Genomic DNA, 57,671 nt, shown 5'->3' with positions numbered 1-57,671 from the left:
ACCAATGTACCAGCATAATACTCTTCAACGCTCCACCCGCTCCGGAAACTCCTTTAGCTGAACTAGCCTGCTCGGAGTTGCCAGAGTTAGCCCCACGGGACCCTCGCCGTACTCCTCCAGCATCTGACGTAGGGCCCCATTACGTACCAGTATGCTCAGGCGAGTTATCTTCCTCACGCCGCTGGGATGATCCTTCGATGACTCCCAGCTCAGTCGCTCCTCGTCCGGCACGTCCCACTGTATTACGAAAGGCCAGGGCTTTCTCCAGGGAGTACTGCAGGCACGAGTAATTGCCGGGAGAGCACTCTACCATCCGGACGCTCCCTGCTCATCACGAAAGGCCCATCGCAGTACTGACTAGCTGCTCTGAACCTGCCGGCGACGTCATCTATTCAGTCGGTTGCTACGGCCCAGTCAACTATGCCACCATCCCACCTGTCAAGGTACTCCACCAGCGATCGTCGCCCGATGCCCACCTCCTCCGCTTCGCGTCGGTCATACAGAGATATCAGCTCTATGTGCTCCAGACCCAGTCGGATGATCGCGTTCTCCGTCCCCCTGCCCGTGTGCCTGCCGCCAGGTTGCACATCAAAGCCCCTCTCGCGATACTTCTCCATTGCCCTCTGCAGGTCCCGCACGGCAACTACGACGTGATCCAGCCTCGTGATCAGCCTGCCGACCATATGATTCTCCTCTCAAAAGAACCTGTGCAGGCAGAAGTATAACACCATCCAGCCTTTCTGCTATACTCCTGTTATCATTTCGCCCTTGCCCATGATACTGCTCATCATATGTCGACAATACATATACTGTGGTTATGTCAATAACAGAACTCATCCAGGCCCTTCGATCCTTAAGCAGAAGATCCCACGCAGGTAGAGCCCCCTAACGGTGGTGCTCCTTCTCTCTGACCACGCGTATCACTCTCCCCCAAGGCACTTACGTCCTCAAGTATCTGCCGCCTGTAAGCCAGCCCCGCTCTTTCGAGTTTGCAGACTTCTAAGTGCATCAACTTGCATTCTCTTCGGGGTTTTTTATGATGACAAAAACGAAGACGATTACTCATTTCTGTGGAGTTGCGGTGTCATGGAAGCCAAGGGAAAGCAGAAACTCCTCCACCTGCAGGTAGGGACCTACTCAGATCTTGTTGGGCTACGCGTGACGCTCGCTAGCGGCATTCGATGGCTTGAAAATGAGTTACAGCAGGTCATAGTAATGAACGCAGAGACGGGCGATATCTACGGCCTAGACGAAAGCGCAGCTATCGCCTGGAAGGCACTTATGCAGTCCGGTTCGGTCAATGCCGCTGTAGATGCCCTCGTCGAGGCCTATCATATCGAGCCCGAAGTCGCAACCAACGATATAGCCATGTTCGTTTCCGAACTACTAGATAACAACCTTGTGGCTCCCTTTATAAAGTAGGAGTGATCTGTAGCGATGAAATCTGCTGTAGATCTCCTTAGAGCATTCTTACTGTTGATCCGAGCCAAACTCTTAGTCAAAAGTGGTAGCTGGATGACATTCCGGGATTATCTCCCCAAGCCAGCTTCTCCCAGCCAGCAGCATGGGTCAGCATATGTGGAGCACATCACTCGGATCTGTAACATCGCTGCTCGTCTACTGCCGGCGAGGACCGAATGCCTGGAACGCTCTTTTGTGGTGTGTTCTATGCTGCGTCGGAGGGGGATAAGTTCCGATCTCTGTATAGGTGCAACACGGGTACCACCGCTCCTGTTCCATGCTTGGGTAGAGGTTGACGATCGTGTAGTTAACGACACACCTTTATTGAAGCAAGGTTTCTTAGTGATCTATCGCTTGTGATTTATAGACATGGGATGCATGAGTCATAATGGGCAAATCTTAGGTTGTGGCAGGTGTTGAGGTTGGAACAATGAGCGGTATTGTAGGAGTTATTAGCTTCACCGATCCCGTGCCAAGTGACCTGGTAAAGCGCATCGTTGCCAGTGGGATGCACCGGTGCGGAAGCGCTGCAGCAAAGCATTTGGGGCAGGTGGCGGTTGGCTGCGCGGAGTTGAAGATAACATGCGAGGACTTCGAGGATGACCAACCACTGAGCTTCAATGGGGGACGCTCCTGGGTGGTCATGGACGGTCGACTAGATAACCGAGATGAGTTGTTCGACCTGTTGGCAGTTAGGTCTCAGCAAAGCAGCATCTCCGACTGCCGGCTGGCGGCAATGGTCTATCAGCGTTGGGGAGAGCATTGCGTTAGCAAATTAGTGGGTAACTTTGCACTCATCATTTGGGACGATCGAGCCAAGAGCATGTTCTGTGCTGTAGACCATCTCGCCACTCGTCCCCTGTTCTACACGCTAAACACCAAGCGTTTTGTCGTGGCATCAACCATCAAGCAGATCCTGCAGGTCCCAGGCATCTCTGATGAGATCGACGATACTTATATCCTTGCCAATTTATGTCTCCAGTCTACTCTGCCACACCATACCTCATTGACTCCCTATACCAGCATAAGAAGACTCTTACCGGGTCATGCGATCGTGACTGATATTAATGGTCGGCAGCGCATAACTCGTTACTGGAGGCCCGAAGAGCTCCCAGTGCTGTACTCAAGCCCTCGCTCAGAGGTAATTGAGCGGGTGCGTGCTACTTTCAAGGAGGCTGTAAGGAGCCAATTCCGTTCTTGTGCTGCGGTAATGCCCACGTTTAGCGGTGGGCTAGATTCATCAAGCATAGTGTGCATGGCCGTGCTGTTGCAACGTGAGTCTGGCCTTCCCTGTAAAGGTTTCAGGCCGGTATCTGAGACCTACAAGACGGGCACAGTTGCGGACGAGTCCTCCTTCCGAAGGGCTGCTATCAAAATGTATGGCCTCGACGTGATAGAGTTTCCCGGGGATGACCTGTGGTATATGCGCGACTTGGTGGAGGGAACCTTTCCAGAACCCGACGAACCCTTCGGGGCGTATTTAGTACGTGCTGAGATGCAGGTGTATGCTGATGTAGCTTGGCGCTCAGGTTGTAACGTGTTGGTCTTTGGGTATGGGGGTGACGAGCTAATGCAAGGTACCTCTTACTTTCTAGGTGATTACCTGAGGCAGCTAAAGATCAAGGAGCTCATACATGGAATCTGGTCTGAATCCCGTTGGCCCAACTTGAATGTAACCACCTTACTCCTGCGGTATGCAATATTACCAATGGTGCCGCCTCTGTTTTGGCGGTTTAGTATCAATATCAGGGGACACAACAGGCGATGGAATCCTGAAACCGAGTGGTATATTCCAGGCATTCCCCCTTGGCTATCTGTCCAGCAGTGTATCAAGTCGGGAATATTCGCTAGAGTATGGAAGGAGTTCCCTGAGCATTATACCCCTCTACCGTCTCGGGCCCAACACCTCGTATGGTTGCGCCAGAATAACTTTAGCCTCTGGTTAGATAATTATGTATTTATGCCAAAGGGCTGCGAAGCTCGCATGCCCTTCATGGACAGACGCTTCGTTGAACTGGCCCTTATGATTCCGACTGAATGGAAGAGAGGGTTCGATGCTGATGGCACTATTGTGACAAAGCTTATCTTGAGGGAGGCGATGCGTAGTATCCTACCTGAGGCTATTCGGGAACGAAGGGACAAGGTGAACTTTGGTCGCACTCTAGCGTTGGGCCTGCGGCACGAGTTACCCAAGCTATTGAATAATAGGTCTTGGGAGGTCGTCGAGCGTGGTTACGTGGAGCAGGATGGATTGGAACGGGCCCTTAAATCGTGGCGAATTGGGATGCGGGATTTCTTGCCGCAAATATGCTCTCTGCTGGCAACAGAGTTATGGTTACGTCAGATGCGTACGCGTTCACATGAGCCTGGGTGGGACGTGCGTCAAATGGACTTGGTGCGCGTCATCTGAAATTGAATCAGGTAGAAAGGAGGCAACTATGAAGGACAACGAAGTTTGTAAGGAGTACGCAAGGACCGAGCAAATACAAGATCGAGGTTCTTACGTACGGCCACAACTCGTTTACCTTGGCCGAGCCCTAGAGCTTGTCAAAAGCGGAGGCAATTGGATAGCAGATTCTGGTAGCCTGCAAGGAAGTACGCCGAGCTGCTAGTCTGCTAACAGAGTAGGATGCCGCTAGACAGCACGATCCCACTCAGCCCGGCGGCTGTCACTAGAGCCGCTGGGAACGCCCGGAGGTTTATAGTACAGCAGGTATGCGGGCGTGTAGTTCTTGTTAACTCTACTTGCTGATTATGACTAGGGAGAGGATCCGCTCGACGTTGAGGCTGTTATCTTTGGCCGCGGGGCTCACCTGGCAGGCCAGCCCCTCGCTGGTGGGCAGCATCCTGTTGCTGCTGCTGGTGCAGGCGGCCATGTCCCCCGTCCAGTTGGTGCTGTCCAAGGCGGTGGTGGACAGGATAGTCCTGGATGCGCATCTGGGCAGAGCGTCGAGCAGTATGCTCACAGACCTGCCGCTGTGGGCCTTGATCGGGCTTGCGGCGGCAGCCTTCTCCCTCGTACCGCTGCTGCAGTTCATGCTGGAGGTCCTGCGGGGCCTCGCCAGCGACAGGGTGACCATATACCTCACGGGGAGAGTAATCGAGGCCGTCAACCGCTGGCAGGGGTTGGAGCGCTTTGAGGACCCCAGGCTGGCGGACGACCTGCGCGCGATCCGAGAGCGGGCGCAATCGGCTGGTGTGGACCTGATGGTGGAGGGCGCACAGGCTTGCCTATCGGTGCTGACCGCCCTGGGTCTCTGCCTGGTGCTCATGGGACTCCATCCCCTGGTGCCGCTGCTGCTGATGCTGGCGGAGGTACCTTTCATGAGGAGGTACTGGGACTACCTCTTCCGAGTGGTCTCCCACCTGTACTTCGTGCTGCCAGAGTCCCGCAGGTTGTGGTACTATCGCGAGCTGACGCTGTCTCCCGAGCCCGCCAAGGACGTGCGTCTGTACGGGCTAGGAGGCTTTCTGCTGCGGCTGTATCAGGATATCTTCCAGCGCTCCGTTGGGCAGATCGACAGGGAGCGTCGGAGGCTTGCCCTGAGGGTGTCGCTGGCGGGGATGATCTCGATGGGCGTCATCGGCCTGTTCTATGTCTACCTGGTGTGGCAGGTAGCAGGTGGGCGCCTGTCGCTCGGCGATGTCGTTCTCTACGGAGGTGCTGCCACGGCCTTGTATGCGGAGCTACAGTCCATCGCCCTGAGCCTGGGCTTCCTGCCGATGCAGCTTGTATACCTGCCTAGCCTGGAGAGGGTGCTGGAGGCTCTCCCTGACCTGCCCCTACCCCCAAGACCCCATTCGGTCCCCCGCCCCATCAGGCAGGGGATAGAGTTTCGGGAGGTGTGGTTTGCCTACCCAGGGGGAGAGCCCGTCCTGCGGGGTGTGTCCCTCCAGATACGCCCTGGGAAGTGCCTGGCACTGGTGGGCCATAACGGTGCTGGCAAGACCACCATCATCAAGCTGCTGCTGAGATTCTACGATCCCACCAAGGGACAGATCCTACTCGATGGGGTGGACCTGCGGCAGTACGATCCAGGGCAGCTGCGAGAGGAGTTCAGCGTGATCTTCCAGGACTACATGCGCTACGAGCTGACGGCTCGGGAGAACATAGGATTGGGGGATGTGGACAGGCTGTGGGATGAAGAGAGGGTGCTTGGGGCAGCCAGACAGGGGGGAGGCTTGGAGGTGATAGGGAAGCTGCCCCAGGGGCTGGAGACGGTGCTGGGCAGAGAGTTTGGGGGTAGGGAGCTGTCTGGAGGGGAGTGGCAGAGGGTGGCGCTATCCAGGGTATGCATGCGGGAGGCGCAGGTGCTGGTGCTGGATGAGCCTACGGCCTCGCTGGACGTGCAGACGGAGCACGAGGTGTACCAGAGGTTTGCAGAATTGACCAGGGGGAGGATGACGATACTGATCAGCCACAGGCTGAGCACTGTCAGGATGGCCGACAGGATAGTGTACCTGGGTGGGGCAGGGTGGTGGAGGAGGGGACTCACGAGGAGCTGATGGAGCTGGGAGGGGAGTATGCCAGGCTGTACACCTTGCAGGCCTCGCGGTACGAGGACGAGCCCGAGGAGGAGTAGTTGAGTCTGAGGGGATCGATGCACCAGCATCTGAGAGGCACGGCCACTGTGCTGCGCGATCTCTGGCGTGCCATCGCCCTGCTGGTGGTACCGGCGCCTGCCACGGCAGCGGTCTATCTCCTGCTCGTGCTGGCCTCCGGCGTCCTGCCTGTGATGGGGACCTGGCTCCTCAAGCTGGTGCTCGACCGCTTGGGAGCGGCACAGTACGGGGCTGCGCTGCTGGCAGCCCTGCTGTACGCGGTCACGCTCGCCCTGCCCGCGGTGCTGGACCCCGTACAGCGTGCCGTCTCGGCCTGGCTGGAGGCCAGGGCCATAGCGGAGATCGATCTGCGGCTGATGGGGGCGGGGATGCGTCTGGTGGACCTCGTGGAGGCGGAGCGGCCCGCATTCCACGACAGGCTGCGGATGACGCAGGAGATGCCCGGGCTGCTGCCCAGGATGATCTATGATTTTCGGGCTGTCCTGGGCTCGCTGATCACCCTCGTGGGACTGCTGCTGCTCCTGGCCTCCCTGCACCCGCTGTTGCCCGTCGTCCTGGCAGCGCTCGCCGTGCCCCACATGGTGCTGGAGGAGCGCTCGACGAAGCTGCTGTACTGGGCCATGGCCATGCACTCGCGGGCGGCACGGGAGATGGACTACTGCCTGCGGGTGGTCACCGAGCCAGGGAGTGCCAAGGAGGTGAGGGTGTTCGGCCTGGGAGGCTTCTTCCTGGGGCGCTTTCGGGACCGCTCCAGGGCAGCTTTGAGGGAGATGACGCGCATCCGCCTGAGGCACATGGGGCTCTCGGTCGCGCTCAACGTCCTCTACGCGCTGGCATTGGGTGGAGGGTTGTGGTACGTGGCCGCGCAGGCGGGCAGTGGCAGGCTGACGATCGGCGACGTGGGGCTGTATGTCAACAGCATAGTGCAGGCCCAGAGGCTGCTGCATCTGCTGCCCGACTCCTTCAGGAGGGCTTACCAGACACTCCTCTACACGTGGGACTTCTTTGCGCTGCTGAACGATGCCGAGCCGAGGATCAAGCTGCCCGAGCCAGGCAAGGGGCTGCCGGTCCCAGGGCGCCTCAGGGAAGGGATAGAGCTCAGAGGGGTAAGCTTCCGCTACCCAGAGAGCACGACCTGTGTGCTCTGGGGAGTAAGCTTTGAGCTTCCAGCAGGCAAGGTGACAGCGCTGGTGGGGCACAACGGGGCGGGCAAGAGTACTCTGGTCAAACTCCTCACCCGCATGTATGACCCCATAGAGGGAGAGATCCTGCTGGATGGGGTGCCCATACAGGAGTACGACCTGGAGGACCTGCGGGGGAGGATAGCAGTAGTCTACCAGGACTTTGCCCGCTTGGCCCTCACCCTAGGAGAGAACATAGCTGTGGGAGGGGGAGATCCAGAGAGGGTGCCACCAGAGCAGATAGCGAGGGCAGCGGTGTGGGCAGGGGCAGAGGAGATAGCAGAAAGGCTGCCACAAGGGTACGAGACGGAGCTCACCAGGAGGTTTGAGGGAGGGGTGGAGCTGTCATGGGGGCAGTGGCAGAGGGTGGCACTGGCCAGAGGTTACGTGCGGGATGGGGCGGTGGTGATCCTGGATGAGCCCACCAGATAGTGGTGCTGGATGGAGGCAGGGTGGTGGAGGTGGGGACACACCAGGAGCTGCTTGCAAGGGGAGGCCTCTATGCCTACCTCTTCCAGCTCCAGGCTGACAGGTACAGGTAGGGAGAAGTGAGGGTTAGGAAGCCTGTTTATATACTTAGGTGGTTCATGATATGGTATTACACTTGGGGGATAAGATGAATGGTCACAAGCAGATCATCCTACCGCCAGAGGCTCGTGTCTTAGCCGTCCAGATCTACGCCAGGGGCACCCTCCTGCTTACTACCCCAGCTCTAGTGGCTTTACGCCAGTCGTACCCAAGAGCCCGTATAGATCTGCTGGCATCTTCGCGTGCTGCTCCTTTGCTTGCCAGCTGGGAAGTGCTGGACGACATCATAGAGCTAGAGAGGTATCTCGTCAATGCCGAGGATGGCAAGGTGGAAAGTGGGAAAGACTCCACCCCTCCTCTGAGAACCGTCCTGAGAGGCCGCGGATACGATGCCGTGATTGTGTTTGCTCACCTCTTCGAACCTATCACGACATTCAAGCTTCGCCACATCGTACGGTCCACGGACGCCAAGACTTTCTCAATGTGAGGGTAGAGGATCATGGGTACGGCGCCAAGCACGAGGCAGATTACTTCATCGCCTTAGTGGAGGCGTTGGGCGCGAAGGTGGAAAGCAGGCGGCTAGTAGTGCCCGTCACCGATGTCGAGGTCCAGCAGGCCAGAGCGCTGCTGGGCATAATTGGACCTACAAGACCTCTCATAGCTATGCACCCTGGATCTGGTCCTATCAGCCATGCCAGAAGGTGGCCAGAGGAGAGATTTGCGGCTTTGGCGGACCTGTTATATCACAGGGTAGGTGGGCATCTGTTGCTGTTAGGAGATGCGGAGGAAGCCGACCTGCACACGCGCGTTATTAAGATGATGCGTACTAATATGCCTAAGACCAGTCTGGCGGGAGCGTGTAGCATAAGGGTAACTGCGGCCTTGTTGGCTTCTGTGGACTTGTTCATAGGCAACGATTCAGACCCCATGCAGCTAGCAGTCGCCTCTGGAACCCCTACAGTTGCCATCCAGGTATTATCGCTAAGGCGGCCAATGGCATCGCAGATGACCTGTTGTCTACGGCTATCCTAAGTTATCCCAGACCTATAGTCTTTGCTCCGGCTATGAACCAGATTATGTGGAATAACCCGGCTTTCCAAAGGAACAAGAAGCGGCTTGAAGAGGATGGTCACCGTGTGGTCCAGGTCATACCAACTGTAGAACTAGCTACGGGCCAATACGAAGGATATGCGCCGTCAACGGAGGATCTAATCCTGCAGCTGGCATCTCTACGTATGTCTCAGCTAAGTACCAAGCGGCCTGACACAGCACTAGGGCGAAACCCCGTGGCTAAGCCCCAGCAAGGACCGCAGTAATTCTACCTTCTTCGGTATGTCTAGATTAAGAAATAAGTCAGCAACTCTAATGTGATAAGGCGGACAGCTGTTGTGCAGGGATTCGATGATCTGAGAGATATCTGGCGGCGGTCAATTAGACATACACGGGTGCAGGGACTACAATCGATAGTATGAGCACAGGAAGCGACAGCACGAACAGGGTGGGCACCGGCCAGATGGCGGCCATCTATACGCGCACGCCTGTAGGGTCCGATCGCGACAGGACCACTCCGGAGAGGCAGTGGGAGATGTGCGAGGAGCTGGCGGTGGACCTGGGATACGACACCAGCGAAGAGCTCGTGTTTACGGATTCCGGACCCCCGACGAGCGACACACGCCCGGGGCTGATGGCCCTCATAAGGGCGCTTGCGGAGGGCAGGGCGTCAGCAGTTATTGTGGACCGGCAAGCTGCTCGATATCATCCTCGAGCGGCTCCGCAAGCGACACATACAGGTATACGTCGCGAGGATGCCCCTCGGCTATAGGTACGAGCTGGAATCGGGCAGGATCGTGCAGGAAGATCCGATGGAGAACGCCTAGTGCATCGGCTGGGGCCACAGGTAGGGCCCATGACCTTCGGCTTGCCACGCTCTACAACGAGCCCGTCGATCCAGAGCACGCGTCCGGGTTCTACTGAGCCTATCGTGTCGGGGTGCCAGGCGTGGTAGACAAACCAGAGGTTGCCGTGCCTATCGACCGTGATGGAGTTGTGGCCGGGACCTTGTGCCTCGCACTTCGACCGCAGTATGGGTTCTCCGGCGCCTTCTTGCAGGGCCCGAGCGGGCTCTGGCAGGTGGCGTACCCGTAGGTGTTCAGGCCTAGCCTGTTGCCGTCGTTCTTCCAGTACAGGTAGATCGTGCCGTCATCGTCGCGGAAGGGATCGGCGTCTATCGAGCCGCCCTCCTCCTACTGGCAGATGAACAGCCTCTTAGAACGATCTCTATAAGGTCCCAGCGACTTGCTGCTCTCCGCTATGCCGATACACTGGAGGCCGACCTCGATCCACTCCGCCGTGTAGTACATGAGGTACAGGGTGTTACCAGCCGTCCACTCGGCCATCTCGGGCATCGCATCCGGGCCCTCTTTCCAGTGCACGAGATCCTTTGATATAAGAGTGGGGTAGTGCTTGCCTCCCAAGGTGGTTGAGAAGGCATAGTAAGATCTTCCTCTTTGAGGACGAACGGATCCGGGAAGTTGCTATCGTACACCGGGTTGGTGATCGTCCCTGTCGGGGTGCTCATGGGCGTGGGCGTCTCCTGGGCGTGATGGTGGGGGTGGGCAGGCCCGCGCTCGGTGCTGTGGCGACCGGCGCGGCGGTGGGCATGGGAGATATATTGCCTCGCCCACAGGCGGCCAGCTACAAGCACACAAATATAATCACCCATCCTATGCGCTACATCATCCTGCACATTCCTTCGGATCGGTGGCAGTATAGCATCAGTGCTGCCGTCTGTCACGTGGGATACCACCACGGCCACTCATGCACGCGAGCGAGATACCGTTACTCTGGAGAAGCACACCTCGTCCCACGTGTAGATCCGCAGGTCCGATCCTCCGTTCTGGCGTTTGGCAAAGCGTGCGTCTGCAAGCTCGAAGGTGTGCACCCTCCACTCGTTGCTTGCCCATGGTGGTGATCGTCCCCGCGTCGGTGTACGCCCCACCTAAGGCTCCGGTCGGGTTGTTGGAGTCGTAGTGGATGCCGAACGACTGGCAGGGGGCGTCGAAGTACTCCACCGTGGCGTAGACGGTAGTGCCCCTTTCGTCGTACATGAACGTGTCGTCCACTTGTAAGTAGATGTAGGAGTATTCCCACCTTGTGAACAGCGGCTTGCGGCATTACCGCCCGTAGACTGTGTCTGCCGCTGTTTGCCCATCCTCCTGCTCTATCTGGACCAGCCCGTTCGGCTGGTTGGTCTCTCCGAGGATCACGTACACTTCATCGACATAGGCGTAGGAGCGCTCCACAACGGTCACCTCGAAGCTACGCTCGCGCGATGTTCCGCTGTACTGGAGCTTGACGGCTAGCATGTAGGTGTCAAGATCTGCCCACTCAGGCACGGATACGTCTATAGATATCCTCCTGGTCTCTCCTGTGTCTAGGGTGAAAGAGGTCTGGATTGGGGAAGCCAACCAGCCTTCTGGCACCTCCAGCGACAAGGTAACTTCCAGCCTCTGCTGGGAGTAAGTAGTAACATCCAGCACCGCGGGCATCGTCCTGCCAAGGGAGAGAATGGTCCTTACTGGCTGGATGATCACCTATTGCAGGTACAGCTCGAGCAGTCCATAGAGGGTGTAGGCGTCTACGAACTCCACAACGGCGTTGGGTAGGTCGGAGTGTGTTCTATCGACTACCTACTTGTGCCACGTGGGGCTCTCTAGAATCGTGAGGTGTCCCCCTCTAGCGATGACTCGAGCTCGGCGGCGGCCTCACGAGAGAACGCACGCGGGAGATCCATACCCATTCTGATGTAAGGAGTGTTGCCCACCATACCATGGGCTCGATCTTCTGAGCGGCGAAGCCGTTGGGCGAAAACTGGGAGTAGACGCGCTTGCCTTCGGCGTTCAGGACTGGGGCGAAGCCATCTATGATAAACCCTATGATTAAGAGGTTCCACCGACGGAAATAGGCCTCGCAATGCTCCGTCCATGCCAGCATGCCCGAGGGCAGCCCAGAGAACTCTAGTGGCTCCTGGAGCATCCTGGGATTCAGGTAGCCCGCTCCAGAATCACCAGCGATGAAGAAGCCGTTTGGCGTGCGAGTGACACGCGTGTACACGAGGGCGGGCGACATGCGCTGTGACAGGTTGGGATTAAACTCTCAACGGTGGGTTTGGGGTTCTGGGGGTAAAAATCTGTCGTGGGGTTGTGGGCGAACACCGAGGGGTTGGCCATGCCGTCCAGCCCCTCAGCATCCGCGTCTAGATGGGCGTTATAGGCCGAAGCCTCCTGCACGAATCTCCACTCTGAGGCGATTGGCTCATGCGTCCCGCCCGCTTGCCCATAGGAGGTGTACTTGAAGGCCCAGGGTACGAAGCCATGGATCGCCACCATCCGTCTACTGGTACCCTTGTAGGCGGAGAGTAGGATGGCCTGCAGCGTGCGGAAGTCGGTCCCCAGGGGCTGGTTCGGATCGTCGATCAGGGTCTCATCATCCCAGGGCGATAGATCAAAGAAGAGACTGTTGCAATTCTATCTGTGGCTGGGTGAGCCAGTAGGCGTCAAGGTAAAAAGCTAGCTCGATTGGGTCGCATCTGCCGGTGTCCAGGTATCGAATCTTGGCCCACAGGTAGGCATCGCATTTGGCGCTGCCCCTCGAGGGTACGGATGTACCTGGGATCTTCCCGCTACCTGTGAACAGCGAGGAGCCATCGGGTCTAACTAGCGAAACCTTCATCGGCAGGTGAGGGAATGCGGGATCTCCCTCCGGCACGGCCACATAGTGGTTGCTACGTTGGACGTAGCTGGCACCGCGGGTCCTACACTACAACCCCGCGCACGTGCCAGCGAAACAGGCGCAGGAGTTCGTCCAGATCTCGCACTTGCCTCACCTGCCTGCTGAGCATCTCGCCCTCTAGCCTAAGTAGGTCAAGCCAGTACCCGTCCACGTCGAAGCTCCCGAACTCGTCACGAGTGATGAACCTTACATATTATATGAATCGTCTGGTGCTACCCTATTACTCCAATCTTCGCCCAGCACTGCCCCCTAATAGGTCCTAGAGAAGAGTTGTGTCAAGCAACTTCACAACCATCTAATGGGATATGTCAAATAGCAATACAAACTTACTAACTTTCAACCGATGATAGGACCAGTACCTATTGACTTGATTCTGGTACTGTAAAAAGCCCTCGGCCTACCATGGTAGGTCGAGGGCTAGACAAACACAATTACGCAGGTCTTGTCCCCAAACCACCCTCATACTCAGGTACAGTAGCAGGGTGTCTCGCGGTAGTTATGATCCAATCAACTATTACAGCTACCAGAGAACCCACGGCTATAGGAATTATGTGCAGATCACCAAACGCCGGACCATGAGGATAGAATACCTCAGCCACCCACATCCCCAAGAATGGATAAGCAGCAACTCTCCAGGGCTTCATAGCAAGCTTACCGGGTAAAAGATCATACCACAGCACACCCAGAGCATAGCTAAGAGCCAGCATCAAGAGGAATGTACCTATTTGCATCTTTCTACCTCCCTACTGAATGATCTATGGATAAATGCTACTCTTATTATTATTTTACAATTTATATTATAAAACTACAAAACTTTGCCTATGAATATTCATAGTAAATATGAAATTTGTTTGATAATAACTCACATTCACCAAATGTTCACTTACTCCTTGTGATCTGACCAATAGCGGAAAAGATTATCAGCAATAAAGACGCAGCCATGGAGGGTATCCTCATATTAGGAGGTAGAAACACGCTTACTAACATCAAAAGCAAAGCTAGAAGAATGACAAGTAAATGCTGCTTCATTAAGACTAACCCTATGATCTGATGCAAATAGGTTTAGAGGTGCAAGTTTGAGGCCATTGTTTTATGTCAACTGTCTGCGGCAGGCTCCTGTATCCTTCAATATTATCCTTGCAACGTATTACTCCCACCTGAATAGTTCTATCTCCGTAAGTCCTATGTACACGCCAAAGTTGACAGGGTTCTGATTAGTGCCGAGTACACGCACTTTTCGACTACGCACCGGCTCAAATATAACCGTGTTGAAACCTTCAGATGGTTGTGCTGGATAGCGCAATATCTCTTGCACATCTACCCAACTATTACCATCCCAGTACTGCACCCTATAACCACTTGGCGGTTGGACTCCCCCATTATCGTTATAGAAGAACAAATTAACCCGCGAAAATACCATCTCAACACCAAGATCAACAGCATACCAGTCCTGCGCATTGTGTGAGTTCCAAGACGTCCATCGTGGTGAAGAAGCGTAAGAACCGTCCAAAGGCCCCCAGAGAGTATCATAAGGTGAGGTATATGAAGCTGATGGCGTAATTTCATGACCAGAAAGGAGATTAGCATTGACAACCTCAAGCTCAAGCAGTTGTGATCTCGAATTGCTCGGGAAGATAATTCTGATCTTGCGGGATCTCACTGTATCAAAAGACACTATGTTCCTGCCAGCAACTATTCGATTACTCATCCACCATGGATGAGCAACATCTGCCCAAGAACTTCCCGTCCAATATTGGACTCTGACCTCACTAGGTAATCCTCTTTCACTGAGGTAAAAAGTCACTCTGTTGAAGAGTTTAAGTCTATGGAAGTCTACTCCATAACTAGGATTATTATCACCCACATCTGGTTTCCACATACTCGAGGGCTTTATTGAGCCATCAAGCGGCAACCAAGACAGATCCAAATTAGATGATACAACTGGCTCAGGAGTACCCAGACCAGCTGAAGAACCCTTTGAGTTCCCAGCGATATTACGGGTATTAAAGAGTTCTAGCTCGCTAATTCCAACATACGTACCCCTACCCTTGCGAGACGACACATTCTCAACTCTCACCCGAACCTTATCGGTAAATACGGGGTCAAAAGTCACGGTGTTAGTACCCTCCACAGGAGCACTGCTGGATCTATCCTGATTTTCAACCTCATACCATGCACCATGTTGCCAGTAGAATACTTGGAAAGAGCGTGGTGGTTGAAGTCTAGATCCAAAGGAAACGAAATCTAGGACTAACTTGTTGATCTCTCTTGTATACTCAAACCTTACCTCATACCAATCGTATCTGTGCCCTGAATTCCAGTTACTCCATATTTTGCCGTTGTTAGTATATCCATCCAGAGGTGCCCACAAGTTATCATACTCCGGGAGATTCCAGTCACCATTGAATGTATAGGATGCCTCCGGACTAGGATAGCCTTGTGCTTCAGAATTGAGGGCGATGTTAGGAGTTATCTGCGGCTCCGGAGGATTGGCTCCAAAGATGAGCCCATCAAGCCACAATTTGTACCGACCAGAGCTGCCATGTGTAGCAATCTCGATTGAGCGCACATGCGATATATCAGGCTGTCCATAGGAAGTTCTTACCCAGTCGGCATTCCCACTTAATGGTATCTGCAGCCACTGCCATCCATCACGAGCTTCTGAATAAGGTACCGTTGAAGGGTTCAGGTAGTTTATCCTGGGTGTATACTCAAGGTAATTAGAGTCATCAGTCATAAGCCTGATCACAGGCTGTGGATCATTGAAGCCTCCCACAACCTCATGTGCAAAGCTGATCCATAAGGCAACATAGTCTTTATCAGAAAGATCCCATGTACCATCTGGAGCAAAGTAACTCCAGATACCTGTTGCAGCATTGCTCTCAATGCGAACTGAATCATCCCCCACTACTCTGTGATCTGAATCAATCTTGATATAAGCATAGGGGGCCTCTTCCTCAATGACGAGTGGTGACCAGCCGTCAAGGGTAGAGCCATCAGAAATAAGCTGAGTACCAACTCGTATGTTATCTACCCACCAGCCTGGCTCATCAACGCCCGGATCAGTCACATAGCGGAAAGCAAGCAACAACGTCTGCCCCGCATACTGTGAAAGGTCAAACGTCTCTATGCGCCATCCCCCAGATTCACCTGTAAATCCAGGAACGTTGTCTTTGACAAGCTGAATAGCATCATTCGCTGTCTGGGTAGTAGTATGTTCATTAGCCAGGCTGCGGAAAGTGTGGCCTCCATCCGTAGAGACCTGCACAAAGCCAAAGTCATAGCCTTGCTCTATTTGATAATACGTATCAAACGAGAGCGTAGGAGAGCCTTCAGGAACTACTACTTCCCGCGCAATACCACGGTCCAGATTCGGTGCTGCACCAGATCTGAGAGCTGGATTACCAATCCTATCAGGCGGGCTAGGATCAACCACCCACTCTACTGTTCGTGCTGGTATCTTGGCTTGCCATGATGAGGGATCCACCCCTTCAGTACCCACCTCAGTACCTTTGAGAGTGACATATACATCAAACCAAGTCAGATCCGCTAGATGTCCATTGTTTACTGTCAGACCGACTCTGTAAAAACCTGGGTCAACGTAGGTATGCGTCACTAATGGGGACTCAGATATATCACCATCTCCCAGATCCCAACGGAACATAAGTTCTCTGCCCTGAGGATCGCTACTGGCAGAAGCATCAAAGGTAACAGGCTCGCCAACATAGACTGTACGAGCGGATATTGTAGCATGAGCCTCTGGAGCCTTATCGTCCATGGTGGCTTCTCGCTCAAAGATGTCCGATACGTTGGACCCCCTATAAATAGCTCCCTGGCCATTGCCTGTTAATACATTCCCAGCAAGATCCACCCAACGCGTATCATACATGTAGATGCCATATGTCGCGTTGTTTTCAATGCGGTTCTGCTGGATGATCCAGTGATAGGCCTCATATCCAGGCTTGTAGCCAATGGCCACACCTACGTTCTTGTTGTCATGGACGTAGTTGCCGCTCATGATGAAGTGACTGCTGCTGCCGTGCACCACCGCGATACCAGCGTTACCAAACGGCTCGGGGGCGTTAGCTTTGATCGTACCGTTGTAGGCTGCCTCATTACCTATAAGTACTGTATGATCAGAGCCTCCTAGCCAAAAGCCATAGCTGGAGTAGTTGCCTTTATTGCGGATAAAGATGTTGCCGGGTGACCAGCACTCCCAGGCATTGTTATGAGCATAGGATGCATCATTACCCTCAAAGTAGTTGCCCGTACTAAGGTAGCCGTTGAGAGGGCGGATAAATACCCCATCACCACCATGGGTGAAATCGTTGTACAGGAAGCGATTATCGTTCGACCCGGTTTCAATCAAAACACTAGTAGAATCTCGTGCATGAACTTCCCCAGGAGCTACTCGTATACCATAATTCATCACGTTGTTCTCGATTAGGTTGCGGGATGAAGCCCACATCTTGAGACACACGTTCGAGCAATGCGAGAAGTAGTTATCTCTTATCGTATTTTCGTTACTATATCGAAGGTGAAGACCGTTCCAGACGCGCTCCCCCCTGTTATTCGTTATAGCGCTTCTATGCACACTAACCAACATCACCGCACCAAAGTTAGGTCCATCTCCCCAGCCAAAGTCTGGGTCTGTGTAGTTGTCAGAAAAGTTGTTGCCAGTAATCGTCCAATTTTGACCGTTAGTCACTTTCAATCCAAGCTGAAATCCCTTAGCGGTGAGATTCTTGAGAACTACGTTTGAATGACCCGTAGATGTCACAGCAGTTCCAAGAAAACTCTCTGGATCTCCAGCTCTACCAGGACCAACGAGGACTGCCCCATTACCATCAACTGTAATGTTATCAGCCGCTATAACTATCCCCTCACCGTTAGGGAAATAATACTCACCAGGACGGAAAGTCACGTCTTGTGTAATTACCATCCCAGGAGTAGGCACAACAAGTTCTTCCTGAGCATGCACCACATCGAGTCCTACACTAAGGTTGTTAAACAACAATAAGGCTACCAGAATAATCCCTGCTGTCAATGAACGCCTTATATTGGTTAGGTGCTTCATATCAATCGCCTCGGCTATATATGCATAAAAGATACATTAACACTATAAATATTGCAATAAGTTATTAGGACGAATCTTTTAGAGAACTTCTGAGTATATGGGGTGTATACTATATTGCTGCAAGCGCAAAGATCAAAATACCTGATGGAAAACTAGACTTATGGAAATCGTATCTATCGATAGCCTGCAAGAAGCACTCAGAAAGAATAACTACATAGCTGATAGGGGTTTAGCAACATCTCTTTTCCTGGCACTACGCCTTGGGAAGCCTTTGTTGCTGGAGGGTGAGGCTGGAGTAGGTAAGACCGAGGTAGCAAAAGTAATGTCTCAGATCCTCGAGACAGATCTGATTAGACTACAGTGCTACGAAGGGCTTGATGTATCCCAAGCAGTTTATGAATGGGACTATGCCAGGCAGATATTGGAGATCAGGATACTCGAATCCGAAGGTTTAGACAGGCATAGTACGCTAAGAGAGATATTTAGCGAGGAATTCCTGATAAAAAGGCCTCTATTACAAGCTATAGAGTACTCTTCAACACATGCAGGTAAGTTCCCCGTCTTGCTAATAGATGAGGTAGACAGATCGGATGAAGAGTTCGAAGCTTTCCTGCTAGAGATATTGTCAGACTTTCAGGTCACGATACCAGAGATCGGAACGATCAAAGCACAAGCCAGACCACTAGTAATACTTACGTCTAATCGTACCAGAGAGCTACACGATGCCCTCAAGAGGAGATGCCTATACTACTGGATAGACTATCCTTCTATAGAAAAAGAAGAGGAGATAATTCGAGTCCGAGTCCCTGGTATAGAACGGGAATTTGCTCGTCAAATAAGTAGCTTCATGCATAGACTTAGGACCATGGATCTGTACAAAGTACCAGGCGTTGCCGAGAGTATAGATTGGGCATCAGCATTAGTAACTCTCAACCACTCTAAGTTAGATCCTGAAACGATTAATGAAACTATTGGCACTTTGCTCAAACACCAAGAAGATATCCTCAACGTCCGTCGCGAGCTAGAGAACTTGAACCAAGTAACATTGGTCAGAAATGAATGAGTTGAGAGAAAATCTAGATTTATCATCTATCACGATAGGAAACCACATACTGATAAAGCTACTTGGTTTCACTAGGTATTTAATGAATAGCGGCGTTCAAGTAGGACTATCCCAAGTAGTAGATTTTGTGCGTGGAGTAGCCCTCACTTCGCTGCAAGAAGAAGATATAAGAACAGTGGGTCTATCGACACTAATAAACAGGAAAGAAGATATAGATAAGTTCAATGCGGCCTGGGAAAACTACTGGCAGGGAGAAAAGATAGACCAGGCAGGGAGTTCTCTCCCATCTCAAGCTCACAAGAGCGATGGATTGCTACCTCGGATAAATAACGAATCCACCGCCGTGCGTAACAATCTACCGATACAGCCTCAAACTATAGATATAAGCCATGACACTGATAACAACAATGAAACACCCAACAATCTGGCAACATTGTACAGCCCAGACGAGATACTGCGGCACAAAGATTTTTCGAAGCTGTCTCCAGACGAGCTGCTAAGAGCTCGAAAGCTCATCCAGCAAATGAGGTTACAGATGCCGCTACGAAGATCGCGTAGATTGGTTCCATCTATAAAAGGTAGGAAGCTAGATATCAGAAAGTCCATACGAAACCAGATAAAGTATAGGGAACTGATAAGTACCAGCTGGAAAGATAGAAAATTCAAGCCCAGAAAGATAGTTTTACTATGCGACATTAGTGGGTCCATGGCTCCATACGCCAGTATGTTAATACACTTTATGTATACGCTTCGTCAGGACAATGCAGCGATTGAAACCTTCGTGTTTGGAACGAAGCTCACCCGCATAACAAAGCTCATGCAGAGCAAAGATATCGACAAGGTATTGAAGAGGGTATCAGAGGAGGTTCAGGATTGGGCAGGTGGTACTAGGATTGGTGAATCTCTGCACACTTTCAACACCCGCTGGGCAAGAAGAATGCTCCAGCAGGGTGCTATTGTAATAATAATCAGCGATGGATGGGATTGTGGAGACGTCGATCTTCTATCAAGGGAAATGGCCCGTTTACAAAGATCAAGCTATCGACTAATATGGTTGAATCCACTACTTGGGACCCCTGGATATGAGCCTCTTACAAGGGGAATAAGAGCTGCTATGCCTTTCATTGATGATTTTATGTCGGTGCACAGCCTAGCTAGTCTAGAACACCTGGTTAAGCTCCTCAGAGAGATACCATCAGTTAGAAGCCCCAGAAAGCAGGCTCCTGGACTTCTAATCTAGTTGACTTAGAACTAAACTCCTATTAGGATATTCAAGCATCCTTGCAGTTTGGTCTAGCACACATCAATCTCCGGAGGCTGAGTATGGCTTATTCATCCCTCATAGGTGCCAGAGTAAGAAGAAAGGAAGATCCCAGGCTAATAACAGGAAGATCAACATATGTAGGGGACCTCAGATTACCAGGCATGTGCTATATCTCTTTTGTGAGAAGCCCCTACGCACATGCCAAAATCAGGCACATAGACACAACAGAGGCCATTAACGTACCAGGGGTGGTGGCGGTATTCACCGGAGAGGATCTGATAAATGACTACGAACCTATGCCTATGTCGAGCTCGGGCGAAGGAGAGGCTCCAGATAGCTCCCAGGAGACCAGCCATACCCACTACGCAATTTCCATAGGAAAGGTACGCTATGTAGGTGAGATAATTGCTGCGGTAGTTGCAGAAACTCCGGAAGCAGCCACAGATGCAGCTTCTAAGGTGCAGGTGGATTGGGAAGAGCTCCCAACCGTAGCTGATATCGAAGCTGCTCTAAGTCCAGAGGCTCCAAGACTGTACGATAACACCAATAGTAACGTTGAACACGTATGGCGATACTCGAACGGAGATGTAAATGGAGCCTTCAAGAGCGCGCACAAGATAATAAAACAGCGAATGATTAATCAGCGCCTAGCTGGCATACCAATGGAAGGTAGAGCCGTAGTTGCTTCTCCTGATCCAATGGTAGGCGGTGTAACTGTATGGTCCAGTACTCAGGCCCCTCACCTATCGAGGGGTGATATAGCCAAAGTACTCCGATTACCCGAAAACGCAGTAAGGGTAATAGCCCCTGAAGTAGGAGGAGGATTTGGGGTCAAAATAGGTATATATCCGGAAGACGTAGCTCTCGCGGCTATTGCGCGTCGTCTTAACATACCAGTTAAATGGGTGGAAACAAGAAGCGAGAACCTTATGGCCACCACACACGGTAGGGCACAGATAACTACACTTGAAGCTGCAGTAGACAAAGATGGTAAAGTACAGGCTCTCAAAATGCATATTCTTGCAGATGTGGGAGCATACCCGGTAGCTCCAGGAATAGCAGAGCTAACAGGTAGAATGAGTACTGGAGTCTATGATATCCCGGCGGTTGAGATTGAAGCCACCTGCGTTTACACGAATACCACCCCTGTGGCGGCATACAGGGGCGCTGGTAGACCAGAAGCTGCTTATTATATAGAACGTATGATGGATATCATTGCTGATGAGCTAGGCCTAGATCCTGTAGAGATCAGGCGTCGCAATTTCATTCCACCTCATGCTTTCCCCTACAGAACCGCAACTGGAGAACTCTATGACAGTGGAGAATATAATAAAGCTCTTACGAAAGCTCTTGAGTTGGCGGACTACAATAGCCTAAGGAAAGAACAGCGAAAGCTAAGAGATCAAAACAGCAACATTCTAATAGGAATCGGTATCTCGTGTTATGTCGAGATGTGCGGTTTTGGTCCATATGATAGTGCCATAGTAAGGGTAGATCCCAGCGGAAACGTAACGGTTTTCACAGGCATATCTCCTCATGGTCAGGGACAGGAAACAACATTTGCTCAAATCGTTGCTGATACACTAGGTGTAGACTATGAAAAGATAATAGTAAGGCACGGCGATACAAGAGAGACTCCCCAAGGTATGGGTACCATGGGAAGCCGCGGTTTAGTGGTAGGAGGTTCAGCTCTGGTAAGGGCTGTCGATAAAATACGTGAAAAGGCAACAAAGATAGCTGCTCACATCTTGGAAGCAGCACCAGAAGACATAGAAGTATTGAAAGGCAAATATCAGGTAAGGGGAGTACCGAGTCGTAGAGTGACATTTGCAGAAATAGCATCCAAAGCTTACAGTGGTGACCTACCCGAAGGAATGGAACCTGGTTTGGAGTCCGTGGACTTCTTCACCCCCCTAGAGCTTGTGTATCCCTTCGGAGCGCACGTAGCAGTAGTAGAAATAGAGAAAGATACGGGGGTCATACGCCTTCGAGATTACGTTTCGGTAGATGATTGTGGAAGAAGAATAAGTCCTATGCTTGTAGAAGGTCAGGTACATGGCGGTCTGGCTCAAGGCATATCACAAGCGTTATATGAAGCAGTTGTATACGATTCTCAAGGCCAGTTACTAACTGGAACATTGATGGACTACAATGTACCGCGAGCCACGCAACTCCCCAGCTTTATAACCGATAAGACTGAAACCCCTACACCTCATAACCCTCTTCAAGCAAAGGGCATAGGAGAAGCAGCCACTATAGGCTCTACTCCAGCAGTAGCAAACGCAGTAGTGGATGCATTAGAGCCTTTCAGCATAAGACATATAGACATGCCCTTCTGGCCAGAGAAGATCTGGAGGATTATAAACTCCTCATCTCATTAGCCTGAGGAATCGGATGATCTCTGGATAAGTTTATTGCTCAATACCTCCGTCGTATACGACGGAGGTATTATTATGGGTTCATCACCAAAAGATGTACTTGCACCTGTCATGAAAGTATGTTAGCTGTTTCCAGCCGAACCCGCAGTGCAAAACGCTGGATATTTCGGTATCCGTATCCCCGACGTTTCATCAGCTTGATCTTGTTATTCGTTCCCTCCATCTTCCCATTCGAATAATGGGATAAAATGCACGATATCATTTCGTCTGTTCGTTTGACGAGTGATTTTGCGATGGCACGAACAACGGAACAAGGACAAAACAAATACCGATGAATCCAAGCCTTCAAGCGTCGTTTCGCCTGTTGCTCATCTTTGCTTTTGAACACATAGCGAACATGTTGGAGCGATTGGTAAACAGACTTTAAGTAATCGCTTTCATTATACCATTCTCGTATGATTTGACGTTCCTCCTCCGTCAATTTCTCTGGGCATTGGCTCAATAAACGGCAAACGTAACGAACATTTCCGTGTTTCTTGCCTCCTTTGCCCAAATATTTGCGACAACGTTCTAACGCATCGGTAAACAGCTGAATGACATGGAAATAGTCGACGACATGTGTCGCCTCTGGGCAAACCCGTTGAATCGCTTTTTTCATCGCTGGAGCCAAGTCACTCACGACATACTGAACGGAACGAGACACATGAGCCAATGCACGCCCAATGGCTTCCTCGTTCTTTCCTGCTTCCATGGCATACACTTCTCCCGTTTCGGCATCCATGATCGCCACTCCATAGTCGTGCCCTTTTCGAAAAGCAAACTCATCGACACAAACCGCCTTTGGTTGGACGTCATTCGATAGGAAGGAAGGGGCATGGGTATAAAACCATCGTTCAACGGTCGTGTAAGGAAGCTTGAGCATACGAGCCACCGCCTGAATGGATGTTCCGATGCAAGATTGCGCGACCCATCGCTGAAAAGCATCCGTCGCCACACTTCGAGGAGAGATGGCTGGATACGACGTGCTGAACGTCACGCCACACGTGCTACAACGTCTGCGCTCGACAGGAAGTTCGATCCAAAAAATTCCGATTCGCTGAGCATAGCCATGCATCCATTGCTTCTTTTTGTCTGTCATTTTGATCGTGCGCTTCAAGCAGACAGGACATAACGGGCATTGTTCGGGTAGAGACAGTTCGAAAATCCAACGTTCCCCTTCTTTTCGCATCTTTTGAATCAAAACATCTGGTCAATCGATGAGTTCTTTGATAAACTGAGAGTACATGCGAATTTCCCTCCATGGTTCGGTTTGGTCACCTTTACCATACAGGAAAATTCGCATTTTTTGTACCCTCTATGCACACCTACCTTAAATGATCAAGTACAACTTGTGGTGAAGAGCCTATTCTTTAACTTTTAGCAATCGCATGCTGTTTAATGTTACGATTAATGTTGCTCCCATATCCGCAAATACCGCTAACCATAACGTTAACCAACCAGGCACAATTAACAGTAATGACAATGCCTTAATCCCTAAAGAGAAAGTAATGTTTTGCTTAATAATCGCTAAAGCTTTGCGGCTCAATTTAATCGTATATGGCAATTTGCTTAAATCATCAGACATTAAGACAATATCGGCTGTTTCTAGGGCTGTATCGGTTCCAGCACCACCCATTGCCACACCAACGGTTGAAGCTGCAAGAGCTGGTGCATCGTTCACACCATCTCCAACCATCGCAACACTTCGATACTTGTCGCGAAGCTCTTTGATGAAATTCAGTTTATCTTCTGGAAGTAAATCGGCTTTAATATCGGAAACACCGACTTGTTTTCCGATGGCTTCGGCTGTTCTTTGGTTATCTCCCGTCAGCATCACCGTTTTTTCAATACCGACTTGATGAAGTTTTCGAATAACCTCTTTGGATGATTCTCTTATTTCGTCTGCCACGGCAATTAACGCCAGAATTTCTTTTTCCGTCCCTAATACCATGACCGTTTTCCCTTGTATTTGAAGGGTTGTAATTTGTTCTTTTATTTCTGATTGGATGCCATTTGGAAGAAGTTCTTCAAAAAGACCTGGACTTCCGACATAATACATTGCGTTATTTACTTTGGCTTTGACCCCTTTACCTGTAATGGATTGGAATTCTTCAACCGATACATCATTAAAATTCAATCCATCTTCTTCTGCTTTTCTTATAATGGCGGAAGCAAGTGGATGTTGTGAGCCTTTTTCAATGGCTGCTGTAATGGTCATTAGTTCATTTTCATTGCCATTATAAGTGACTACATCGGTGACGGAAGGAATACCTTTTGTTAATGTTCCTGTTTTATCAAAAGCAATCACTTTTAAGTTTCCTGCTTCCTCTAAATAAATACCACCTTTAATTAACACACCGTTTTTCGCTGCATTTCCAATGGCAGTTACAATCGAAACAGGCGTGGAAATAACCAACGCACACGGACAACCAACCACTAATACAGCTAGACCTCGATAAATCCATTCGCTCCAATCAGCACCCATAAATAATGGAGGAATAACGGCTAGTAAAAGAGCAAAAATGATAATGGCTGGTGTATAGTATTTGGCAAAACGATCTACAAACGCTTGAGAAGGTGCTCGTTCTGCTTGAGCTTCTTCCACTAAATGGATGATTTTCGAAAGAGTTGTATCTTCCACTCGTTTTGTAACTTTTACTTCCAATAACCCTTCTTCATTCAATGTTCCTGCAAAGACTTCATCACCGACTGTTTTGGTTACTGGAACACTTTCTCCCGTAATGGCAGCCTGATTTAGCGTAGATGTACCCTTGATGACGATTCCATCCATCGCTAATTTCTGACCAGGCTTTACGATCATAATATCTCCGACTTGAATATCGTCAACAGGGACCATCATTTCTTCATTTCCTCGACGAATTAATGCTTCTTTTGGAGCAATATCCATCAACGATTCAAGGGATTGACGAGCTTTATCCATGGAATAACGCTCTAAGGCTTCGCTAATGGCGAATAGAATAACAACCGTTGCACCTTCTCCCCATTCACCAATCGCTGCAGCTCCTAAAATCGCCACTGTCATCAGCGTATTCATATCAAAATTCAATCGAACTAGGTTTTTGAAACCTTTTATAAATAACGAATATCCACCGATTAAAATTGCTGCAGCATATCCAATTGTCGCAAAGATATGCTCTTCTCCGTATTGCTTCCCTAAAAACCAACTGATCACAAGCAAAACGGCGGAAATATACACTTTAATGTTCTCTTTTTGCTTCCAAAAAGGTTCACGCTTGACTGATTTTTCTTTATCTTCCCGAACCTTTAAGTTTTCAAAAGCTCCTGCTTTTTCTAATTCTTCGATGGTTGTTGTACCCCAAACGGTAATTTTAGATGCTCCAAAGTTTACTTTAGCATCTTGAACACCGGGCAATGATTTTACATTATTTTCAAACTTTGCCGCACAGTTTGCACAAGTAAATCCTTGAACACGGTAGGTTTTCGCTTCTGATTTAGATAATTTTGCTTGTTGTTCAGACACGGACTTTCACCTCTTTATCATGTACTAACGCAATCATGATTAACTGCTTAATATGGTCATCATCCAGCGAATAAAATGCTAGCTTTCCTTCTTTTCGATACTTTACAATCCCTTGTTTATAAAGAGTCCGTAAATGATGGGAAGTGGTTGCAACAGAAGCCCCAATGATATTGGCAATATCACATACACATAACTCTTCATCTTGGCAAAGTGAATAGGCAATTTTTGCCCTATTTTCATCTGCCAGTGCTTTAAACAACAGGACAACACTGGATATATCTTCTTTTTGCAATTCCCCTTGTATTCGATTGACTTTTTCTTCGTCATAACAATAAATTTCACATGTATCTTTCTTACTCATTCATTATCCCCCTTTCATATTCAAATTTCCGTTTGAATATATTATACCTCATTTCTTTTATTATTCAAACATTTATTTGAATGAAAAACAAAAAAGAATTGGATGTAAAAAATCAACCTAATATTTACCAGGCATTTCATTTAATTAGCTACATCAAAAAATTCTATTAGCTAAAAACAATAAATATGCGTTTAAGCCGCTAATCACAATAGCTGACATCACTCTATATTGTTTTTCGCTAGCTTTCATTTCCCCATGATGGATTTGAGAGGTTTCAATTTGAATGGTTGTATGCAGAATCTTAAATTTTTCTTCAATCATGTGAATGGCATCTTGTAAAACCTTTTGGCTGTCTTGATGATCTTCAATCAAAATATGGCAACTTAATGAGTCCAATCCTGAAGTAATGGTCCAAATATGAAGGTCGTGAACGTCAACCACTCCTTCAATACTTTCTAAGGCTTTTTTCACTTCATTTTGGTCAATGGTAATGGGCGTTCCTTCCATCAAAATGTGAACCGTATGTTTAATAACTCTCCAAGCACCTTTCAAGATTAATAAGGCAACCAAAATGGAAATAATGGGGTCTGCGACATACCAATCAAAGATCCACATGACAATCCCAGCGATGATAGCACCTACGGAACCCAAGGCGTCACCGATCACATGAAGATAAGCGCTACGAAGATTGACATTATTTTTCACATCCCCTTTTCTCATTAACGCCCAAGCACTTAAAAGATTGGCAAACAGACCAATGGACGCAATGATCATCATAGAGCCGCTAGCTACCGTTGGTGGGTTGTAAAAACGTTCAATTGCTTCCCAAATAATAAATCCAGCGATTACAAACAAGGTAACTCCATTAAATAAAGCGGCTAAAATTTCAAAACGATAAAAGCCATACGTTTTATTGGGGGAAGCTGGTTTGGTGGCAAACCAAATAGCAACTAGACTAAGAACAAGTGAACTGGCATCACTAAGCATATGACCAGAGTCAGAAAGAAGAGCTAGACTGTTTGTGATTAAACCTCCAAAAAACTCCAATAACATAATTCCAATGGTAATGAGAAGTGCAATCGTAAGCCCTTTTTTATTCCCTTCTCTACTGTGATCATGATGGTGTCCGTGGTGATGGTGATGACCATGGTGGTCGTGAGAATGATGGTGGTGATGATGCATGATAAAACGTCTCCTATTCTTGAGTTAGAATTGCTTCACTCGGTGTGTCATCACCAGAGGCCACAGAAGGAATATCCTGATTATCTAGTAAGCTAGACTTTATACGCTCATGTATCTTGGAAAGGGCGCACACTTGATGCTAAGTTTGTCCAAGCACTCTTGCGAGTACCTGTTAGTTAGCTTTGCTAGGTTATCTTTGACTTGAGCTTGGAGTCCCTCTACTCGCTCAAGATTTGAACTGATATCCTGAGAAGTGCATAGAGATCTTCACGGGTTGTGGCATTTTGCATCCAATCTTATAGAGCTCAGTCCTATAGCTGGCCTGAGTTGCACTCAAGAAGAAACCATAAACTTATATCCCACTCTAGGTAGAACGACTATGTTGCCCAGCGATTCACTAGGCATGCCTAGCTTTCTGCGAATATGGCTTATATGAGTTTTAAGCAGGGATTCATCTCCCTCATCGTATCCCCAAGCATACTCAACCAGTCTAGAAGAAGGCACCACTCTACCAGCATTTGCAACAAGTATATAGAGCAGCTTGAATTCTGTAGGAGTCAAGTGTATTTCCCTATCATCCAGAAGAACCTCATGTGTATCTCTATCAAGGGATAGTGGTCCGGATACCAACTTACCTGAAAAGTCAACGCTAGAAGCACTTGAATTGCGCTTGGCAACAGCTCGTATCCGCATAGCCAATTGTCTATGACTGAAAGGCTTAGTCACGTAATCGTCTGCGCCTATATGGAACCCTTGAACTATATGGTCCTCATCGTTTAGCGCAGTTAGTAATATCACAGGTGTATTGGATTGCTCCCTGATACGCTTGCAGACTTCAAAACCGTTCATCTTGGGCATGTTCGCATCGAGAACCACGACATCGGGATGATCCATTTGCCATCTACGTAGAGCTTGCAATCCATCACTTGCTGCTATTACATTGAAACCCTCCCTTCTTAACGCATAGGCTGTGACATCAAGCATATCCAAATCATCGTCAGCTACTAAGACCTTCACTTTGTCCCCTCCATGATTCCTAGATACTTGCAAAAAGTCTGCTACAGGACTTAGGATTCTTATCCAGGGCTAGCGGGATACGAAACCAGAACGTTGTTCCTACCCCTCTGGAGCTCTGTACCCCCACAACCCCTCCATGCATCTCTACTATCGCTTTCACGATGGAAAGCCCTAACCCTTGCCCCTTAGAATAAGACTCTCTGCCAACGCTACCTCTGAAAAATGATTCGAACACCTTATCTAACTCTGAAGAATCCATACCTGGTCCGTGATCTCGGACCCTTGTTTCGACAAAGCCATCTCTCTCCAAAACTTCGACTTCTATCTGATCGCCATCAAGAGAATAGTTAATTGCGTTACTAAGCAGGTTGATCAGCACATGTTTAATCCTGACTTTATCCGCCCAAGCCGGAGACAATTCATCGGGGGCAAGCAGTAGGATCCTTTTATGTTTCTGGTTAGATATCGGCTCCAAAATCTGAATTGCTTCATGAACACATTCAACTATAGATACGGGCTCTAGCTTCAATACCAATCTTCTATCCACAATGGAGGTCCAAGTTTCAATATCCTCGACCATAGTCTTAAGCCAGTTGACGCTGCTTTTTAGATGGGTTATTAGCCCCTTACATTCGTTGCTTTCTTGCGACTCATCAAGCAGTTCTGCAATCAAGCTGATAGTAGAAAGAGGCACCTTCAACTCATGAGAAAATCTAGCCATGGCCTGTAAATCCTTATTCTTTAGAGGGTTGAAGGAGTTAGAAGTACTGCAGGTTGACCCAATTAGGACATTACTCATCTGAAGCCCCTTTCTATTAGCATCGTGCTTGTTGCAACAATGAGCATACTGCAAGGGGCCAAGAACTTCATCACCTAAAAAGGTAATTTTCAAGTAACTAAAATTGTGAATTTTTGGTTTAAGGAGACTCTAATTGATAGACAATATTGTCGAGGATATCCAGAAAGTCATCTAAGGTTATATCCTCATAATAGGATTGAACCTTCCCATTGAGGTAAAGAATAGAGCTCTTCCCGTTATAGTAAAGGGTTATCCAAAAGGTAGGTATGTCTGTGCACTTGAGGGATAAGCTCTCTAGCGGGAGGTTAGATATCACTAGGATCTTCTTGCCAAAATCACAACATCGATTTGGTAAATTTTCAGGTTCGATACACACAACTTCAAGCTTGGGCCGAAGCCTGTATATCGCACCTGATATGGCTTCTCTATAGACTCTAGGACTGTTAGCAACCACTACGACGGGCTTCTCAATGGTTTCCATGATATCACCTGTGAAAAATAGCTCATATCTTACCCGTTGTAAGTCAGAATAAATAAAGATTAGTATGATTGAGTATTATTGAAGTAGATGCTTTGGTTTAACCTCCGTGTAGGTTCGATTTTTTTACGATATTTTTATACGGAAGGAGTAAAGCAAGATTTATAAGCTTATAGCTCCATGCCTGAGTGCAAAGAGTACAGCCTGTAGTCTAGAATTAGTGTCTAGCTTACGTAGGATGTTATTAGCGTGCTTGTGAGCTGTATCTACAGTTATGTTGAATCTTGCGGCTATCTCCTTATCGCTTAGACCCTCTGCTATTGCTTGTAATATCTCCCTCTCCCTATCAGTGAGTTGTCCTATCTTATCTCTGGCGTTTGCATCCTCTATCCTGGCTCTGCCAGCTAGAAGTAAAAGCTCAGCTATTTCCTGAGGGCTATGAATTGAACCACCAGCTGATATGCATCTAATAGCTTGAATTATGTCTTGTACTCTGGACAGCTTTAACATTACCCCATCAGCACCGGCATCTATAGCCCGAGCTAAATCTAGCTTGTTCATACTGCCGGTCAACACTAATACATGGCAAGCAGGATTCGATGACTTTATCTCCCTTACAAAATCTACGCCGTTACCATCCGGTAATCCTAAATCCAGCAGTACAAAGTTGACACTTTGTATATACTTCCTAGCCTCTTCTATGCTACCGGCCTGGGAAATAACGCTAATATCCTCCTCTATGCTGCAAATTAGAGCCAAAGCCTCTCTAAATGCTGTGTGATCGTCTACAAGCAAAAGCCTGATCATGTTACCACCCGTTCCAGGTAGAAAGAAAAAATAGAACCTTTGCCAAGTTGAGAAGACACTTCCAGATCTGAACCATGCAGCTGGATTATGCGCCTAGAAACATATAGTCCTAGACCGAGGCCCGGCAATTTCTTGCCTAGAAGATCCCTACCACGTCCGAATTTGCGAAAAATCTTGTCCATATCGTCAGGATGTATACCAGGGCCTTGGTCTACAACTTCCAATTTAGCCTTATCCTCTAATATGTTAGTTCTAATCAATATAGGGCTGTTTCTGTGAGAATACTTAGCGGCATTGCTAAGCAAATTCCTCATTACCTGACCTATTCTTTCTCGATCAGCAAGAACTAACACATCTGTATCGCCAACTACTTCTATAGGATGATATTCCGATAACAAAGATTGAGCATAAATATAAGCATCCATGACTATTTCCTTCAGGCTAACCGGCGATAACGAAACCTCAAAATCGCTCTTCTCATATTCTGAAGCATTGTATACATCGCCGGCTAGGCTAGCAAGCACATCTACCTCCCGCTTTATGACATTCAACAGATTCTTATGGCGCATGTTAGAGTTAGCTTGTTCTATGACATCTAGTACAGCCCTGATCGCTGCAATTGGAGAGTTAAGCTCATGGGCGATCATAGCGCTGAAATCAGCCCTCATTTGAGCTAGCTCTCGTAGCCTTCTAGTTTGCTCCTGCTCAATAAGCAACAACCTCTCTTGCTGCTCCTCCATACGCTTTCGATCAGTAATATCCGTATCCACATGCAGCACGCTTGCAGGTAGGCCATCCTCATCTCGCTGTAAAGCCTTGTGGCTCAAGATAGTCAGGTGCTTACCATCACGAGTATTGACGCGCAACTCCCCATCCCAAAAACCTACATTCTTCAGGCTACTATATATACTGGCATCTACGGACTTATCCGTATTTATCAAAGAACTAAGAAGCTTGCCCTTTGCTTCCCCCTTGGTCCAGCCGTACATTTTCTCCGCACCATGGTTCCAATAGATAACAATGCCAGTGTCAAACTCAGTAGCTACTACAGCCACGGGAGCCATATCCAGCATTTGGGCCTGTCTTCTCAGCAATGAGGACTGAACCTTTACAAGCTTCTCTATCTTTGTCCTGCGAGTTACATCTCTTAGAATGCATACAAATACGGGAGATTCATCAAGACCGCTGACTCTGGATAAACTGAGTTCAAGATGCAGGTCCGCACCATCCCTGCTGCTCCCCATAAGCGTCATATCATATGCTACGGGCTCCTCATCATTGGATAGGGGAAGCCATTCTTCGGTAAACCCCGGAACAAGCACCTCTAACCGCTTACCTGTTATCTCCTCAGCCTTGTATCCAAATATAGCCTCAACGGCTGGATTACAAGATAGTATGCGTGTATCAGCCGACAGGGTGATGATACCGTCGAGCGCCGACTCAAAAATCATTCGATATTTTTCTTCGCTCTGTCTGAGCGCCTCCTCAAATCTCTTACGGCTAAGAAGAGCACCTAAATACGAGGCAGTCAAGCACGCCAAATCAATGCTCTGTGCAGTCATTTCAGGTTTAAGACTGAAAAAGTGGAGAACAACTATAGGCTCATTCTTATAGTAGATAGGTATAGCTATTTCGGCTCCCAACCCTACTCCAGAGCTAGATCCATGCTGAACATTATGTTCAACTAATACCCTTCTTTCCCTAATAGCTTGGGAGGCTAAAGATTCCCAAAAGCCTCCTTCCTTGCTTAGTGTAAGCTCCGCTGATGATCCTCGATGCCATGAAGAAATCAAATATAAGCTATTTCCTTGAGGCCCCCATGCAAGCCCGAGATCCCATTCAAGAGCGGTGCACATCAGCCTCAGCACCTGCATCAAAGCCATATCCCAACTATCTACTTCGGCTACAGTGAGAGTAATAGCACTCAACAAACGTAGATCCTGTCCGACCCTGCGCCTGTCCTTAGTCTTGCTAAATCGAAGGATGTACCCAGCGGGGAGGTTATCACCATGTGACTTTTCAATCCCATATATCACTGGATACATCAAACCATCCTTGGTGGAGAAGATCTCAAACCTTGGATCAACTATGGTCAAAAGCCTCAAGTTACGCTCAAAATCGCACTCAGAGGCAAAGGAGTATCTGTGCCAAGAATGGACTACCTCGTGCACAGTCCTCCCCACGACCTCCGAGTTATCCATAGCAAGCATCTTCAGAGCAGCATCATTAGCACAAACGACCTTGCAGTCAGCATCGAACAGTAGATACCCTTCTTCCATAGCATATTCACCCACAAGATAAGCTAAGCAAAGACAATTTGTAATAGACAATAACTAAAGGTTGTTAGATTTTCGTTAGAAGGGCTGAGAAACATAGAGGCAATTTGACCCTATCTCAACCATTTACCGCGGTTACAAACAGTTTCTACACCACAACAGCCTACAATAAGATCCATAAGCCGATGCAGGAGATTTACTACCATGTCGAATATCACGATAGTTGGGTGTGGTTATGTTGGACTAGTGACTGGTGCGGTCCTTTCTAAGCTAGGCAACAATGTTATTGGAGTAGATATAGATTCAGAAAGAATAGCCAAGCTGAACGCTGGCATATGCCCCATATATGAACCGGGACTCGTTGAGCTTATAAACGAGCAAAGCAGGAATGGCAAACTGAGGTTTACAACCAAGTACGAAGAAGCTATTCCTGACTCAAGATTTGTTTTTATTTGTGTCAACACTCCTCCATCACCTCATGGCGGTGCCGATATGCGGTTCGTGCGCAATGCGGCCAGGGAGATAGGGAGAAACCTATCAGTACAACATAAGACAATAGTAATTAACAAAAGTACTATGCCTCCAGGCTCAGGCGATATGGTAGAAGCCATACTCTCTGAAGAGGCACAGCCAGAAGCAGAATTCGCTGTGGTAGCTAATCCAGAATTCCTGCGTGAAGGCAGCGCATTACATGATATGCTGAATCCTGACAGAATAGTCCTGGGATCAAAAGATCAGGAAGCAGCAGAGGCGGTAGCATCCTTATATTCATCTTTTACATGCCCCATATTACTCACCAACATACGCACTGCGGAGATGATCAAATACGCAGCAAACGCTTTCTTAGCCATGAAGATCTCTTTCATCAATGAGATGGCACAGATATGCGAAGCAATAGGAGCCGACGTAAGGCAAGTATCAACTGGCATCGGCTTGGATAAACGCATAGGTACATACTTCCTGCAAGCTGGTATAGGATTCGGAGGATCGTGCTTCCCCAAAGATGCGCAGGCTTTGGAATACGTAGCGTCAATATCAGACTGCTACCCCAGAATCCTCAAAGCGGTTCTAGAAGTTAATAGAGAGTCAAGGCGCAAATTCGTTACTAAGATAGACAAAGTTGTAGGAGGACTCTACGGCAAAACAGTAGGCGTATGGGGCTTAGCCTTCAAGGCTAACACAGACGATATTAGAGAGGCACCAGCGCTAGATATAATCCCTGAACTACTATCTAGGGGAGCGAACGTCAAAGTCTACGACCCGGCTGCGATGGAGAACGCCAGGCGTATTCTCCCTGAACGCGTCTCATTTTGCGAGAATGCATATGCAGCTGCAGAAAACGCCCATGTATTAGCAATCGTCACCGACTGGGAACAGTTTAGGAGCATAGATCTGATAAAGGTGAAGAAATTAATGACTACTTCCAAGATAGTAGATGGGCGCAACATCTTTGATCCAGAACTAGTACGAGGATTAGGATTTGAATACGTAGGTATAGGTATACCTTGCTGCCCAAGCGAGTCTGAACGTTACCTGCCGCAGGCAAGCGTACCTATTTGGCATTAGAAGTAGTAATTATGAATTTGCCTCCCAAACTGCTAGCATACATTAGCATAGAGTGAAGCAGAATTAGGAGGCGCTTATTGGGGCAGAAACTCAACGTCAGAAATAATAACGCATTGATTTTAGGCATAGTAATAGGTGCGATAGTACTCGGTATAGCGATCGTTGCTTTCCTTGTGCTAACAAGCTCCTCCACCAACAAAGACTTAGGAAGCTATGTCCCCCAAGAACAAAGGATACCTAATGAAGGTAGAAGTCATGTAGCCACGGGGACCAAGGTGAATTATAAACACAACCCACCGGCCTCTGGACCTCATTGGCCTTCACCTGCTAACTGGGGAATATATAAAGAGCAAGTGCCAACCGAGGCCTGGGTACATAACTTAGAGCACGGTGGTATTGTAGTACTCTATAACTGTCGACAGAACTGTAGAGAAGTTCAAAACCAACTAGAAGATCTATACAACTCCATACCCCCGGATCCAGTATTTAGCGAAAAAAAGATACTAATAACCCCGTATCCTTCACTACAAACCAGCTTTGCCGCTCTAGCTTGGGACTACTATCTACCAATGGAATCGCTTGACAATCAGCTAGTACTCCGATTCTATAGGGAGCATATTAACAAAGGACCCGAACTTGTACCGTAGCTGTTATAGCGAAAACACTATGTCGTATCATCTCTAACTACAGCAGCCGTATTCAGTATGTATACATGAGTATGTATACATGCTATAAGCCATGAAGAAACAGAGAAAAGTAACTTAGGGCATAAACTGCTTATGAAATACGAACACAAATGCATACAACTAGAAAAAGAAGGCTAAGAATAGCTTCCTGTCTCGTCTCGAACCGAGTTATAGCTGGCCTTGAGCACCCCACATGATTCCCGCCTAACTAGATAACAAGGCACTTTATGTATACCTGGCTCAGGGGTAGGACCTAATATCGCAGAGACGATCATCTCTCCAGCCATGCGGCCCATCTCGTACAGCGGTAGAGCTACAGTAGTTAGGGGTGGCACGTGATGCGCGGCGAAAGGTCTGTTATCAAACCCTACCACTGGTATATCATCCGGTACTCTGATATCTAGTTCACACAGAGCTCTTATAGCTCCCGCAGCCAAACTATCACTGCAGCAGAACAAGGCATCAGGAGGATTATCCATGCTCATCAAGTCTTTAGCCATCATGTAGCCAGCATCTTCATACCATTTGCCTGAACGTACTAAGCTAGGATCATAGCTAATGCCTGCATTTTCAATAGCAGACTTATAACCTTCTAGCCTATGATGGGTAGCCTCGTAATGATAAGGGCCATTTATTAGGCCTATACGCTTTCGACCCAGAGATATAAGATGATTCGTGCCTATCTCGGCCCCACCAAAGTCATCAGGAACAATGCAAGGGACATTGATATCCCGAGTATACTGGTAGAGGTACACAACAGGGATTGATCCTAGATCGAGTGCAGGAGCACCTCTTTCCCTGACCTTGTAGCCACTGAGTAATATGACTCCATCTACCTGCTTGTCAAGCAGAAGCTGCAGATGGGCTCTTTCTTTATCAGCATTTCCATAGCTATTGCAAAGGAAAACACTAAATCCTCGGGAGCTGGTAACATCCTCAACACCTCTCATCATAGAGGTAGTGAAGACGCCTTCTAGATCATCTGTAATCAGCCCTATAGTTAGAGTACGTCTAGACTTTAAGCTACGCGCTATGCTGTTAGGCCTGAAGTCCAACTTGGCAACCGCACTCATTACCCTCTGCCTGGACTCCTGACTGACATGGGGAGCATCATTTAGAACCTTGGAAACTGTAGCTGGTGACACTCCAGCCAGCTTAGCTACATCGCGTATCGTGATCCTTTGGGGTCTCTTCTGCAATGTGTTGTTCTTATTGCTCATATGCAAGACCTACTAAATTTCAATAAATATTGAGATTGAATTATAGTATCTTTTACATTATTTGTTGCTATTCGCTATCATAGTTTATCATATTATGAATCGTTTTATAAAAAATCAGATATTATTACAAATCCTAAGATAATCACTTATATAGAACGATTTAGGAAATGAACTCATGTATGTGAACAACCTTAGCTACAACCCAAGGGATCCCCTATTCCCTCTGCCAGACAACGCCGATATCAGGTGGGGGATCCAAGTATTTACCACTCGCAACCTTTATGCCCTCGCACCAGATAGGATCAGGCTGCATAAAGCACCAAACTCAACAAGGATTGAGTGTCATGAACTTAGTTGGGCTGGTCAACAACAAAGATCCAAAGGCAGTGTAAACGCTAGTGTTTGTCTGCAGGACGGCGCATACTCATGGTCAATAGAGGTATGGCACCAAGAACCAGTAAAAGCCGTGAAACTATTGCTGCATAACCTTCCAGAAGAAGCTCTGAAGGCTGGTTTTTGGCATCCAACATCGCCACCAGGCGAAGCGCAGAAGTCTTCAACAGATATGCCTATTCGATGGAGATACCCGTGGCCAGAGTGGCTAACACCCTGGGCATGTGTCGGAGAATATAGCAAAGCAATTTGTATCAGCGTTAGGGATTCTGAAGTCCGAGCCAAGCGTTTCTACGTACACAGACCTCCATACCTAGACTATCCAGAGGTTGAAGTGATATGCGAGGAAGACGCGCGTAGATGGGATAGCTACTTTTCTACGCCAGAAATAAGGATGAGAATCGCTAACGGTTTCGATGAAATCACGGAAGATTTCGAGTCGCATCTGAGTTTCTTGGAAGAAGCGTATGGTCTACAGAGGTGGGAGATCAGACAAGATGTACCTAAATGGATGCACGATATTAAGCTAGTGGTCAACCTTCATGGTCAGCATTGGACCGGATACGTATTCAACACTTTCCCAAAGATGGCAAAAGCGCTGGAGGAGATAACTAAGCACATCCCTGGGGAAAGCGTTCTGTGCTACATTCCCGGCTGGGAAGGACGGTATTATTTCCAGTATCCTTATTATTCTCCTGGGGAGGACCTAGGCGGTGAAAGGGAGTTCGCAAGGCTCGTCTCTAAGGCTCATCAGCTGGGAGTGAAAATAATGCCCATGTTTGGAGCCAACGGTGCCAACGCACAACTTTATGAGCGTTGGCAAGAGGCCGCTTTCCTCAACAGGACCGGCCGTGTAGTAAGACTGATAAATGCTCCTGATTGGGATACAGATCGATTCGGTGAGGACGATCAAGTATTCCTCAATCCTGGAGAGCCAATGTTCCGAGAACACCTTTTGCAACAAATATCCCAGACAGTAGAAAAATTTGAAGTGGACGGAGTATTTCTGGACACCTCAGGATGCTGGTTCAACGATCCAAGGTACAACCTTTACGAAGGATATAAGCAATTAGTTGAGTCCCTGAGAGCACGATTTCCCAACTTATTGGTAGCTGGAGAGGGTTGGTACGATGCGTTACTAGCTCTGTTCCCAGTGAACCAAAGTTGGCTGGGAATACACAGAGGTTATAGATTTCATGAACTACTTACAAGATACTCGAGGGCTCTGGGGCACTTAGCGCAGGGCGCGCCAGGCACAGGCAGTACTGGCGTACACGAGGGAGGTTTCTACCCTTCTGTATATAAGCAACCAGCTTTCGGTCATATACCTTGCCTAACTATAGCCGATGACACTCTAGAGAAGTACTCCGGACTGGTAGCCCAGATATGTAAGGCGGCCCTAGGGATGGCTCCATGGCCTGACGAATAGAAATAATTATGGAAGGGGAACCTCATGGATAAGATAAGTAAGGTCGTAGTTGATACCTCCAATAGCCAGCACGCCAAGCTCCGACCTGTACCAATAGATAGCACGAAACTTCAACAGGGCTTTTGGCAAGAAAAACTAAAGGTCACCAAGACAGTTACTATCACAACGCAATATGAGCAGATAGAAGCCACCGGAAGATTGGATAACTTTAGAAGGGTAGCTGGCAAAAAGGATGTGCCGTTCCAGGGCAGATATTACAATGATTCGGACGTATACAAGTGGATGGAAGCGGTAAGTTGGTCCCTGGCATACGACTATGATCCCGACCTGGACTCATTGCTGGATCGAGTAATAGAAGATGTAGCAGGAGCCCAATGGGCAGATGGTTATATAAACACCTACTTTTCGCTAGAGCGCGCAGATCAGAGATGGACAAACTTCGACTTGCATGAGATGTATTGCGGAGGGCACCTCATACAAGCAGCAGTGGCTCACTACCGCGCTACAGGAAAGACAACCTTATTAGACGTTGCTCTCAGGTTTGCTGACCATCTTTGTGATACTTTCGGGCCTTCATCTAAGCATGGAAGAGATGGTACCGATGGGCACCCTGAAATCGAGATGGCGCTCGTTGAGCTTTATAGAACCACTGGAAACAATCGTTACCTAGAGCAGGCCAAATATTTCGTGGATGTACGCGGTCACGGAATATTGGGTAGCGCTTATGGTCATATGGGATCAGAGTATCATCAAGACCACAAACCTTTCAGGGAGATGAGGGAGATAGTTGGACATGCAGTTCGAGCTCTTTATCTTAACTGCGGATCTACCGACATAGAATTGGAGCAGCATGATGAAGGGATTAGGCAATCGCTGCATGCTTTATGGAAAGACATGACCACCCGCAAAATGTACGTGACAGGGGGATTAGGCTCCCGTTACGAAGGTGAATCCTTCGGATCACCATATGAGCTACCTAATGCTAGAGCGTACTGTGAAACCTGCGCAGCTATTGCAAGCATCATGTGGAACTGGAGACTACTGCTACTTGAAGGGGACCCCAAATATGCTGATCTAATAGAACATACCCTATACAATGCAGTGTTGCCAAGTATAGCTCAAAGTGGAGATAAATACTTCTACGAGAACCCATTGGCAGATTACTATGCTCTACACACTAGATCTGAATGGTTCGAATGTGCTTGTTGTCCTCCCAATATAGCTAGACTTATAGCTTCGTTACCAGGTTACTTGTACTCGACAGCCAATAAGGCAGTTTGGATACACCAATACGTACCAAGCATTAACCGTGTGCAGATTGAAGGTGAAGACGAACTAGAATTTGCCGTGGAAACAAACTACCCTTGGGAGGATGAAATCAGAATAAAGATACTAACTAATATGCACTGTACTTTGAATCTGAGGATACCCTCATGGAGCCAGAGTTCAGAGATAACTTTGCCCAATAATGAGCACCTACAAGCAGCTGGAGGAAATTACTTTACTATAGAAAGGCATTGGAATGCAGGAGATTTGCTCACACTCAGGTTGGACCTCTCCCCCCAAAGGATGTATGCACATCCATATGTGGATGAGGATGTCCAGAAGGTAGTTTTTACGAGAGGTCCAATAGTGTTCTGTTTTGAAGACGTCGACAACAAGGGCTTAGACCCCCGAGATGTGTTGATACCAGAAAATGCTCAGGTCGCAGATTTCCCTCACAGTTATTTTCAAGGTGTTAGAGCCCTACATATTCAGAGTATGCAGAGACACCTGATACAGCCTCAGACGCTCTACTCTAGAGAGATTTATAAGTATGACGTTGTTCCACAAGAGTGCGTATTAATTCCCTACTTCCTGTGGAACAATAGAGGAAAGAGCCGAATGTCTGTCTGGCTAAATAGAATCTAGTATACGGTTATAACTATTTCATATAGAAATCCATATTAAAGACTTCTTGGAGTGAAGTAGACTCCTAAAGCTGCTAAGATACTAATCCAACGAACTCGTTGTCAGTTTCGGCTACGGCGTTGTATCTTGCGGCGTAGGCTGCTACTTGAGCTCGATTTTTGAGGTGTAGTTTGCTCAGTATATTCCTGAAGTGAAATTTTACGGTATGCTCAGTCACTCCAAGTTTTTCAGCCAGATCGCGCGTTGAGCTGACACCGTGCACTAGTAATGACAATATCTCCCTTTCTCGAGACGTCAGTAAGGCAAAAGGTTCGTTCTTAGAAGAATACCTGGTTGTTAATTCACTAACCAGCTTACGGGCTAGATCAGGTGTAAAGGTGATCTCTCCATGTATTACTCTTCTTAGAACATATATGAACCTAGCATAGTCGACCTCTTTAGTAATATACCCCCTAGCTCCTACTCTCAGGGCATCGAAAACAAGCAGTATATCCTTATCCTCAGCCAATACCACTATCCTAACTTCCGGAGCTTTTGAGCTAATGCTCTCTATAATAGATGTAGATCTCAACCTAGCTTCGGATACATCCATCAAGAGTAGATCAGGCCTAACAGCAATTACCCGCTCAACCAGCATATTTATGTCATCTAGCTCTTCAACAACATCAAAATCTTCCATCATGAGCATATTTCTCAAGCATTGCCGAAAAAGTGTATGAGTATCAAAGAGCATAACCTTAGTACGTGACATTTCTCCTCCCAAAGCGGTAGCAATGTGTAATCGCACACCTCTTAGAACATGAGATATCCAAGGCCAAAAATAGTTTGATTCAACAAGAAATCTTTTACCATGAATTTGCCTTGACATCACACACACAATTACCAACACTTTTTCCCACACAAATACTGGAACATTCTCTAGCAGATGCGGAGATTAACTGTTATTCTATGTTTATCGGCCGATAACATTTTCCTTCGTAACGGATGCATAAGGCGGGGAGAAGTAACAAGTTATGGAATCCGAGCCAGAACCCTTCGGGAGCCTCCTTAGAAGCTTCCGAATAAGGAATAAGCTTACACAGGAAGAGCTAGCAGAGAAGTCAAACCTTAGTGTGAGAGCCATAAGTGACCTGGAGCGAGGTATTAAGCTAACTCCCAGGCGCGACACTATAGAACTTCTAGCTCAGGCATTGAATCTTACAGAGGAAGAAAAAGCTAGGTTTGAGCAGTCCGCAAGGGCTCATAGATATACTGGGCAGAAAGTACTAATAGGGCGGCTGATGCCCATCTCCCTGACGCCCTTTGTAGGTCGAGAAAAAGAAATAAAGGATATCATAGATATCCTTCAAAAGCCCTATGTAAGATTATTGACACTAACAGGTCCGGGCGGTACTGGCAAGACCCGCATGGCAATGGAGTTAGTTAAGCGCTTAGATGATACGCTTTTGGAGGGGATATATTTAGTGCCTCTAGCTCCAGTAATGGACCCAGAATTGGTACCGCACGTGATAGCCAGAACCCTAGAAGTGGACGAGAGCATCTCTACTAACGTGCTTAGCAATATCGTTGGGTTCATACAGAACAAAAGACTACTTATGGTCTTGGATAACTTTGAGCATCTTGTATCTAAAGCGTCCTTTGTTGCTGATCTTATTGCCAATGCCCCGAACTTGAAGGTCATAGTCACTAGCAGAGCTCCTCTACAAATTTATGGTGAGAATATCTATTCCATACCTCCAATGACTCTACCTTCGTCTCCGAACATCACATCTTCAGAGGCGATGAAATATGAGAGCGTCAACTTATTCGTCCAGCGAGCTAATGCTATAATTCCTAACTTCCAGTTAAACGACAACAACGCATCTACCATAGTTGAGATATGTCGCAGGGTAGATGGTTTGCCCCTAGCTATAGAATTAGCAGCATCCAGAATAAATGTCTTGACCCCGTCAGCTCTTCTTGAGAGACTACGCGAGCCCATGAAAGTACTTACAAAGGGAGCTCAAGATTCTCCCCCTAGACATCAGGCACTAAAGAACACAATTGATTGGAGCTACGAACTACTTAGTCCAAGTGAGCGCAAGTTATTTGCGCGTCTAAGCGTGTTCACTGGCGGTAGATCCCTGGAATCCATAGAGCGGATTTGTTTACTGAGCGAAGATGAGTTCAACGAACCAATAGTAGATATGATTGAATCGCTAGTTCAGCAAAGTCTACTTCGTAGAGATGAGAGCTTCTCAGGTCAGCCAAGGTTCTACATGTTGGAGACTATTCATGAGTATGCCCGCCTGAAGCTTGAAGAATATGGTGAACGTGAACTGCTGTGTCAAAGGCACTTAACGTATTTCTACGATTTATCTGTTAGGGCTAGGTACGAGCTTGAAGCGGGAATAAATCAGGAATATTGGGTGAAGGTCCTAGATGAGGAAATAGGCAACTTGAGAAGCGCCCTCTCTTGGGCAACGGACAAATCACCAGAAACAGCACTGACATTAGCTGCTAACCTTTGGCGTTTCTGGCAAATAAGAGGTTACCTCTTAGAGGGCAGTCGTTGGTTGGATGCAGCTTTGAGGGCTGCAGATAATGCTCGAGACGAGATTAAAGCTGAGGCTCTGCATGGCCTAGGAGTACTTGCACATGGACAAGGTGACTATAATTCTGCGGACAAGTATTACCAGCAGAGTTTACAAATATTTGAGTCAACTCAAAATAAGGAAGGTATATCTCATCTTCTTCATGCCCTCGGAACGCTAGCCTGGATGAGAGGTGAGCTTGATAAAGCAGAAGATTTATTCAGCCGTAGCTTAGAGATTCGTAAGCAGTTGGGTGATCCCAGACAAATAGCTGTAGCATTGAATAACTATGGATACATAGCCCTACTCAAGGGCAAACTTGATACTGCAGAAGCAATGTGTGCCGATAGTCTAGTCATGAGCAGGACCAACAGAGACTCGTGGTGCACGGCACTATCCCTCAGCAACTTGGGCAGAATATACCTAGAAAAGGGAGAGATAAAACCCGCGATTGACAGTCTGCTCGAGAGTATCAGGTTACTGGAAGAATTGGGAGACAAAAGAGATTTGGCAATTGCACTCACAAACTTGGCTTGTTGTTATATGGCAGTAGATAAATCTATCGAAGCCAAGGTCCATTTATCCAGAGCTCTTCAGACGCTGCTTGAGCTTGGGAACAAACTGGATATTGCATATTGCATTGAGACTGCCGCCCAACTTACCATCACGAGGGGCGAGATTACCATCGGTGCCGATATAGCAAGCACGGCTGAATACCTGCGTAGATCTATAGGATATGAGCTACCCCCTATAGAGAAAGAGAGACACAAAAGATATGTTTTAGAGTCGATATCTCTGGAGTCATTCGAATTAGGTAACTCCAGAGATATCAAGCATGCTATTTACTGGGAAAAAGAGATTGATAAGTGTCTAGAATGGCTGAACTCATGATGATCTGCGGTATAAGCTGAATGATCTCGTGGCAAATATTCCACATATCAGCGAAAAGACAAGCAAAAGTAGAGCTCTACCCCAAACACCATCCCAGTTGGCGCCCATAAGAGCATCTCTAGCCCCGTCAACTGCCCAGTTAACTGGGTTCAACTTAGCTATATTTCTTATCCAGCTTGGCATTAGAGCAGCAGACATAAAGGCGGTTGACAAGAAAGTTAGGGGTAAGCCAAAGAAGTTTATCACTGCTATAAGCGTCTCTTCCCTCTTAGTAAGTAGCGCTATACCATTCGAGAGAGCCGATAGTCCTGAAGCAAGTAATCCACCCAACACGATCAATGCCAACACTCCCAAGAAACCTCCTGGGAATCTGGCTCCAAGTAGAAATCCTACAAGCAATATAATCATGCCTTGGAAAAGCACCGTAATAGCAGAGTGTAGGACACGAGCTGTGATTAATGCTCCCCTACTTACTGGAGTAGCCAAAAGCCTGTCCATGACCCCATCATTGAGATCCTGGATTATACCCATGCCTGCCCAGGCAGAACCGAACATTGATGTCATGATCACCACGCCTGGAGTGAGAAACTGGATATATGAAGAGCTACCAAACCCCGGGAGCTCTACTACTCTTCTAAAGAGTTGACCGTATAGAGTCAGCCATACTATGGGTTGGACAAGGGTTACAAAAATCCATATTGGAATGCGTAAAGTGGTCATCACATGTCTAATGAGTAGACGGAAGGTATCATTTATAAAGTTCTTCATAGCCGAATCTCCTAAAGGGATTTGATCATGCCACGTCTTCCAGTGACCCTTCTGCAACGAAACGGTGGCCAGTATGATAAAGATAAACATCATCTAGAGACGGTCTGCTTAAAGCTACAGATCTTACCGAAATTCCTGATCCTTCGAGAGCAGTTATTATGGCAGGGATAGCAGTAGCTCCATTCTCTACCCTGGCAACTAAGGCATCATCAGTGACAATGACATCTATAACCTGTGGCAGCAGCTTGAGACGTTCGTTAGCTTCATCCACATGTCCATCAACTTCCAGAGTTACTCTATCTCCACGAATACCAGCTTTCAGATCAGACGGAGATCCCTCTGCTACAACTACTCCGTGATCAACTATGGCCAATCTATCACAGAGATAATCCGCCTCATCCAGGTAGTGAGTTGTCAATAACACAGATATGTTTTGCTCCCTCTTCAACCTCAGTAAGTCCTGCCACAATGCGGATCTAGTTTCAGGATCAAGACCAGTAGTAGGCTCATCCAGGAAAAGCACGCTGGGGTTATGTACTAATCCCATAGCTATATCAAGTCGCCGCTTCATACCCCCTGAGTAAGTTTGTACAAGTCTATCAGCAGCCTCTGACAGGCCAACCCATTCAAGTAGTTCGTTGACCCTATGCTTTAATTGAGATTTGGGGACTCTCTGCAGATGACCCTGTAGCATCAGATTCTCTCTACCAGTCGCGTACTTGTCTACCCCGGATGACTGAGCAACATACCCTATCTTGCTTCTAACCCGTTGTGGCTCTAGCACCACATCATGGCCAGCCACTAATGCTTTACCAGAGTCAGGCTTGGTCAAAGTAGCTAGTATCCTGACTGTAGTACTCTTACCAGCGCCATTAGGTCCCAACAGGCCAAATATTTCCCCCTGTTTCACATAGAAGGATACTCCTTTGATTGCCTGCACCCCGTTCCTATAAGTCTTCTTTAGATGTTCAGCTACAATAGCCTCCATGGCTACTTACCCTCCCTATCACGTACTAGCGATTGTCTGTGCCAAGACCTCCATGCGCCTATTCCCTCAAGCTTGCCCTCCTTTATGTCTTTATATATTCCTTCTAACCAATTAAGTTCAGCTTCCTTCAGAACAATCTCGTACTCTAGCTCCAGTATGAATAACCTCTCCAATCCTTGTTTTCTTAGTACCCTCTCTTGGGTTTTCATTGCCCGGACTATATCTCTGAGTCGGTCTATGCGCTTCGCAATGAGTCCTAATGCCTTCTCAGGTGACAATGTAGCTATAAATGACAGTCCGGCACCCAATTGTGTGTATTCCTTGACGGGGTTGGCCAAGAGATCTTCCAGCCAAGAGTAGAAGTAGCTCTTCCCAGCATTAGTGATTGCATAGATAGTACGCTCTGGTCTGTTACCTTCTCTCTCTTTCTCGACAGGTTCTATGAACCCAAGAGAGTGCAACTTATCTACAACTGTGTAGAGTGAGCCATAACGTATCTTGATGCTTTCGTGCTTATGCCAATCTCTCAGGGTAGAAGCAATGTCATACGGATGCATAGGACGGACCAATAGCACCCCTAAGACAGCTAGACCTAATGGATTGGAAATCAATTTTTCTGCTCCCATATTCGTATACGAATATACTACAGCGTATATATCGTGTCAAGGGCTTGTTTGAGTTTTCGGAAAGAGACAGATACACTTTTACGAGAATATATGCTCATGCTAGCATCCTCACAATATGTAAGAATAGCTACGCACGCGCTGCTAATCCTATTGATTAGCTTTATGGTGCCGGCTATTAACATGGTCTGGCAGTTGGGAGGGCATGCAACCCTGGAACAAGCTAAGCTACATGATCAGGCTATAGCTGAAGGTCGATTCATGCACCATCATGTGCAAGAACTAAATCACCATAGCCTCTCTGATGATTCAATAAGCAATCTGTATATTCCCGAACAACAGGTAAAGTCGATACTTAGTAGCGTTGTCTTCACAGGGGATAATCTATCAGCTCATATAATTTACTCAGACTTACCAAAAGATAAAGGCAAATATCCCCTGTCGGCTGGTAAACAAATAGCACCTACTCAGAATCATGTCATACCTGATCATGATCCTCCTAGGAACGCCCTTAGAGCTTGAAAGTACGTAATCTAGATAAAACTTAGGAGGATTTAATCATGTCACGTGTAATGCTAACCCTCAGGGTATTTGCATCTATTCTCCTAATAGTTCTATTTATGTCAGGAGTTGCTGGAGCACATGAACACCGGCAGGTAGGGAAATATGAGTTAGTTGTGGGTTTTCAGAACGAGCCCGCCTATGTAGGAGAGCCAAATGGTATCTGGATACAGGTAACTGAAGCTAAAAATCAGGGAGATCAATCTAATAATCAAGAATCCGATGAGCACGAAGAGACCGGCAAGCCTGTAAAGGGTCTTGAAAAGACTTTAAAGGCCGAGGTTATTCAAGGTAATAGCCGCATGCAAGTGCCCCTGAGCCCTGCATGGAATCAGCCAGGTGTCTATGTCGGGAACTTCATACCAACTGTAGCTGGGGATTATAAGTTTCACTTCACAGGATCAATCAACGGACAAAATATAGACGAAACATTTGAAAGTGGTCCAAATAGATTTAGTCCAGTAGAAGATGTTACTGCCATACAGTTCCCGATCAAGACCGGTAGCCCAGAACAAATCAGCTCAGAGTTAGAGCAAGCTAGGTCTACAGCAAATCAATCCAGGATCCTAGGTGTGGCAGGAGTAGTAATTGGTGCTATCGGTCTAGCAGTCGGGTTAGTCGCACTGGCCGGTAGAAGGAGATATAGCAAGATCTAAAAACTGGACGATTATGGTCGCTAGTAGGAGGTGGCAGTTGCCACCTCCTACTAAGGAGCTTGCAATGCGAAAATTCATAGTATTCATATTCCTAATAACGCTAACTTTGCCCCTAATTCTGCACTCTAAAACTGTAGAGGCTCATGCTTCCCTGGAAAGATCGGATCCTCCTGCATATGCATCCCTTAGATCAGCGCCGAGTAGAGTAAGATTATGGTTTGCAGAGCCTGTTGAACCTAAACTAACCTCGATTAAACTCTACGACTCATCTGGCCAAAGAGTTGATAAGGGGGACCTTAGAATAGAGGAGAATGGATTATCAGCGAGCGTAGGATTAAAGGAAAAAGCCAACGGAGTAATCACAGTAGAGTGGTCAAATGTATCCAAGGTGGATGGACACGGAATATCAGGTTCTTTCGTCTTCGGCATAGGCACCAACAGTATCCCCAAGCAGGAAAACACATCACAGCAACCTAATACTAGTTTCAAGTTTGTATTTGCGTCGACCATAGTGAGGTTTCTCAACTTCCTTTTCATGGCGCTTACGCTAGGAGGCTTGATCTTCCTGCTAGGAGTCGTAAATCATGTCAGCAATCTAAATAGCAGGAAGCGTCTATCAGTGCCCGTCGATCGAATAGTCAGGTTATCCATATTTGCGCTTCTCTTAGTTAGCCTAATGATATGGCCATTAGAGGTATGGGCTTCTGGAGAAGGCAACCTGTACGGCATGGGCAACATTCTAGATACGAGGCTAGGACTAATATGGCTGATACGACTGATACTAGTAGTTCTAGGAGCATCTATATTAACGCTTGTGCCAAACAAAGAATACTCCTCATGGATAGCTGTGTTCACCAACTTAGGAGTATTACTTACTACATCACTCATCAGCCATAGTGCATCATCTATATCATCCCTTATCAATGACTATCTTCACCTTACTGCGATGGCTATATGGGTAGGGGGGTTACTCAGCTTTATCTTGCTGTTATCTAGGGCAGTGAAGCTAACTGAGGATGGACAAGCTGTATACCAGATACTACCTGCCTTCTCGAAAATAGCCATAACGTGTGTGGCAGTTTTGGCAGCGACTGGTATCTATTCAGCTTTCATACATGTACGTTATTTGAATGCGTTGACCGGAACTATCTACGGATTATTAGTACTAAGCAAGGCTGTGCTCCTAGTACCAGCCTTGATGATAGCAGCAGGAAACCTGTATATGAGGAGCAAGAGACTACAACAAGCGATAAAAAGACTCCCGTGGTTTCCAATAAACACTCGACAACTACTATTATCTACCCGGGTAGAAGCGCTAATTATCATAGTTATACTAATGACTACCGGAGTCTTGACAACGTTCTCACCGCCTGTTTCTGGTCAAAGACCGAATGCAGCCTTCTATGCAGAGGCCAAAGCCGATTCGGCAACAATAGCACTCAGCGTAGATCCAGCTTTTGCAGGTGTTACTAACAGTATAGATGTAGAGCTCAGTAACGGTGGTTTACCTGTTTCAAATGCTAGTGAGGTACTAGTTAGATTTAGCAACCCTGCCGAGGGCATATCTCAAAGTGAGGCCAAGGCTAGAAATATCGGGAATGGTCATTACACTCTTTACGGCCCCTACTTCGGGATAGCTGGGGACTGGCAAGTTCAGATAGTAGCGCATATACCAGGTAAGGCAGATGCAAACAGCACTTTCCTAGTACCAATTGATCCAATACGGGTTATCACACAAGATGGTATAACAGTATCTCTTGAAACCGAGCCTAGATGGGTATATCTGGGGGAAACAAACCGCTTTAGGATAACAGTACGCAATAGCAGGTCCGGAGCTCCTGTAGCCAACGCCCAGATCAAGATGGCATTCCTGATGCCGGCACACGGACATTTTCTGGATGTATTTACCAGTCGACAAAGTCCAGGAGTGTTTATAACTGGTGATGTTGAAATGCCTATGGCTGGAGAATGGATAGCCGAGATTCAAGTTTCTATTCCAGGGCGACATGTAAATACATACCAAATAAAGCTGCTAGTACACACGAGGCAACAATAGAGATATGTTCACAAAAATAAAGCTGATAGCTAAGTGCCTAATATTTATAGCACTAAGCCTAATATTCATTGCTTGCGTTGGAAAAGGTAATCAATTTGGTGGTAATCCTCAAGCTGCCCAAACATCCAGTCCTGAGGGGAGAGCCTATACCGCAGATAGCGCATCCAACACTATAAGCGTGATAGATATAGCTCTCCAAAAGAGGATCGATGTAATCAAGACTGGAGCGCAGCCTCACCATTTGGCGATAAGGCCCAAAAGCAATGAGTTATGGGTTACTCTGTATGGTGCGGATTACGTGCAGATTTTTGACATCACAGACCATAGTTATATTGGAAAGGTAGATGTAGGAGCGTCTTCAGATGACATTAGCTTTTCAGAGGACGGACAGATCGCCTATGTATCACTAGGCGCATCTAACGGAGTAGCTATAGTAGACTGCAGCTCTAGGAAGCTGTTGAAGACGATTTTAGTAGGGAAAGCGCCTCACGGCATTAAAGTCAATCCAGAAGGTAAAGAGGTATATGTAACAAGCACCGAGGAAAATAGGGTAATAGTCCTAAGCTCAATTAGCAAGAAGGTAGCTAAGCACATAAGAGTAGGGACAAATCCTTATGAAGTATTGTTTACTTCAGATGATACTGCGGTAGTCACGAATCTCTTAGATAACACCTTATCAATCATACGTCAGGGTAAAACGGAAGCATTGGTCAGAGTAGGGCAACAACCATCTATGATGGCCTTGTCGCAAGATGGTAAGTTACTGCTGGTAGCAAATGCCGGAAGTTCAGATGTGTCGTTCATAGACACCGGCAGTTGGAAGGAGATAAAGAGGATACCTACAGGGCTTAGATCTCATGGTATAGCTACTATAGACAACAAAGCCCTGGTGACTAATATGGGTGATGGGTCGGTATCGATAATAGACCTACCTTCATCCAGGGTGATCGGTAGAGTACAAGTTGGTGAACAACCAAACGGCATAGCTGTTAAGCAATAAAAACTCAGCTTCCCAAAATGGCAAAGTATTTCAGATTATCTGTCCTAGCAACTACCATATTAATCTTGACTTTGGCTCTGCCACTAGCCCTTAGGTTCATCTCCCCTTCCACCAGTAGGCCACCTGAGGGGCTTGTATTTATTTCAGGCAACTCGCTAATGATCATTACCCAAGATGGAAGTGCACAAAAGCTAGCAGAGATGCCCCCGACTGGGTCTATAAACAACCCAGCTGCGTCACCTGACGGGAAGCATGTAGTGTTCTCCTTTTCTTATGGAACATACGGGCAAAGAGATTGGGGCGCTGACCTTTATATACTGCGAATAAGACAGAGCCCAATCTCTCAAGGTAAACCAACAGTGCTTTTGAGACATCAAAGAAGCGGAGATGTGATAAAGTCAGCTTCTTGGAAACCAGATGGTCGACAATTACTGGTGTCCTATGATAAAGCCATCTACGACAAGGACGGCAACTACAGAGGAACCAAATCTTATGTAGAACTACTCGATATAGGCACACGACGAACCACTACTCTTCTTATAGACGCAACGGATGCTGTGTGGTCACCTAAAGGTGATAAGATAGCCTACGTGAAAATTGATCAGAGTGGTAAGCAGTCACTTTGGTTGCTAGAAATCGCAAGTCATAGTTCTAAGCGTATAACTGAAGACTCATTGACGTTGATTGGTAATCCCAGGTTTTCACCAGATGGACAGCTGCTGGCTTTCGCAGCATCTCAGGGTTGGCCATCTCAAGCTAGGATGACCAAAAGAAGCTCAGAGCTCGTGCCAGTTGCTAAAGCTCACGTTATTCCATGGGATTTGTGGATATGGGATGGTGAAGGAGAACCAAGAAGGCTTACTACTATAGGTCAGGATCTGATATCCCAAATATGGCTTCCCGACAACCAGACTCTATTCTTCATCACTGATCTGGGAGCCTATCAGATAAATGCTAGGGGGCAGGACCTAAGGAAAATAAGGCTTAGGGCTACTCCCCGGGGAATAACTTATATAAGCAATCCAAACTAGTAGTTTGGTCTGAAAACCCATAGCTGATTAACCGGAGATGTTACTTTTGTCTTCCTTTACATCTCCTATCCTTGTCAGATACAAAGCTATAGCAACGGCCAGTATAACCCCCGCATTTACACCGAGGTCTATCATAAGTCGGTTGAACCTCTCCCTATCTATCTCTTGGGTAAGAGCTATCTCTGCCCCTACCGTGAGGATACGCCTAGTGGCAGATATTGAGGCAATAACTAGAAAGGGATGTAAAGATAGTACATGCTTTTGCAGCACATCGACGACTGTTCGAAGTATTTCTAGGATTATCACTACCAGTAAAAGGTCATTGACGAGGGTGATCAGAGCATGGGCAAAGCCATCCTCTCTCAAGCCCAACATAAATATTACTAGGCTGTAACCCAGGGCACCAACAGCACATAAAAGGAACATCACACCAGTTACTACATATACATAGCCTTCGGCCTTATCCAGTGCGCCTATGAGCGGTATGTGAACTCTAGGGGCGGGGACCTCCGAGCCACTGTCACCTCGGGTGCTCATGTAATCACCTTAACTCCAATCTTGGCTGGTAATCTTCTACGATCACGGTATATTTGTCAAGCCAGGAGTTCAATAAAGTTAACCTAATCACAACTCTAATCTGACCTTAGTACTATTCCCCATTCCAGCCCACTCTGTTAAGATCTATTTATAAGGACATTGTATCAGTGTAAACGGAAGTTGAGTCATGCACGCAGTAATGAGAACCGTTATTGTATTGCTTCTTTTATTGGCATTGGTAATGCCTATATCTGCAAAGATGGCTCCTACAGCGCTAGCCGAAGAATTAGGTGGAAATGGTAGCTGGTATAGATACCAGGGGGAACCATCTAGCTATGACAGTCACAGCAATCAAAACGTCAACTGTGGTCCCACCTCAGTAGCAATGGCCATTCAATATACCCAGAACTTGTCAGTACCTATCAGGGACATAAGGGACTTTATAGGCAAGAATAAAAAATCCACTAACCTCTCCGATCTTACTAAGGCGCTCAGTCACTGGAATGTTGCCTATAGGGCAGACATATATAACGTAAGCGATATCAAAGCAGCCCTTCAGCAGGGACACATTATCATAGTAGCGTTGGACATGCGCGCTATTAGCCCTGGAGCAGATCTAAATGGAGCTTCAGCTGATCCAAGTATTAGGATAGGCAGATTCGAATCAATAGCCAGAGAACATTGGATAGTGATAAAGGGCATAACTCCAGATGAGAATTACTTTATAGTCTACGATGGCAACGTATGGGGAGGTCCTGGTAATCCAGTCTATTGGTACAGCGATGGCACACCCAAGGGCATGGACAGGTACTACGCCGTGAACGAAGTTGAAAAGGGCATGCGACATTTTGGAGCTAATACAATCAAGGGCATAGAAATAATATCTTCTCGATTACCAGACCGAACCCTCAGAAACACAGTAATCGCCAAAGTAACTTACTACACCCTGAGTCCGGAGGAGACTGGCAAGAATCCTGGGGATCCTGGATGGGGGATAATGCGCAATGGCAAAAAGGTTCATTGGGGTGCTGTAGCCGTAGACCCCAACTACATTCCCCTGGGGACCAAGATGCTCATAGATGGTTGGGAAGATCAAATATTTGTAGCATCTGATACAGGCTCGCAGGTAAAGGGATGGCAAATAGATGTTTACTGGCCTGGTAGTAGGGAAGAAGCTCTCAGAAAGAATGATGAACTGGGCGGGTGGCGTAAGATCACCTTCATAGGTATGGATGCCCCAGTAAGTACCTCTACTACAACTCCCCCTGTAAATGCTTACATCAATGCGCCCGAAACGACTACTACACGATGGATAAATCTACAGTTACATGCTGAGGATCCTGAAGAAGGTGTAGTAGGCATGATGATATCAAATAGCAAGAACTTTACAGATGCCTTCGAGGAGCCTTACTCATCAATTAAGGAATGGACATTGCCTCCTGGAGACGGTGAAAAAACGGTATACGCTCGATTCAAAAACTCTGACGGGGCTTGGAGTAGCCTCGTAGAGGCACATATACACCTGGAAGAAGAACCCCCTACCGGTGCCGTAACTTTGGCTCCTAAGCCAGGATTGGTGTCCTACATTCCATTTAACGGGAGTACCATGGCAGTTATAGGACCTCAACCAAAGATTTCAGGTCCTGTAAGGTATGCATCCATGAACAATAACAAGCTAAGTAACTCAAGCTTTGAGCTATGGGCAGGGGGGATACCTAAAGATTGGGACTCTCCACTGAGAGATGAGTCGTATGCTGCGTATGAGCCCAGTACGGAAGCGTTGGATGGCTCAACATCTCTATTTTCAAACTCAACCAAAGAAGGCTATATTTACCAGATAGTACCTGTAAGAGCCAATACCAGTTACACACTAGCGATAATGGCGAAAGGCAATAATGGAGCCATTCAAATCCAAGAATTGCAGACCACGGGCACAACAAGCCGTGTTCTCAAATCGCATACCGCTGGATTCAAGTACGCATCAGATTGGAAAGAGATTAAGATCAAATTTAGGACGCAGGCCAATACCACAAACGCCTTAGTCAAGTTATGGGGAAAGAACGCCTACTGGGACGACATACAGCTTGTAGAGGGGTTTAACCCAACTAACTACCTATCAGAAGGGCTACTGCTAGAGGGATCATCTAGAAACTACATAGAGAACCCTAGCGGAGAGTTAGGTCCAGAGGGTTGGAGCGGTATAAATTCCTGGGTGGATATAACCAGTACTAGAGAATATACCTTCTTTGGTTACAAAGCATTACGCGTGCGTAAGGTCAAGCCTGGCCCTGCAGCCACTATAATCGCAGCAAATCTTATCCCGGGCAAAACTTACACACTCTCAGCATACATAAAGCTAGAAGATCAAAGACCCGTAGATAGTAGCATCATACGAGGATGGTTTTTTGAAGGCATAGATAGTGTGGATCAGCTGGACCTGTCTCAGGTAACAGATATGAATAGACCTGTAATGCAATGGGAGCCCGTAGGGGGAGGATGGTATCGAGGCTACTTCACATTCATAGCCAGGCACGATAAGGGACTATATGGTGTTATGTCTACAGATCGTATTCCAGTCGGTGGCATCTACTACATGGATGGTGTGCAGCTGGAAGAGAGCGATAATCCATCAACGTACCTTGATGGCAACTCTGGATCTGGTTATAAATGGTCTGGGAAACCTTATCGCAGCACTTCCTATAGAGAAGGCACAACAGTAATAGTTGGTGAGCTCAGGAACTCTACTGGAACTGTATTTTTCAAAGCCAGATCATTAGACAGCCATAAAACTACAAGCAATGCGACGATCCTAAAGATAGGGCAGTTGTACATACAGCAAAGAAGCAATCAAATGCTCTTCAAATGGGGAGATAAGCTCATCGGATCAGCATCGTTAGATACCCATCCCAATGCTTATGCAGTAACGTGGAATTCCCTGAGGATAACCGTGTATTCTAATGGGAAAGAGATAGGCAGCGTGGCTGCCCGTGGCCCCCGAAAAGGTAGATTAGTAGAGATATCGCCAAGTCAAGATACCAAGGCAATAGTCATTTCAGAATTTAGCCTATGGAAAAGCGTGCTCACCGAAGAGAACATAAGCTTTCTGAGCTCGCACAGGAGTATAGATCCAGGAGTAAGGTTCACAGTCGATCCTAAGACAAGAATATGGGTTGCCGCTCAGGATCCAACGAATAAAGACCTTAGAATTCTATGGAGTCCGGACGGAATCCACTGGCAGAGCTGGAACAAAGGGATTGGTTCTTCGCCTTGGAATATAGGCGGATCGAAAGGGCTCAAAACTGTATGGATAAAAGTCATAGATCCCATAGGAAACTGGATGATGTACAAAGATGAAATATATCTAGGAAAGGAAGGTTGAAGTGGGAGCCCATAGATATAAATTAGCCTTCACTACACTTGCTTGCCCCAACTGGTCCTGGGAAATGATCGTAGGTAGGGCCATAGAATACGGGTATCAGGGTATAGAGCCACGCGGAGTTGAAGGCGAGATGGACCTGACGAAGGCAAGACCATTTATAAGGGAGAACCTTTCCAATACTAAGAATCAACTGAAAGAGCATGGGCTAGAAATCCCATGCTTAGATACTTCTGCTCGATTTGATGATCCTGAGACTATCGACAGAAACATAGAAGAAGCTAGGAGACACATCGATCTCGCTGCCGAGCTGGATGCACCTTATATCAGGGTTTTCGGTGATCGTATACCATCCCCAGAACTAGCTCCCAAGACCATTGCACAAGTCGCCGAGGCATTAAACAAGCTTGGGGAATATACACAAGGTATTCCAGTAATGATACTTATAGAAACCCATGGAGACTTCTCCAAGACAGACTACATGGTAGAACTTCTTAGTCAAATACAGAGCCAGTCAATTGGAGTCCTATGGGATATACACCATCCTTATAGATTTCAGGGAGAAACCTTGGAATCCACCTTCAACCGTATATCTAAATACATAAGACACACACATGTGAAAGACTCAGTCATGACAGAAAATGGACCGACATACTGTCCTGTAGGGCAAGGAGACTTACCTCTTAGAAGTGCACTGGAATTGCTAAGGAATCACAACTATAGTGGGTGGATATCTTTCGAATGGGAGAAAAGATGGCACCCTGAAATAGAAGAACCAGATGTAGTCCTTCCTCATTTCGTGCAAGTTATACATGAGATAGAAAACAGTCTAGGATAATCTAGGGAGTATTTCATGCGTTTCGGTATATGTTGCTCTCCAGAGTCTTCTTCCCTTATGGCAGATTTCGGATACGAATTTGTCGAATGGCCACTATCAGGCACTCTAGCAAACATATCGGAGGAGGAGTTTCAAAATCTAGAGAAAAGCCTGGAACACTTACCTGTTAGACCAGAAGCATGGAATGTCATGCTACCTGCGAGTATTAAAGTCGTCGGGCCGGAGGCTGACTTCGAAGCATTGCCCCAATATCTGGAACGTACATTTTCAAAGGCCGCAAGACTTGGTGGTGAAATAATAGTCTTTGGAAGCGGCAAATCCAGATTCAAGCCCGATAACTGGGAAACACAACACGCAAGAGAACAACTTATCAAGACCTGCATGATTGCAGGAGATACGGCTCAAAAATATGGGCTCAGAATAGCAATAGAACCTCTAAACAGAGGAGAAACGAACACAGTCAACACCACACTGGAAGCTCTGGATTTAGCATCTTTGGTGAATCACCCTAATGTTGGAGTACTGGCAGACCTATTCCACTTCGACTTGGAACAAGAATCACTACAAAACCTTTTGGCTGTAGGTCAGACCTTATTACACGTCCATGTATCTGCACCGAGGAGTCGCCTTGCTCCTAATAGGGATAACTCTTATTCAGAAATGGAAGCTTTTTTCCGGACACTGCACTCCATTGGATACGATCACCGAATAAGCTTGGAGTGCAGACTATTAGAGCTCCAAGATGCAGAAACCGCTCTTACTTACCTAAGAGCCCTATGGGAAGAAACTTCATAGCCATTCAGTCTGCTCGCAATTATCTAACCATAACTACTTAGGGTCCTACCGCGTCCTTTGAAAACTGCAAAAAGCACAACTAGTGAAGGAATCAGTATTAGCATACCTATAGGGACCGACCATATCACAAATCGCAGAGTGGCTTCAGAAGCAGAGGAGTTAGCTACGGTAAATTCAGGATAAATTATGTAAGGCCTCTGCGCAATCGCCCATCCCAGCAGAAGGATCACTACTTGTCCAGCAGCACTAATACGAGCTATCCAATACTTGCGAAAGAACAGCGCAGCTGCAGATACCAGTCCTACTATTATCCCTAGGAAAACTATTGGAACAACTGATGGTGCAAGCAACCTTTCCCAAAGGTGAGGAGCATAAACTGAGAACACAGGAAGAGCGCCTAAAGACACTGCTGCAAAGATGAATCCACTAATTAGGGCTCTAATTCTGAATGATTCCTGTAAGTCCTTATCCGGAGATTCTAGAGTAAGATACACAGCTGCTAGATATGCTGCTTCAAACAAAGCCATCAGGCCCATAACAATCGACACGGGGCTCGTCCATACAGAAACATCACTAGTGACTTTACTTCCCATCTGACGAATACTACCAGCAGATATAGCTCCCATACACATCCCCAATACGAAGGGAGTAAACAGACTAGCGCTTCCAAATACAGATCCCCAGAAAGATGCGAAGCGTGATCTCTCAGGAGCATAGGCCCGAAAAACAAAGGAGGCTCCTCGAAGGACAATTCCCAGTAGAGCTAAATGAAAGGGCACAAATAGGGAAATACTCAATGCAGAGAAAGCTCTAGGGTAGCACGTGAATAAGAGCACTATTATAAATATGAGCCAGACATGATTAGCTTCCCACACGGGACCTATAGCATTTGATATTGTTTTACGCTGCTCCTTAGCTTTTGGACCCCAAGCAAGCAGATCCCATACCCCAGCCCCAAAGTCAGCTCCAGCCAACACGGCATAAGCCATCAAAGCAAGAACACCAA

The 57,671-nt window shown here is 47.3% G+C and carries 51 protein-coding genes (1 of these 51 running past the window's edge); 26 read left to right on the top strand and 25 right to left on the bottom strand.

All coding sequences use genetic code 11. The annotated features are described in order from the left end of the window. Positions 1-24: 24 nt before the first annotated feature. A complete protein-coding gene (locus tag TTER_RS05885) occupies positions 25-231 on the bottom strand; it encodes a hypothetical protein (protein WP_041424388.1) in 207 nt (68 codons plus the stop codon). Positions 232-392: 161 nt separating this feature from the next. Continuing rightward, complete coding sequence (locus TTER_RS05880; RefSeq protein ID WP_041424810.1) at positions 393-683, bottom strand: VOC family protein; 291 nt, start codon at positions 681-683, stop codon at positions 393-395. Between the two features lie 403 nt (positions 684-1,086). Between TTER_RS05880 and TTER_RS05875 the strand changes: the two genes are divergently transcribed. The 9 genes from TTER_RS05875 (at position 1,087) to TTER_RS05840 (ending at position 9,555) form a co-directional block, all read left to right on the top strand. Continuing rightward, on the top strand, positions 1,087-1,422 hold the full coding sequence (locus TTER_RS05875) for a PqqD family protein (RefSeq protein ID WP_012875099.1): 336 nt from the start codon (positions 1,087-1,089) through the stop codon (positions 1,420-1,422). A 15-nt stretch (positions 1,423-1,437) separates the two neighbouring features. Beyond that, positions 1,438-1,821: a lasso peptide biosynthesis B2 protein gene (locus tag TTER_RS16355; protein WP_012875098.1), complete on the top strand. Its 384-nt coding sequence runs from the start codon at positions 1,438-1,440 to the stop codon at positions 1,819-1,821. Positions 1,822-1,891: 70 nt separating this feature from the next. Then, the gene (locus TTER_RS05870) at positions 1,892-3,871 is read left to right on the top strand and encodes an asparagine synthetase B family protein (protein ID WP_012875097.1); all 1,980 of its coding nucleotides are present in this window, start codon (positions 1,892-1,894) and stop codon (positions 3,869-3,871) included. Positions 3,872-4,242: 371 nt separating this feature from the next. Next, positions 4,243-5,967 carry an ABC transporter ATP-binding protein gene (locus TTER_RS05865; RefSeq protein ID WP_169302633.1) on the top strand — a complete coding sequence of 575 codons (1,725 nt, stop codon included), beginning with the start codon at positions 4,243-4,245 and terminating at the stop codon, positions 5,965-5,967. 77 nt (positions 5,968-6,044) lie between these two features. Next, a complete protein-coding gene (locus tag TTER_RS05860; protein WP_041424387.1) occupies positions 6,045-7,637 on the top strand; it encodes an ATP-binding cassette domain-containing protein in 1,593 nt (530 codons plus the stop codon). A gap of 184 nt (positions 7,638-7,821) precedes the next feature. After that, positions 7,822-8,220: a glycosyltransferase family 9 protein gene (locus TTER_RS15755; protein WP_169302632.1), complete on the top strand. Its 399-nt coding sequence runs from the start codon at positions 7,822-7,824 to the stop codon at positions 8,218-8,220. Further along, positions 8,217-8,765: a glycosyltransferase family 9 protein gene (locus tag TTER_RS05850; protein WP_049822968.1), complete on the top strand. Its 549-nt coding sequence runs from the start codon at positions 8,217-8,219 to the stop codon at positions 8,763-8,765. The genes TTER_RS15755 and TTER_RS05850 overlap by 4 nt, the downstream gene beginning before the upstream one ends. Beyond that, entirely contained in the window at positions 8,747-9,049 is a 303-nt protein-coding gene (locus TTER_RS14675; protein ID WP_049822967.1) for a flavoprotein, read from the top strand. Before TTER_RS05850 ends, TTER_RS14675 begins: the two co-directional genes overlap by 19 nt. Positions 9,050-9,201: 152 nt before the next feature. Beyond that, positions 9,202-9,555 (top strand): recombinase family protein, encoded by a 354-nt coding sequence (locus TTER_RS05840; RefSeq protein WP_012875095.1) that lies wholly within the window; start codon positions 9,202-9,204, stop codon positions 9,553-9,555. A 421-nt stretch (positions 9,556-9,976) separates the two neighbouring features. Here TTER_RS05840 and TTER_RS15580 read toward each other — a convergent pair whose 3' ends face one another. Further along, the gene (locus TTER_RS15580) at positions 9,977-10,165 is read right to left on the bottom strand and encodes a glycoside hydrolase family protein (protein WP_148211896.1); all 189 of its coding nucleotides are present in this window, start codon (positions 10,163-10,165) and stop codon (positions 9,977-9,979) included. Positions 10,166-10,212: 47 nt separating this feature from the next. Here TTER_RS15580 and TTER_RS15575 point away from each other — a divergent pair, with 47 nt between their 5' ends. Further along, entirely contained in the window at positions 10,213-10,704 is a 492-nt protein-coding gene (locus TTER_RS15575) for a hypothetical protein (RefSeq protein WP_148211895.1), read from the top strand. A 202-nt stretch (positions 10,705-10,906) separates the two neighbouring features. On the opposite strand, the gene TTER_RS05825 is transcribed toward TTER_RS15575, so the two are convergent. From TTER_RS05825 to TTER_RS05805, 6 genes are all read right to left on the bottom strand, one after another. Next, complete coding sequence (locus tag TTER_RS05825) at positions 10,907-11,326, bottom strand: NEW3 domain-containing protein (protein ID WP_012875094.1); 420 nt, start codon at positions 11,324-11,326, stop codon at positions 10,907-10,909. Positions 11,327-11,468: 142 nt separating this feature from the next. Beyond that, positions 11,469-11,846 (bottom strand): hypothetical protein, encoded by a 378-nt coding sequence (locus TTER_RS05820; RefSeq protein WP_169302631.1) that lies wholly within the window; start codon positions 11,844-11,846, stop codon positions 11,469-11,471. Between the two features lie 390 nt (positions 11,847-12,236). Further along, positions 12,237-12,506 (bottom strand): hypothetical protein, encoded by a 270-nt coding sequence (locus tag TTER_RS05815; RefSeq protein WP_148211894.1) that lies wholly within the window; start codon positions 12,504-12,506, stop codon positions 12,237-12,239. A gap of 40 nt (positions 12,507-12,546) precedes the next feature. Next, positions 12,547-12,675 carry a hypothetical protein gene (locus tag TTER_RS16195; RefSeq protein ID WP_277422769.1) on the bottom strand — a complete coding sequence of 43 codons (129 nt, stop codon included), beginning with the start codon at positions 12,673-12,675 and terminating at the stop codon, positions 12,547-12,549. 280 nt (positions 12,676-12,955) lie between these two features. Continuing rightward, positions 12,956-13,255, bottom strand: coding sequence for a hypothetical protein (locus TTER_RS05810; RefSeq protein ID WP_012875093.1), 300 nt, complete (start codon positions 13,253-13,255; stop codon positions 12,956-12,958). Between the two features lie 416 nt (positions 13,256-13,671). Further along, positions 13,672-17,601, bottom strand: coding sequence for a galactose-binding domain-containing protein (locus TTER_RS05805; RefSeq protein ID WP_012875092.1), 3,930 nt, complete (start codon positions 17,599-17,601; stop codon positions 13,672-13,674). Positions 17,602-17,761: 160 nt separating this feature from the next. On the opposite strand from TTER_RS05805, the gene TTER_RS05800 reads away from it, so the two are divergent. The 3 genes from TTER_RS05800 (at position 17,762) to TTER_RS05790 (ending at position 22,309) form a co-directional block, all read left to right on the top strand. After that, positions 17,762-18,664, top strand: coding sequence for an AAA family ATPase (locus TTER_RS05800; RefSeq protein ID WP_012875091.1), 903 nt, complete (start codon positions 17,762-17,764; stop codon positions 18,662-18,664). A gap of 82 nt (positions 18,665-18,746) precedes the next feature. After that, the gene (locus TTER_RS05795; protein WP_169302630.1) at positions 18,747-19,904 is read left to right on the top strand and encodes a vWA domain-containing protein; all 1,158 of its coding nucleotides are present in this window, start codon (positions 18,747-18,749) and stop codon (positions 19,902-19,904) included. An 83-nt stretch (positions 19,905-19,987) separates the two neighbouring features. Next, positions 19,988-22,309: a xanthine dehydrogenase family protein molybdopterin-binding subunit gene (locus TTER_RS05790; RefSeq protein ID WP_012875089.1), complete on the top strand. Its 2,322-nt coding sequence runs from the start codon at positions 19,988-19,990 to the stop codon at positions 22,307-22,309. Between the two features lie 106 nt (positions 22,310-22,415). Here TTER_RS05790 and TTER_RS05785 read toward each other — a convergent pair whose 3' ends face one another. From TTER_RS05785 to TTER_RS05745, 9 genes are all read right to left on the bottom strand, one after another. Continuing rightward, positions 22,416-23,534 (bottom strand): ISL3 family transposase, encoded by a 1,119-nt coding sequence (locus tag TTER_RS05785; RefSeq protein ID WP_049823025.1) that lies wholly within the window; start codon positions 23,532-23,534, stop codon positions 22,416-22,418. Between the two features lie 174 nt (positions 23,535-23,708). Beyond that, on the bottom strand, positions 23,709-25,847 hold the full coding sequence (locus TTER_RS05780; RefSeq protein WP_012875088.1) for a heavy metal translocating P-type ATPase: 2,139 nt from the start codon (positions 25,845-25,847) through the stop codon (positions 23,709-23,711). Continuing rightward, positions 25,840-26,208, bottom strand: coding sequence for an ArsR/SmtB family transcription factor (locus tag TTER_RS05775; protein WP_012875087.1), 369 nt, complete (start codon positions 26,206-26,208; stop codon positions 25,840-25,842). Before TTER_RS05775 ends, TTER_RS05780 begins: the two co-directional genes overlap by 8 nt. Positions 26,209-26,361: 153 nt before the next feature. Beyond that, positions 26,362-27,390: a cation diffusion facilitator family transporter gene (locus TTER_RS05770; RefSeq protein WP_012875086.1), complete on the bottom strand. Its 1,029-nt coding sequence runs from the start codon at positions 27,388-27,390 to the stop codon at positions 26,362-26,364. Between the two features lie 333 nt (positions 27,391-27,723). Next, on the bottom strand, positions 27,724-28,407 hold the full coding sequence (locus tag TTER_RS05765) for a response regulator transcription factor (RefSeq protein ID WP_012875085.1): 684 nt from the start codon (positions 28,405-28,407) through the stop codon (positions 27,724-27,726). 19 nt (positions 28,408-28,426) lie between these two features. Beyond that, positions 28,427-29,206, bottom strand: coding sequence for a sensor histidine kinase (locus TTER_RS05760; RefSeq protein WP_041424379.1), 780 nt, complete (start codon positions 29,204-29,206; stop codon positions 28,427-28,429). Between the two features lie 118 nt (positions 29,207-29,324). Beyond that, positions 29,325-29,687, bottom strand: coding sequence for a hypothetical protein (locus tag TTER_RS05755; protein WP_012875083.1), 363 nt, complete (start codon positions 29,685-29,687; stop codon positions 29,325-29,327). A gap of 159 nt (positions 29,688-29,846) precedes the next feature. Next, entirely contained in the window at positions 29,847-30,491 is a 645-nt protein-coding gene (locus TTER_RS05750; RefSeq protein WP_012875082.1) for a response regulator, read from the bottom strand. Then, positions 30,488-32,770, bottom strand: coding sequence for a PAS domain S-box protein (locus tag TTER_RS05745; protein WP_012875081.1), 2,283 nt, complete (start codon positions 32,768-32,770; stop codon positions 30,488-30,490). The genes TTER_RS05750 and TTER_RS05745 overlap by 4 nt, the downstream gene beginning before the upstream one ends. Positions 32,771-32,971: 201 nt before the next feature. On the opposite strand from TTER_RS05745, the gene TTER_RS05740 reads away from it, so the two are divergent. Continuing rightward, positions 32,972-34,333: a UDP-glucose dehydrogenase family protein gene (locus TTER_RS05740; RefSeq protein ID WP_012875080.1), complete on the top strand. Its 1,362-nt coding sequence runs from the start codon at positions 32,972-32,974 to the stop codon at positions 34,331-34,333. A 77-nt stretch (positions 34,334-34,410) separates the two neighbouring features. Further along, positions 34,411-34,980 carry a DUF3105 domain-containing protein gene (locus tag TTER_RS14670; protein WP_012875079.1) on the top strand — a complete coding sequence of 190 codons (570 nt, stop codon included), beginning with the start codon at positions 34,411-34,413 and terminating at the stop codon, positions 34,978-34,980. 173 nt (positions 34,981-35,153) lie between these two features. On the opposite strand, the gene TTER_RS05730 is transcribed toward TTER_RS14670, so the two are convergent. Beyond that, positions 35,154-36,239: a LacI family DNA-binding transcriptional regulator gene (locus TTER_RS05730; protein ID WP_012875078.1), complete on the bottom strand. Its 1,086-nt coding sequence runs from the start codon at positions 36,237-36,239 to the stop codon at positions 35,154-35,156. Positions 36,240-36,414: 175 nt separating this feature from the next. Here TTER_RS05730 and TTER_RS05725 point away from each other — a divergent pair, with 175 nt between their 5' ends. Then, positions 36,415-38,061 carry an alpha-amylase family protein gene (locus TTER_RS05725; protein WP_012875077.1) on the top strand — a complete coding sequence of 549 codons (1,647 nt, stop codon included), beginning with the start codon at positions 36,415-36,417 and terminating at the stop codon, positions 38,059-38,061. A 24-nt stretch (positions 38,062-38,085) separates the two neighbouring features. Further along, a complete protein-coding gene (locus TTER_RS05720) occupies positions 38,086-39,972 on the top strand; it encodes a glycoside hydrolase family 127 protein (RefSeq protein WP_012875076.1) in 1,887 nt (628 codons plus the stop codon). A 73-nt stretch (positions 39,973-40,045) separates the two neighbouring features. Here TTER_RS05720 and TTER_RS05715 read toward each other — a convergent pair whose 3' ends face one another. Then, positions 40,046-40,723: a LuxR C-terminal-related transcriptional regulator gene (locus TTER_RS05715; protein ID WP_012875075.1), complete on the bottom strand. Its 678-nt coding sequence runs from the start codon at positions 40,721-40,723 to the stop codon at positions 40,046-40,048. 262 nt (positions 40,724-40,985) lie between these two features. Between TTER_RS05715 and TTER_RS05710 the strand changes: the two genes are divergently transcribed. Then, positions 40,986-43,436, top strand: a complete 2,451-nt coding sequence (locus tag TTER_RS05710; RefSeq protein WP_012875074.1) for a tetratricopeptide repeat protein — start codon at positions 40,986-40,988, stop codon at positions 43,434-43,436. On the opposite strand, the gene TTER_RS05705 is transcribed toward TTER_RS05710, so the two are convergent. From TTER_RS05705 to TTER_RS05695, 3 genes are read right to left on the bottom strand one after another with little or no spacing between them, the layout of a single operon-like run. Further along, positions 43,431-44,204 carry an ABC transporter permease gene (locus TTER_RS05705; RefSeq protein ID WP_012875073.1) on the bottom strand — a complete coding sequence of 258 codons (774 nt, stop codon included), beginning with the start codon at positions 44,202-44,204 and terminating at the stop codon, positions 43,431-43,433. The genes TTER_RS05710 and TTER_RS05705 overlap by 6 nt on opposite strands. Before the next feature lie 25 nt (positions 44,205-44,229). Beyond that, complete coding sequence (locus TTER_RS05700) at positions 44,230-45,192, bottom strand: daunorubicin resistance protein DrrA family ABC transporter ATP-binding protein (protein ID WP_012875072.1); 963 nt, start codon at positions 45,190-45,192, stop codon at positions 44,230-44,232. Positions 45,193-45,194: 2 nt separating this feature from the next. Beyond that, complete coding sequence (locus TTER_RS05695) at positions 45,195-45,803, bottom strand: PadR family transcriptional regulator (protein WP_012875071.1); 609 nt, start codon at positions 45,801-45,803, stop codon at positions 45,195-45,197. A gap of 105 nt (positions 45,804-45,908) precedes the next feature. On the opposite strand from TTER_RS05695, the gene TTER_RS05690 reads away from it, so the two are divergent. The 5 genes from TTER_RS05690 (at position 45,909) to TTER_RS15750 (ending at position 51,119) form a co-directional block, all read left to right on the top strand. Then, entirely contained in the window at positions 45,909-46,337 is a 429-nt protein-coding gene (locus TTER_RS05690) for a hypothetical protein (RefSeq protein ID WP_012875070.1), read from the top strand. A gap of 38 nt (positions 46,338-46,375) precedes the next feature. Next, positions 46,376-47,032, top strand: coding sequence for a hypothetical protein (locus TTER_RS05685; protein WP_012875069.1), 657 nt, complete (start codon positions 46,376-46,378; stop codon positions 47,030-47,032). Positions 47,033-47,069: 37 nt separating this feature from the next. Next, the gene (locus TTER_RS05680; RefSeq protein ID WP_041424377.1) at positions 47,070-49,088 is read left to right on the top strand and encodes a FixH family protein; all 2,019 of its coding nucleotides are present in this window, start codon (positions 47,070-47,072) and stop codon (positions 49,086-49,088) included. 4 nt (positions 49,089-49,092) lie between these two features. Further along, positions 49,093-50,088 carry a YVTN family beta-propeller repeat protein gene (locus TTER_RS05675; RefSeq protein ID WP_012875067.1) on the top strand — a complete coding sequence of 332 codons (996 nt, stop codon included), beginning with the start codon at positions 49,093-49,095 and terminating at the stop codon, positions 50,086-50,088. A 389-nt stretch (positions 50,089-50,477) separates the two neighbouring features. After that, complete coding sequence (locus TTER_RS15750; protein WP_169302629.1) at positions 50,478-51,119, top strand: DPP IV N-terminal domain-containing protein; 642 nt, start codon at positions 50,478-50,480, stop codon at positions 51,117-51,119. Between the two features lie 27 nt (positions 51,120-51,146). Here the strand turns inward: TTER_RS15750 and TTER_RS05665 are convergent, their stop codons facing one another. Then, positions 51,147-51,656: a phosphate-starvation-inducible PsiE family protein gene (locus tag TTER_RS05665; RefSeq protein WP_012875066.1), complete on the bottom strand. Its 510-nt coding sequence runs from the start codon at positions 51,654-51,656 to the stop codon at positions 51,147-51,149. Positions 51,657-51,843: 187 nt separating this feature from the next. On the opposite strand from TTER_RS05665, the gene TTER_RS05660 reads away from it, so the two are divergent. From TTER_RS05660 to TTER_RS05650, 3 genes are read left to right on the top strand one after another with little or no spacing between them, the layout of a single operon-like run. Then, positions 51,844-55,035 carry a phage head spike fiber domain-containing protein gene (locus tag TTER_RS05660; protein WP_012875065.1) on the top strand — a complete coding sequence of 1,064 codons (3,192 nt, stop codon included), beginning with the start codon at positions 51,844-51,846 and terminating at the stop codon, positions 55,033-55,035. A gap of 1 nt (position 55,036) precedes the next feature. After that, positions 55,037-55,870: a sugar phosphate isomerase/epimerase family protein gene (locus TTER_RS05655; RefSeq protein WP_012875064.1), complete on the top strand. Its 834-nt coding sequence runs from the start codon at positions 55,037-55,039 to the stop codon at positions 55,868-55,870. A 57-nt stretch (positions 55,871-55,927) separates the two neighbouring features. Beyond that, positions 55,928-56,665 (top strand): sugar phosphate isomerase/epimerase family protein, encoded by a 738-nt coding sequence (locus TTER_RS05650; protein ID WP_041424375.1) that lies wholly within the window; start codon positions 55,928-55,930, stop codon positions 56,663-56,665. A gap of 23 nt (positions 56,666-56,688) precedes the next feature. Here the strand turns inward: TTER_RS05650 and TTER_RS05645 are convergent, their stop codons facing one another. Next, positions 56,689-57,671, bottom strand: the 3' portion of a protein-coding gene (locus tag TTER_RS05645; RefSeq protein WP_012875062.1) for a cytochrome d ubiquinol oxidase subunit II. It continues 31 nt past the right edge of the window; 983 of the gene's 1,014 nt are visible here — the last part of the coding sequence; its start codon lies beyond the right edge, outside the window; the stop codon is at positions 56,689-56,691.

The organism is Thermobaculum terrenum ATCC BAA-798 (assembly GCF_000025005.1).
Taxonomy (GTDB): domain Bacteria; phylum Chloroflexota; class Chloroflexia; order Thermobaculales; family Thermobaculaceae; genus Thermobaculum; species Thermobaculum terrenum.
This window is presented reverse-complemented; position numbering and strand designations above follow the sequence as displayed.

What these genes read in the sequence shown, in the direction of transcription:
- TTER_RS05880 (WP_041424810.1), bottom strand. Translation starts at nt 683, where the DNA reads ATGGTCGGCAGGCTGATCACGAGGCTGGATCACGTCGTAGTTGCCGTG.
- TTER_RS05875 (WP_012875099.1), top strand. Translation starts at nt 1,087, where the DNA reads ATGGAAGCCAAGGGAAAGCAGAAACTCCTCCACCTGCAGGTAGGGACC.
- TTER_RS16355 (WP_012875098.1), top strand. Translation starts at nt 1,438, where the DNA reads ATGAAATCTGCTGTAGATCTCCTTAGAGCATTCTTACTGTTGATCCGA.
- TTER_RS05870 (WP_012875097.1), top strand. Translation starts at nt 1,892, where the DNA reads ATGAGCGGTATTGTAGGAGTTATTAGCTTCACCGATCCCGTGCCAAGT.
- TTER_RS15755 (WP_169302632.1), top strand. Translation starts at nt 7,822, where the DNA reads ATGAATGGTCACAAGCAGATCATCCTACCGCCAGAGGCTCGTGTCTTA.
- TTER_RS05840 (WP_012875095.1), top strand. Translation starts at nt 9,202, where the DNA reads ATGAGCACAGGAAGCGACAGCACGAACAGGGTGGGCACCGGCCAGATG.
- TTER_RS05810 (WP_012875093.1), bottom strand. Translation starts at nt 13,255, where the DNA reads ATGCAAATAGGTACATTCCTCTTGATGCTGGCTCTTAGCTATGCTCTG.
- TTER_RS05805 (WP_012875092.1), bottom strand. Translation starts at nt 17,601, where the DNA reads ATGAAGCACCTAACCAATATAAGGCGTTCATTGACAGCAGGGATTATT.
- TTER_RS05800 (WP_012875091.1), top strand. Translation starts at nt 17,762, where the DNA reads ATGGAAATCGTATCTATCGATAGCCTGCAAGAAGCACTCAGAAAGAAT.
- TTER_RS05795 (WP_169302630.1), top strand. Translation starts at nt 18,747, where the DNA reads ATGAATAGCGGCGTTCAAGTAGGACTATCCCAAGTAGTAGATTTTGTG.
- TTER_RS05790 (WP_012875089.1), top strand. Translation starts at nt 19,988, where the DNA reads ATGGCTTATTCATCCCTCATAGGTGCCAGAGTAAGAAGAAAGGAAGAT.
- TTER_RS05785 (WP_049823025.1), bottom strand. Translation starts at nt 23,534, where the DNA reads ATGCGAAAAGAAGGGGAACGTTGGATTTTCGAACTGTCTCTACCCGAA.
- TTER_RS05775 (WP_012875087.1), bottom strand. Translation starts at nt 26,208, where the DNA reads ATGAGTAAGAAAGATACATGTGAAATTTATTGTTATGACGAAGAAAAA.
- TTER_RS05770 (WP_012875086.1), bottom strand. Translation starts at nt 27,390, where the DNA reads ATGCATCATCACCACCATCATTCTCACGACCACCATGGTCATCACCAT.
- TTER_RS05760 (WP_041424379.1), bottom strand. Translation starts at nt 29,206, where the DNA reads ATGAGTAATGTCCTAATTGGGTCAACCTGCAGTACTTCTAACTCCTTC.
- TTER_RS05755 (WP_012875083.1), bottom strand. Translation starts at nt 29,687, where the DNA reads ATGGAAACCATTGAGAAGCCCGTCGTAGTGGTTGCTAACAGTCCTAGA.
- TTER_RS05750 (WP_012875082.1), bottom strand. Translation starts at nt 30,491, where the DNA reads ATGATCAGGCTTTTGCTTGTAGACGATCACACAGCATTTAGAGAGGCT.
- TTER_RS05745 (WP_012875081.1), bottom strand. Translation starts at nt 32,770, where the DNA reads ATGGAAGAAGGGTATCTACTGTTCGATGCTGACTGCAAGGTCGTTTGT.
- TTER_RS05740 (WP_012875080.1), top strand. Translation starts at nt 32,972, where the DNA reads ATGTCGAATATCACGATAGTTGGGTGTGGTTATGTTGGACTAGTGACT.
- TTER_RS05730 (WP_012875078.1), bottom strand. Translation starts at nt 36,239, where the DNA reads ATGAGCAATAAGAACAACACATTGCAGAAGAGACCCCAAAGGATCACG.
- TTER_RS05725 (WP_012875077.1), top strand. Translation starts at nt 36,415, where the DNA reads ATGTATGTGAACAACCTTAGCTACAACCCAAGGGATCCCCTATTCCCT.
- TTER_RS05720 (WP_012875076.1), top strand. Translation starts at nt 38,086, where the DNA reads ATGGATAAGATAAGTAAGGTCGTAGTTGATACCTCCAATAGCCAGCAC.
- TTER_RS05715 (WP_012875075.1), bottom strand. Translation starts at nt 40,723, where the DNA reads ATGTCACGTACTAAGGTTATGCTCTTTGATACTCATACACTTTTTCGG.
- TTER_RS05710 (WP_012875074.1), top strand. Translation starts at nt 40,986, where the DNA reads ATGGAATCCGAGCCAGAACCCTTCGGGAGCCTCCTTAGAAGCTTCCGA.
- TTER_RS05705 (WP_012875073.1), bottom strand. Translation starts at nt 44,204, where the DNA reads ATGAAGAACTTTATAAATGATACCTTCCGTCTACTCATTAGACATGTG.
- TTER_RS05700 (WP_012875072.1), bottom strand. Translation starts at nt 45,192, where the DNA reads ATGGAGGCTATTGTAGCTGAACATCTAAAGAAGACTTATAGGAACGGG.
- TTER_RS05690 (WP_012875070.1), top strand. Translation starts at nt 45,909, where the DNA reads ATGCTCATGCTAGCATCCTCACAATATGTAAGAATAGCTACGCACGCG.
- TTER_RS05685 (WP_012875069.1), top strand. Translation starts at nt 46,376, where the DNA reads ATGTCACGTGTAATGCTAACCCTCAGGGTATTTGCATCTATTCTCCTA.
- TTER_RS05675 (WP_012875067.1), top strand. Translation starts at nt 49,093, where the DNA reads ATGTTCACAAAAATAAAGCTGATAGCTAAGTGCCTAATATTTATAGCA.
- TTER_RS05665 (WP_012875066.1), bottom strand. Translation starts at nt 51,656, where the DNA reads ATGAGCACCCGAGGTGACAGTGGCTCGGAGGTCCCCGCCCCTAGAGTT.
- TTER_RS05660 (WP_012875065.1), top strand. Translation starts at nt 51,844, where the DNA reads ATGCACGCAGTAATGAGAACCGTTATTGTATTGCTTCTTTTATTGGCA.
- TTER_RS05650 (WP_041424375.1), top strand. Translation starts at nt 55,928, where the DNA reads ATGGCAGATTTCGGATACGAATTTGTCGAATGGCCACTATCAGGCACT.